General features: G+C 68.4%; 48 protein-coding genes (1 of these 48 running past the window's edge). 30 read left to right on the forward strand and 18 right to left on the reverse strand.

The genetic code is table 11. The features are described from left to right. A protein-coding gene (locus ACU4E7_RS00525; protein WP_447020243.1) for an efflux RND transporter permease subunit crosses the window boundary here: on the reverse strand, positions 1-922 show its 5' portion. Its footprint begins 2,267 nt before the window's first position; 922 of the gene's 3,189 nt are visible here — the first part of the coding sequence; its start codon is at positions 920-922; its stop codon lies off the left edge, out of view. Between the two features lie 31 nt (positions 923-953). Then, the gene (locus tag ACU4E7_RS00530; RefSeq protein WP_447020244.1) at positions 954-2,198 is read right to left on the reverse strand and encodes an efflux RND transporter periplasmic adaptor subunit; all 1,245 of its coding nucleotides are present in this window, start codon (positions 2,196-2,198) and stop codon (positions 954-956) included. Between the two features lie 521 nt (positions 2,199-2,719). On the opposite strand from ACU4E7_RS00530, the gene secA reads away from it, so the two are divergent. Beyond that, positions 2,720-5,500, forward strand: a complete 2,781-nt coding sequence (gene secA / locus ACU4E7_RS00535) for a preprotein translocase subunit SecA (protein ID WP_238120875.1) — start codon at positions 2,720-2,722, stop codon at positions 5,498-5,500. A 141-nt stretch (positions 5,501-5,641) separates the two neighbouring features. Here the strand turns inward: secA and ACU4E7_RS00540 are convergent, their stop codons facing one another. From ACU4E7_RS00540 to ACU4E7_RS00550, 3 genes are all read right to left on the reverse strand, one after another. Next, on the reverse strand, positions 5,642-6,046 hold the full coding sequence (locus tag ACU4E7_RS00540; RefSeq protein WP_447020245.1) for a hypothetical protein: 405 nt from the start codon (positions 6,044-6,046) through the stop codon (positions 5,642-5,644). Positions 6,047-6,544: 498 nt separating this feature from the next. Continuing rightward, positions 6,545-7,720 carry a L,D-transpeptidase family protein gene (locus tag ACU4E7_RS00545; RefSeq protein WP_443266069.1) on the reverse strand — a complete coding sequence of 392 codons (1,176 nt, stop codon included), beginning with the start codon at positions 7,718-7,720 and terminating at the stop codon, positions 6,545-6,547. A 356-nt stretch (positions 7,721-8,076) separates the two neighbouring features. Then, positions 8,077-9,027, reverse strand: coding sequence for an acetyl-CoA carboxylase carboxyltransferase subunit alpha (locus tag ACU4E7_RS00550; RefSeq protein ID WP_238120873.1), 951 nt, complete (start codon positions 9,025-9,027; stop codon positions 8,077-8,079). A gap of 344 nt (positions 9,028-9,371) precedes the next feature. Here ACU4E7_RS00550 and ACU4E7_RS00555 point away from each other — a divergent pair, with 344 nt between their 5' ends. Together ACU4E7_RS00555 and ACU4E7_RS00560 are read left to right on the forward strand one after the other, a co-directional pair. After that, positions 9,372-9,662 (forward strand): YggT family protein, encoded by a 291-nt coding sequence (locus ACU4E7_RS00555; RefSeq protein WP_238120872.1) that lies wholly within the window; start codon positions 9,372-9,374, stop codon positions 9,660-9,662. 3 nt (positions 9,663-9,665) lie between these two features. Further along, the gene (locus ACU4E7_RS00560; protein WP_447020246.1) at positions 9,666-10,031 is read left to right on the forward strand and encodes a DUF167 family protein; all 366 of its coding nucleotides are present in this window, start codon (positions 9,666-9,668) and stop codon (positions 10,029-10,031) included. A gap of 24 nt (positions 10,032-10,055) precedes the next feature. Here ACU4E7_RS00560 and ACU4E7_RS00565 read toward each other — a convergent pair whose 3' ends face one another. Further along, a complete protein-coding gene (locus ACU4E7_RS00565) occupies positions 10,056-10,424 on the reverse strand; it encodes a hypothetical protein (protein WP_443266071.1) in 369 nt (122 codons plus the stop codon). 364 nt (positions 10,425-10,788) lie between these two features. Between ACU4E7_RS00565 and ACU4E7_RS00570 the strand changes: the two genes are divergently transcribed. The 8 genes from ACU4E7_RS00570 (at position 10,789) to ACU4E7_RS00605 (ending at position 18,451) form a co-directional block, all read left to right on the forward strand. Continuing rightward, the gene (locus ACU4E7_RS00570; RefSeq protein WP_447020247.1) at positions 10,789-11,346 is read left to right on the forward strand and encodes a manganese efflux pump MntP; all 558 of its coding nucleotides are present in this window, start codon (positions 10,789-10,791) and stop codon (positions 11,344-11,346) included. A 308-nt stretch (positions 11,347-11,654) separates the two neighbouring features. Beyond that, complete coding sequence (locus ACU4E7_RS00575; protein WP_238120869.1) at positions 11,655-12,128, forward strand: FeoA family protein; 474 nt, start codon at positions 11,655-11,657, stop codon at positions 12,126-12,128. After that, positions 12,128-14,512, forward strand: a complete 2,385-nt coding sequence (gene feoB, locus ACU4E7_RS00580) for a Fe(2+) transporter permease subunit FeoB (RefSeq protein ID WP_447020248.1) — start codon at positions 12,128-12,130, stop codon at positions 14,510-14,512. Before ACU4E7_RS00575 ends, feoB begins: the two co-directional genes overlap by 1 nt. Positions 14,513-14,525: 13 nt before the next feature. Continuing rightward, positions 14,526-14,795, forward strand: coding sequence for a FeoC-like transcriptional regulator (locus ACU4E7_RS00585; protein WP_238120867.1), 270 nt, complete (start codon positions 14,526-14,528; stop codon positions 14,793-14,795). Next, positions 14,785-15,090, forward strand: a complete 306-nt coding sequence (locus tag ACU4E7_RS00590; RefSeq protein WP_447020249.1) for a hypothetical protein — start codon at positions 14,785-14,787, stop codon at positions 15,088-15,090. Before ACU4E7_RS00585 ends, ACU4E7_RS00590 begins: the two co-directional genes overlap by 11 nt. Positions 15,091-15,211: 121 nt before the next feature. Beyond that, positions 15,212-15,667 carry a hypothetical protein gene (locus ACU4E7_RS00595; protein ID WP_447020250.1) on the forward strand — a complete coding sequence of 152 codons (456 nt, stop codon included), beginning with the start codon at positions 15,212-15,214 and terminating at the stop codon, positions 15,665-15,667. An 82-nt stretch (positions 15,668-15,749) separates the two neighbouring features. Then, a complete protein-coding gene (locus ACU4E7_RS00600) occupies positions 15,750-16,379 on the forward strand; it encodes a hypothetical protein (protein ID WP_447020251.1) in 630 nt (209 codons plus the stop codon). An 8-nt stretch (positions 16,380-16,387) separates the two neighbouring features. Further along, positions 16,388-18,451 (forward strand): heavy metal translocating P-type ATPase, encoded by a 2,064-nt coding sequence (locus ACU4E7_RS00605; protein WP_447020252.1) that lies wholly within the window; start codon positions 16,388-16,390, stop codon positions 18,449-18,451. An 82-nt stretch (positions 18,452-18,533) separates the two neighbouring features. On the opposite strand, the gene ACU4E7_RS00610 is transcribed toward ACU4E7_RS00605, so the two are convergent. The 4 genes from ACU4E7_RS00610 to cysS form a co-directional block, all read right to left on the reverse strand. Continuing rightward, positions 18,534-18,974, reverse strand: coding sequence for a DoxX family protein (locus ACU4E7_RS00610; RefSeq protein ID WP_447020253.1), 441 nt, complete (start codon positions 18,972-18,974; stop codon positions 18,534-18,536). Positions 18,975-19,196: 222 nt separating this feature from the next. After that, entirely contained in the window at positions 19,197-20,795 is a 1,599-nt protein-coding gene (gene cimA, locus ACU4E7_RS00615; RefSeq protein ID WP_447020254.1) for a citramalate synthase, read from the reverse strand. A 44-nt stretch (positions 20,796-20,839) separates the two neighbouring features. Then, the gene (locus tag ACU4E7_RS00620; protein ID WP_238120860.1) at positions 20,840-21,340 is read right to left on the reverse strand and encodes a GNAT family N-acetyltransferase; all 501 of its coding nucleotides are present in this window, start codon (positions 21,338-21,340) and stop codon (positions 20,840-20,842) included. Beyond that, complete coding sequence (cysS, locus tag ACU4E7_RS00625) at positions 21,337-22,725, reverse strand: cysteine--tRNA ligase (protein ID WP_447020255.1); 1,389 nt, start codon at positions 22,723-22,725, stop codon at positions 21,337-21,339. Before cysS ends, ACU4E7_RS00620 begins: the two co-directional genes overlap by 4 nt. Before the next feature lie 463 nt (positions 22,726-23,188). Here cysS and ACU4E7_RS00630 point away from each other — a divergent pair, with 463 nt between their 5' ends. Beyond that, a complete protein-coding gene (locus tag ACU4E7_RS00630) occupies positions 23,189-23,524 on the forward strand; it encodes a hypothetical protein (RefSeq protein WP_238120858.1) in 336 nt (111 codons plus the stop codon). Between the two features lie 22 nt (positions 23,525-23,546). Here ACU4E7_RS00630 and ACU4E7_RS00635 read toward each other — a convergent pair whose 3' ends face one another. Beyond that, positions 23,547-24,080, reverse strand: a complete 534-nt coding sequence (locus tag ACU4E7_RS00635) for a CreA family protein (RefSeq protein ID WP_238120857.1) — start codon at positions 24,078-24,080, stop codon at positions 23,547-23,549. Between the two features lie 217 nt (positions 24,081-24,297). On the opposite strand from ACU4E7_RS00635, the gene ACU4E7_RS00640 reads away from it, so the two are divergent. Both ACU4E7_RS00640 and ACU4E7_RS00645 read left to right on the forward strand, forming a co-directional pair. Further along, complete coding sequence (locus ACU4E7_RS00640) at positions 24,298-25,386, forward strand: TRAP transporter substrate-binding protein (RefSeq protein WP_238120916.1); 1,089 nt, start codon at positions 24,298-24,300, stop codon at positions 25,384-25,386. A gap of 264 nt (positions 25,387-25,650) precedes the next feature. Further along, entirely contained in the window at positions 25,651-26,799 is a 1,149-nt protein-coding gene (locus tag ACU4E7_RS00645; RefSeq protein WP_447020256.1) for a DUF2865 domain-containing protein, read from the forward strand. A 42-nt stretch (positions 26,800-26,841) separates the two neighbouring features. Here the strand turns inward: ACU4E7_RS00645 and ACU4E7_RS00650 are convergent, their stop codons facing one another. The 3 genes from ACU4E7_RS00650 to ACU4E7_RS00660 form a co-directional block, all read right to left on the reverse strand. Further along, positions 26,842-28,239: a glutamate--tRNA ligase gene (locus tag ACU4E7_RS00650; protein WP_447020257.1), complete on the reverse strand. Its 1,398-nt coding sequence runs from the start codon at positions 28,237-28,239 to the stop codon at positions 26,842-26,844. A 103-nt stretch (positions 28,240-28,342) separates the two neighbouring features. Then, positions 28,343-29,929, reverse strand: a complete 1,587-nt coding sequence (locus ACU4E7_RS00655; protein ID WP_447020258.1) for an SH3 domain-containing protein — start codon at positions 29,927-29,929, stop codon at positions 28,343-28,345. Between the two features lie 113 nt (positions 29,930-30,042). Then, complete coding sequence (locus ACU4E7_RS00660) at positions 30,043-31,467, reverse strand: short-chain fatty acyl-CoA regulator family protein (RefSeq protein ID WP_447020259.1); 1,425 nt, start codon at positions 31,465-31,467, stop codon at positions 30,043-30,045. 229 nt (positions 31,468-31,696) lie between these two features. On the opposite strand from ACU4E7_RS00660, the gene ACU4E7_RS00665 reads away from it, so the two are divergent. The 8 genes from ACU4E7_RS00665 (at position 31,697) to ACU4E7_RS00700 (ending at position 43,319) form a co-directional block, all read left to right on the forward strand. Further along, entirely contained in the window at positions 31,697-33,229 is a 1,533-nt protein-coding gene (locus ACU4E7_RS00665) for an acyl-CoA carboxylase subunit beta (RefSeq protein WP_238120852.1), read from the forward strand. Between the two features lie 193 nt (positions 33,230-33,422). Next, on the forward strand, positions 33,423-35,450 hold the full coding sequence (locus ACU4E7_RS00670; RefSeq protein WP_238120851.1) for an acetyl-CoA carboxylase biotin carboxylase subunit: 2,028 nt from the start codon (positions 33,423-33,425) through the stop codon (positions 35,448-35,450). Positions 35,451-35,773: 323 nt separating this feature from the next. Further along, positions 35,774-36,592, forward strand: a complete 819-nt coding sequence (locus tag ACU4E7_RS00675; RefSeq protein WP_447020260.1) for a hypothetical protein — start codon at positions 35,774-35,776, stop codon at positions 36,590-36,592. Beyond that, on the forward strand, positions 36,593-37,822 hold the full coding sequence (locus ACU4E7_RS00680) for a class I SAM-dependent methyltransferase (protein ID WP_447020261.1): 1,230 nt from the start codon (positions 36,593-36,595) through the stop codon (positions 37,820-37,822). It abuts the gene before it with no gap. Between the two features lie 103 nt (positions 37,823-37,925). Continuing rightward, positions 37,926-39,764, forward strand: a complete 1,839-nt coding sequence (locus ACU4E7_RS00685) for a methylmalonyl-CoA mutase family protein (protein ID WP_447020262.1) — start codon at positions 37,926-37,928, stop codon at positions 39,762-39,764. A 205-nt stretch (positions 39,765-39,969) separates the two neighbouring features. Beyond that, complete coding sequence (locus ACU4E7_RS00690) at positions 39,970-40,134, forward strand: hypothetical protein (protein ID WP_447020263.1); 165 nt, start codon at positions 39,970-39,972, stop codon at positions 40,132-40,134. Positions 40,135-40,236: 102 nt separating this feature from the next. After that, positions 40,237-42,393 (forward strand): methylmalonyl-CoA mutase, encoded by a 2,157-nt coding sequence (gene scpA / locus ACU4E7_RS00695; RefSeq protein WP_447020264.1) that lies wholly within the window; start codon positions 40,237-40,239, stop codon positions 42,391-42,393. After that, positions 42,390-43,319 (forward strand): MBL fold metallo-hydrolase, encoded by a 930-nt coding sequence (locus ACU4E7_RS00700; protein ID WP_447020265.1) that lies wholly within the window; start codon positions 42,390-42,392, stop codon positions 43,317-43,319. Before scpA ends, ACU4E7_RS00700 begins: the two co-directional genes overlap by 4 nt. A 117-nt stretch (positions 43,320-43,436) precedes the next feature. Here the strand turns inward: ACU4E7_RS00700 and dxs are convergent, their stop codons facing one another. The 3 genes from dxs to ACU4E7_RS00715 all read right to left on the reverse strand — a co-directional run bounded on the left by dxs (position 43,437) and on the right by ACU4E7_RS00715 (position 47,678). Further along, positions 43,437-45,368, reverse strand: a complete 1,932-nt coding sequence (dxs, locus tag ACU4E7_RS00705) for a 1-deoxy-D-xylulose-5-phosphate synthase (RefSeq protein ID WP_447020266.1) — start codon at positions 45,366-45,368, stop codon at positions 43,437-43,439. Positions 45,369-45,496: 128 nt separating this feature from the next. Further along, the gene (locus tag ACU4E7_RS00710; RefSeq protein WP_447020267.1) at positions 45,497-46,402 is read right to left on the reverse strand and encodes a glycosyltransferase family 2 protein; all 906 of its coding nucleotides are present in this window, start codon (positions 46,400-46,402) and stop codon (positions 45,497-45,499) included. A gap of 49 nt (positions 46,403-46,451) precedes the next feature. Beyond that, positions 46,452-47,678 (reverse strand): glycosyltransferase family 9 protein, encoded by a 1,227-nt coding sequence (locus ACU4E7_RS00715; RefSeq protein WP_447020268.1) that lies wholly within the window; start codon positions 47,676-47,678, stop codon positions 46,452-46,454. A 226-nt stretch (positions 47,679-47,904) separates the two neighbouring features. On the opposite strand from ACU4E7_RS00715, the gene ACU4E7_RS00720 reads away from it, so the two are divergent. Next, positions 47,905-49,125 (forward strand): hypothetical protein, encoded by a 1,221-nt coding sequence (locus tag ACU4E7_RS00720; protein WP_447020269.1) that lies wholly within the window; start codon positions 47,905-47,907, stop codon positions 49,123-49,125. A gap of 7 nt (positions 49,126-49,132) precedes the next feature. Continuing rightward, complete coding sequence (locus tag ACU4E7_RS00725) at positions 49,133-49,723, forward strand: protein-S-isoprenylcysteine O-methyltransferase (protein ID WP_447020270.1); 591 nt, start codon at positions 49,133-49,135, stop codon at positions 49,721-49,723. 409 nt (positions 49,724-50,132) lie between these two features. Here ACU4E7_RS00725 and ACU4E7_RS00730 read toward each other — a convergent pair whose 3' ends face one another. Then, on the reverse strand, positions 50,133-50,423 hold the full coding sequence (locus ACU4E7_RS00730; RefSeq protein ID WP_447020271.1) for an exodeoxyribonuclease VII small subunit: 291 nt from the start codon (positions 50,421-50,423) through the stop codon (positions 50,133-50,135). A 123-nt stretch (positions 50,424-50,546) separates the two neighbouring features. Here ACU4E7_RS00730 and ACU4E7_RS00735 point away from each other — a divergent pair, with 123 nt between their 5' ends. The 6 genes from ACU4E7_RS00735 (at position 50,547) to ACU4E7_RS00760 (ending at position 57,544) form a co-directional block, all read left to right on the forward strand. Further along, positions 50,547-51,713, forward strand: coding sequence for an ATP phosphoribosyltransferase regulatory subunit (locus ACU4E7_RS00735; protein ID WP_447020272.1), 1,167 nt, complete (start codon positions 50,547-50,549; stop codon positions 51,711-51,713). Beyond that, positions 51,710-52,696 carry an ATP phosphoribosyltransferase gene (gene hisG, locus ACU4E7_RS00740; RefSeq protein WP_447020273.1) on the forward strand — a complete coding sequence of 329 codons (987 nt, stop codon included), beginning with the start codon at positions 51,710-51,712 and terminating at the stop codon, positions 52,694-52,696. The genes ACU4E7_RS00735 and hisG overlap by 4 nt, the downstream gene beginning before the upstream one ends. 91 nt (positions 52,697-52,787) lie before the next feature. Beyond that, the gene (locus ACU4E7_RS00745) at positions 52,788-53,600 is read left to right on the forward strand and encodes a sulfite exporter TauE/SafE family protein (RefSeq protein ID WP_447020274.1); all 813 of its coding nucleotides are present in this window, start codon (positions 52,788-52,790) and stop codon (positions 53,598-53,600) included. A 118-nt stretch (positions 53,601-53,718) separates the two neighbouring features. Next, positions 53,719-56,349: an aminopeptidase N gene (gene pepN / locus ACU4E7_RS00750; protein ID WP_447020275.1), complete on the forward strand. Its 2,631-nt coding sequence runs from the start codon at positions 53,719-53,721 to the stop codon at positions 56,347-56,349. Between the two features lie 171 nt (positions 56,350-56,520). Continuing rightward, complete coding sequence (locus ACU4E7_RS00755) at positions 56,521-56,808, forward strand: hypothetical protein (RefSeq protein WP_447020276.1); 288 nt, start codon at positions 56,521-56,523, stop codon at positions 56,806-56,808. 445 nt (positions 56,809-57,253) lie between these two features. After that, a complete protein-coding gene (locus ACU4E7_RS00760) occupies positions 57,254-57,544 on the forward strand; it encodes a hypothetical protein (RefSeq protein ID WP_447020277.1) in 291 nt (96 codons plus the stop codon). Positions 57,545-57,671 lie beyond the last annotated feature (127 nt).

Genomic DNA, 57,671 nt, shown 5'->3' on the forward strand with positions numbered 1-57,671 from the left:
TCGACACATCGAGCGCATTGGCGGCGGGAAGGAGGAAGATGCCAACGCCGGCCGCGGGCTTGCCGTCCTGGGTAAAGTCGCGCGAGTAGCTCTGCGCGCCCAGTTCCACCCGGGCGATGTCGCGGATGCGGACGATGCGACCGCCATCCTGATTGTCCACCTTGACGATGATGTTCTCGTATTCGGCGGCATCGTTGAGCCGGCCCTTCACGTTCACCGTATATTGGAAGGCCGCGCTGGAGGGGGCCGGCGGAATGCCCAGCTGGCCGGGGGTCACCAGCTGGCTCTGCTTCTGGATGGCGTTGCCCACGTCGCTGGGGGTGAGGCCGAACGCCTGCATCTTGGCCGGGTCCATCCAGACGCGTAGCGCATAGGTGCCGGTACCGAAGATGGCGACGTTGCCGACACCCTCCACGCGGGCCAGCTCGTTCTGGATGTTGATGATGCCGTAATTGTTCAGATACAGGCCGTCATACCGGCCATCGGGCGAGGTGAGGGTCACGAACTCCAGGATGGAGGTGCCCTTCTGCAGAATGGTCACGCCCTGGGTCTGCACCGCCGTCGGCAGCGAGGCGAGCGCGATGTTCACCCGGTTCTGCACCAGCACCTGGGCCATGTTTGGATCGGTGCCGATGGCGAAGGTCACCACCAGCGTATAGGTGCCGTCCGAGGCCGCCCAGGACTGCATGTAGATCATGCCCTCGACGCCGTTCACCTGCTGCTCGATGGGCAGCGCCACCGTATCGACGATGGTCTTGGCCGAGGCGCCCGGATAGCTGGTGCTCACCGACACCGTGGGCGGCACGATGTTGGGATATTGCGCCACCGGCAGGCGGATGAGCGACACAAGGCCGATCAGCACGAAGACCAGGGCCAGCACGTTCGAGAGGACCGGCCGCTCGATGAAAAAGCGCGAAATCATGGGCGCTGGTTCCTGGCGTTCGAGGGACGGATCAATTCTTCTGCGGCGCGGGCGGCGCGGTCGCCGGCTTTGAATCGGCCGGCTTAGTGTCCGCTGGCTTGGTGTCCGGCTGCTTGGTGTCCACCGACTTGCCGCCATCCTGAACCGGCGTCGGCTGCAGCGGCGCGGCGATCTTGCCGGCCTCCACCGTCACCTTGGAACCGGGCACCGCGCGCTGGATGCCATTGACGATGACCCGATCCCCCGCCGACAGGCCGCCCTCGATGGCCCGCAGGCCATCAGGCTGCAGCTGGCCGAGGGTGACCTGGCGCTGCGCCACCTCGTCCTTGTCGTTCACCACCAGCACATAAGAACCGAGCTGGTTCTCGCTGATGATGGAATCGGGCACCAGGATGGTGGGCAACGCCTTACCCAGCGGCAGCCGCACCCGCGCGAACAGGCCGGGCAGCAGCGCCACATTGGCATTCTCGAAGATGCCGCGCACGGTGAGGGTGCCGAGGTTGGGATCCACCTGGGGGGCGATGTAGTCGAGCTTGCCCACGTGGGGGAAGCCGGTTTCCGTCTGCAGGCCGATCTCCACCGGAATGGCGCCGGGATTCTCCCGCAGGGTCATCATCTGATGGCCGGCCTTGGCCATGCCTTCCTTGATGTTGAGCACCTGCTGCTCGCTCAGGGAGAACCACACATAGATGGGGTTCACCTCGACGATGGTGGCGAGCTTGGTGGGCCCGGAATAGCCCACCAGAGCGCCCACATCCTGCAAGTGGGCGGTCACCACGCCGGCGAACGGCGCGCGCACCTCGGTATAGCCGAGGTTGATCTGCGCCAGATCCAGCGAGGCCTGGGCGTTCTCCACATCGGCCACCGCCGCATCGCGCTTGGCGCGGGCCTGATCGAGCACGGCCTGGGAGGCAAAGTCCTGCTTGGCCAGCTGGTTCTGGCGGTTGAATTCCGCCTCGGCCTGCACCTGGGACGCCTGCTTGGCGGCGAGGGTCGCCTTCGCCTGCTCCACATTGGCCTTGTAGACATCCTGCTCGATCACGAAGAGGAGATCCCCCTTCTTCACCAGCTGGCCGTCCGCATAATTGATGGAGGTGAGGAAGCCCTGCACCCGGGCGTTCAGATCCACCGAATTGATGGAGGCGGTGTTACCCGTCAATTCCAGGTAGCGAGTCACCGGCTGATCGCTCACGGTGGCCACCGTCACGGTGGGCGGGGGCGGCGGCACATAGGTATTTTTTTCCTCGCACGCGGCGAGGAGGAGACCGGCGGACATCAGGGCGACCCAGCGGGCGGCAACGCCCGCTCGCGTGGCGCGCGACCCGAGATTCTCATTCTCCTGTCGGCGACCCGCCCGCAACTCCCAACGGCCCATGCTTATTCCCCCGGCATCCGCAGCCGGGCGGATACTAAGGGCCCCCCGCCAGAGTGTCCATGCACCGCTTCCGCGCGCGCGCGGAAGCGCGGACGGTGCTGCAAAATTGCCATGCTGGCGCACCAGCGCCGGTGCCGACGTTGCGGCAGGGCGCGCCGCCTCACATTGACAATGGGCGGGGCCGTTCATAAGTGTCCGCGTGGTGTGCTGTCCGTCGTCGGTACCGCCCTATCTCGACGCGCGCGCGGGGGACAAGGCGGAACGGCGTAGGTCCGGCGCGGGGAGAGCCTCTCCGCCGCCAGACTGGTTCGGACTTGCTGACGCCGCATTAGGGGTGTCGAAAGGCGCGCCACTTCCCGGAGGGTCCGGCGGCCCGTCTCCGCCCTCCTCGCGACCCGACGGATCGGAACAGAGAATAACCCATGTTAGGTGGACTTGCCCGCAAGCTCTTCGGCTCCGCAAACGATCGCCGGGTGAAGGGGTACCGCCCCCGCGTCCAGGCCATCAATGCCCTGGAAAAGGAGCTGGAGGGGCTCTCCGATGACGCGCTGCGCGCGCGCACCGAGGAGTTCCGCCGCCAGCTGGCGGATGGCAAGAGCCTCGACGACCTCCTGGTGCCCGCCTTCGCCACCGTGCGCGAGGGCGCCAAGCGGGCGCTCGGCATGCGCCCGTTCGACGTGCAGCTCATCGGCGGCATGGTGATGCACGAAGGCGGCATCGCCGAGATGAAGACCGGCGAAGGCAAGACCCTGGTGGCCACCCTGCCCGTCTATCTCAACGCGCTCGCCGGCAAGGGCGTGCACGTGGTGACGGTGAACGACTATCTGGCCAAGCGCGACGCCGAGTGGATGGCCAAGCTTTACGGCTTCCTCGGCCTGTCCACCGGCATCATCGTGCACGGGCTCGATGACGAGCAGCGCGCCGCCGCCTACGCCTGCGACATCACCTATGCCACCAACAACGAGCTGGGCTTCGACTATCTGCGCGACAATATGAAGTATGAGCGCAGCCAGATGGTGCAGCGCCCGCACTTCTTCGCCATCGTCGACGAGGTGGACTCCATCCTCATCGACGAGGCCCGCACCCCGCTCATCATCTCCGGCCCGCTCGACGACCGCTCGGATTTCTACAACACCATCGACACCTACATCCCGCGCCTGGACAAGGCCGACTATGAGGTGGACGAGAAGCAGCGTTCCGTCACCATGACCGAAGCCGGCATGGAAAAGATGGAGCAGATGCTGACCGAGGCCGGGCTCCTGAAGTCCCACAGCCTCTACGACATCGAGAACGTCTCGGTGGTCCATCACGTGAACCAGGCCCTGCGCGCTCACACCCTGTTCCAGCGCGACAAGGACTATATCGTCCGCAACGACGAGGTGGTGATCATCGACGAGTTCACCGGCCGCATGATGCCCGGCCGGCGCTATTCCGAAGGCCTGCACCAGGCGCTGGAAGCCAAGGAGCACGTCCAGGTTCAGCCCGAGAACCAGACGCTGGCCTCCATCACCTTCCAGAACTATTTCCGGCTCTATGAGAAGCTGGCCGGCATGACCGGCACCGCCAACACCGAGGCGGCCGAGTTCGCCGACATCTACAAGCTCGAGGTGGTGGAGATTCCCACCAACCTGCCCATCTCCCGGATCGACGATGACGACGAGGTCTATCGGACGGCGATGGAGAAGTACCACGCCATCATCGAGCTGATCAAAGACTGCGCCGCGCGCGGCCAGCCGGTGCTGGTGGGCACCACCTCCATCGAGAAGTCCGAGCTGCTGGCCGACCTGCTCAAGAAGGACGGCTTCAGGCAGAAGGACTATGCCGATCCCGCCGCCCTCACCGAGATCGACACCAGCGGCAAGGTGTTCTCGGTGCTGAACGCCCGCTACCACGAGCAGGAGGCCTATATCGTCTCCCAGGCGGGCGTGCCGGGGGCCATCACCATCGCCACCAACATGGCCGGCCGCGGCACCGACATCAAGCTCGGCGGCTCCGCCGAGATGCGCATCGTCAACGAGCTCAAGGACCTGCCGGAAGGCCCCGAGCGCGTCGCGGCGGAAGAGAAGATCCACGCCGAGGTGGAGGAGCTGAAGCACAAGGCGCTGGAAGCCGGCGGCCTCTACGTGCTCGGCACCGAGCGGCACGAGAGCCGGCGCATCGACAACCAGCTGCGCGGCCGCTCCGGCCGCCAGGGCGACCCCGGCCATTCCAAGTTCTTCCTGTCGCTGGACGACGACCTGATGCGCATCTTCGGGTCCGACCGGCTCGACGGCATGCTGCAGAAGCTCGGCCTCAAGGAAGGCGAGGCCATCATCCACCCCTGGATCAACAAGGCGCTGGAAAAGGCGCAGCAGAAGGTGGAAGCGCGCAATTACGACATGCGCAAGAACGTCCTCAAATACGACGACGTGCTCAACGACCAGCGCAAGGTGGTGTTCGAGCAGCGCCTGGAGCTGATGAACGACGACGACGTGGCCGAGACGGTGGAGGACATGCGCCACGCCGTGATCGCCGACACGGTGGCCAAGTTCATCCCCGAGAACGCCTATCCCGAACAGTGGGACACCGCCGGCCTGCACGCCGCGCTCCTGGAGGTGCTGAACCTCGACCTGCCGGTGGTGGAATGGGCCAAGGAAGAAGGCATCGCCGGTGACGAGGTGGGCGAGCGCATCACCCGCGCCGCCGACGAATGGATGGCCGCCAAGGCCGCCAAATACGGTCCCGAGCTGATGCGCTATGTGGAGAAGTCGATCCTTCTCCAGACCCTCGACCATCTGTGGCGCGAGCATATCGCCATGCTCGATCACCTGCGCCAGGTGGTGGGCCTGCGCGGCTACGCCCAGCGCGACCCGCTCAACGAGTACAAGTCCGAGGCCTTCAACCTCTTCTCCAGCCTGCTGAACCGCCTGCGCGAGGTGGTCACCGCCCAGCTGATGCGGGTGGAGATCGTCACCCAGGCGCCGCCCATGGAGGACCTGCCGGAGATGGAGGCGCACCACGCCGATCCCATCACCGGCGAGGACGAACTGGCGAGCGCCGCCGCCGCTATCGGCAGCCGGCCCGAACCGCTCCTCTCCGGTGACCTGGCGGTGGCCGAGCGCGACCCCAACGATCCCTCCACCTGGGGCAAGGTGGGCCGCAACGAGGTCTGCCCCTGCGGCTCCGGCAAGAAATACAAGCACTGCCACGGCCGCTTCGCCTGACGCTGTGGCGGCGCCGGGTCCGACGGATCACGGCTCGACGCATTCAAGACCTGAGGATCGGGCGCGGCCGCCGGGCGGTTGCGCCCGATCCGCATTGGGGCCGCCGGCCTCAGCGCCGTCCGCCGCGGGCCCGCTCAGGCCTCAGCATTTGCGGGCATAGGTGAACACCAGCCGGTCTTCCACCGGCTGGTCGGTGGGCACGCACGCGCGGTAGACCTCGCGCCAGCCGGTGAGGACGATCCGGGTCTGATCGCCGCTGACGGGCCCCTCCACGGCATATTCCGTCACCGCTCCGGGACATTCGGTGGAGAACATGCGGGCGATGCCGCTGTAGGTTCGGCCATGGCGCTTGCCCTTGAACAGCAGTGTGCCGCGCTTCACGCCGATCTCGCGCAAGCCGGGCCGGGGCACCTCATAAACGAAGCTGCGCGCGTCGCCTGCCGCCACCAGCCGCACCAGCGAGCCATTGTGCATCCAGCAGCTGTCCGCCAGCGCCGGTGCCCCGCTCAGCAGCAGCGCCGCCACCATCACCATTCCCCGCCGCATAGCCCCCCTCCCCTGTCGGCCGGCCCGGCCGTCGCCCCTTCGCTCCGTCCAGAGCACGGCGAAAGCGCGCGCCCGTCAAGCCGGATCGCCCGCCCTGCGGCCAAGCTATGCTTCAGCTTCCCTGTTTCACCTTCCGTGCCTCAGCAGAGCCTGCCACCGGGCCAACCGGAAAAGCCCGGCGTGGACGCGCCCCTCCGCCGCGCGAGCGACGCAGACCGCGCCGGCCTCCGCCCCAGCAGAAAAGAGGATTGCAGGTCTCCCCCTCGGCCCTGGCGGCCGCCGGCGCCTGAGGCATCGACGCGGAGCAGGACACGGCGGCGACCGCCCGCGACGCGAGCGCATCAAGAGATGGCGGCACGGCGCATTCCCTGTCCGCCTTGCGGGAGCCACGGAAGCACGAGCAAGAGGTGAGCAAACGGATATGAGCCACGCGCCATGCGCGGGCCAGCGGCGGGCACCGGACGGTCGAGCCGGCCAGCACCCGCGAGGACCCGCACCCTAGCGCGGGGCCACCGCCGGCAGGGGCACGGTGCTGGTGGTCACCGCCCCGTCGGCGGTGGTGGTGGCGACGGGCGGCTGCTGCGCCGCCATCTGCGCCCCGGTGGAAGCGGGGGCCGCCACCGGCTTCTCCGGTCCCCCCACGTCGGCCACCGACTTGTCGTCGACGATGCGCGGCGGGCGGGTGGTTTCGGGAATGGTGCCGGGCGCCTGCGGCGCGAAAGCGGATTCGCTGCCGCCTTCCCGCCGCTTGATCTCGGCCAGGAACACCGGATGCATGCCGCCGTCGGCATTGGTGCGCACGGGGGCGGTGGGCCCGCTGGAGAGCGCGGCGATCTGGGCATCGTCGCTGCGGGTCTTGGCCGCCACCGCCTGCGCCACCGAGGGGTCGACCTGATAGGGCGGGCAAGCGGCCTCGGCATCGAAGCGCGCGCCAGGCACCGCCTGGGCATCGAACACGTAGCGCCGCTCGCACACATTCACCTTCGGCACCTGGCGGCTGACCTCGAAATGGTCGTAGCCCTGCTTGAGGTTGCGCCAGAAAGCCATGTTGGGATTGTTGCGGTGGCGGGCCATATTCTTCGGCGTCATGCGGAACGGATAGGCCTGCACCTGGAAATCCCGCTGGCCGCCGGCAAAGCTCTCCCGCGCCAGGGAAAAGATCTCCGAGATCTGCTCGTCGGTCATGGCGTAGCAGCCGGCCGATGAGCAATCGCCATGCACCATCAGGAAGTCGCCGGTGCGCCCATAGGCCTTGTCGAAGGCATTGGGGAAGCCGAGATTGAACGAGAGATAATAGCTGGAATTGGGGTTCATCTGCCCCGGGCTGATGGCATAGAAGCCTTCCGGCGCCTGCCGGTCGCCGGTGCGCACCTTGGGGCCGAGCTCGCCAGACCAGCGGCAGATGGGATAGGTCTTCAGCAGCGCATAGCGCCCCGAGGAGGTTTCCTTCCACACCTCCAGCTCCGCCTCTTCCTTGAAGATGCGGACCATGATGGGGGTGGCCGGGGTCATGCCCTTCTCGCTGATAAGGGCGACCATCTGCGGCGAGAGCGGCTTGTTGGCCTTGCGCGCCACGGAATCGGTCTGATTGCACGCCGCGAGGGCGAGCGCCGCGGTGGCGGCCAACGCCGCCATGCGGACGCGGGACGAGACTATCGTCAACGGACGGCTCAACGCGGAACTCCTGATACCTGTCCGGGCACGTTAAACCACATCATCCGCCCCTGAATCTTGACGGCGCGTTACCACAATGTGACCGAATTGAGCTGGCCATCCGGCCCACGCGCTTTCGGCGCGGAGCACGGCGGCAGGCGCCCGCATCCAGCGGCGAACAAACGGGGCAATTGCGGCTAAGATGAGATCCACGCACCGGCCGGACGTGGGACCCGCCAGGATTTTTCCACCGGTGGCGACACCCCCTTGCGCCGGCGCCAAACAGCCGCAGGCGAGGGCACCAACTCGGCGCAGATGCGGGCAAGGAGCGGGAGGAAACAGGCGCCACGGGCGCGGCCAGGCCGCGCCCGATGGGCTCACAGGTTGCGGCCGATGGCCAGGAACTTCGCCCGCCGCGCCTTGCGCAGGGCCGGCCCGTCCAGCTCCACCAGCGAGGACAGGGCATCGGAGATGGCATCCCCCACCGCCGCCACGGCCACTTCCGGATCGCGGTGGGCGCCGCCGACGGGCTCCTTCACGATGGAATCGATGACGCCGAACCGGAGCAGGTCCTGGGCGGTGATCTTCATGTTGGTGGCCGCGTCCTGCGCCTTGGCGGTATCGCGCCACAGGATGGAGGCGGCGCCTTCCGGCGAGATCACGCTGTAGATGGCGTGCTCCAGCATCAGCACCTTGTTGGCGGTGGCCAGCGCGATGGCGCCGCCCGAACCGCCCTCGCCGATGATCACCGCCACATTGGGCACCATCAGGCCGAGGCAGGCATCGGTGGAGCGGGCGATGGCCTCGGCCTGGCCGCGCTCCTCGGCGCCGATGCCGGGATAGGCGCCGGCGGTATCCACCAGCGAGATCACCGGCAGACCGAAGCGGTCCGCCAGCTCCATCAGGCGCACCGCCTTGCGGTAGCCCTCCGGCCGCGCCATGCCGAAATTGTGACGGATGCGGGTCTCGGTGGTGGAGCCCTTCTCGTGGCCGAGCACGCAGACCGGCTCGCCGCGAAAACGGGCGAAACCGCCGATGATCGCTTCATCCTCACCATACTTGCGGTCGCCCGCCAGCGGCGTGAAATCCTCGAACAGGCCATCGGCGAAGGTCGCGAAATGCGGCCGCAGCGGGTGACGCGCCACGAGGGTCTTTTGCCAGGGTGTGAGATTGGCATAGAGCGCCACCAGCGCATCATGCGCCTTGGTTTCCAGCCGCTGAACCTCGTCGCCGATGGCGACGCCGTTCGCGGCGGAAAGCGCCCGCAATTCTTCCACCTTGGCCTCGAGTTCGGCCACCGGCTTCTCGAAGTCCAGATAGCTGCGCATGCTTGTCCGTGAGGTTGGAAAGGGTCAATTTTAGCCCCTCCGATGGGGCGGGAAGCTGCCTTCGGCCGGCCGGCAAGTCAAGGGCGGCCATCGCGGGGCATCCATGCACCCGCCGGCGCGCGACCACCTCCACCGCCGAGGCTGCCGGCGTGCTCCCGACCAGCGCCCTACCCCCGCGCCCGCCTCTGCACGCGCTCTGCACCACCCCCGGCGGGGTCCGCGACGGCGCCGCAAACGCCTTTGCCCGGCCCCACCGTGACATCCCGCGCTGCGCAATGGCCTTGTTCCGGCCCCCTTCTCAAGGCTATTGCTGAACCGCTATTGCTGCGGGGATCCTCACCGACATGCGCGCCGTTCTCGACGTCATCCTGATTGTGCTGAACCTTTACGTGTGGTTGCTGATTGCCGCCGCCGTCCTGTCCTGGCTGGTCGCCTTCAATGTGGTGAACCCCTACAACAAGTTCATCCACTCCGTGGGCGAGTTCCTGTATCGCATCACCGAGCCGGTGCTCGCGCCGATCCGCTCGGTCATTCCCTCGCTGGGCGGCATCGACATCTCGCCGATGATTCTCATTCTGCTCATCTTCTTCGTTCAGCGGGTGATCGGCCTCTACGTCTATCCCAACGTCTTCTGAGCCGTGAGCATCTGGCGCCCGGTGGCGGGCGGCATTGAGCTGTTCGTCCGCGCCACGCCGAAAGGCGGCCGCGACGCCCTGGACGGGGTCGCCACCCTTTCCGACGGCCGCGAGGTGTTGAAGGTGCGGGTGCGCGCCGCGCCGGAAGATGGCGCGGCCACCGCCGCCGTGGCGCGGGTGATCGCGGCGGCCCTCGGCGTGCCGGCCTCCCGGGTCAGCCTCAGCGCCGGCGCCACCGCGCGGCAGAAGACCTTTCGCATCGAAGGGGATGCCAACGCCCTCGTGCAGGCTCTGGCGCTGCACGTGCCGGTGGCACCGCCGGCGCCGGCCCCTTCCGCCCCGCCTCAAGCCAGGCCGCGCCGGCGCTGAGCCGGCCCGGCGCGCCGCCGGCCGTCAGTTGTCGCCGTCGTCGTTGGGCTCGGCGCAAGTGTAGCCGATGAAGCACTGCGGATTATCGGAGGTGGGCACCCACGCCGGGTTGGCCTCCTGGCCCGAGTCGCAATAGGCCTGGTCCCGCACATAGCGCTGTGCATTGCCGCCGCCGGTGGGAAGCAGCACCACCCCCTGGCTGCGCATCATGGCCTGAAGGCCCGGGCAGGTGCTGGGCGGCACCGGAATCGCGATCTCTCCGGCCGGGGCGGCCGTGCCGAGAATGGCAGTGCCATCCGGCGGCACCGGCACGCCGGAGGCGCCGAGGTCCGAGGGCGGCGCCAGGGGATCACCCTGCGCCCAGGCCGGCGCGGCCGAGATCATTGCGGCCACGAAGCCCGCCGTTAAGGCCTTCTGCCAAGCTGACATCCCATCCCCCAGGTTCGCGCCGCGCCATGGCGGCCGTCCCGCTGTAGCAAACGCACCGCGCCGGCACAAAGGGGGCGTCGCCCCATGCACCATGCTGCCCTGCAGCGTGCGGATTTGACTTGGCGGCGCACGACCGCTATCTGCACCCCATCGGGGAGTAGCCACCGCTTCCGAGCGGGATCGCGTCAACAGACTCGCGAGGGTGCCTCAGGCATCCATGCGTGGCGCGGTCAGCCGAATGTGTCGGCCCGGCAAGACCGTCGTGAACCATGCTTTCTTCGGACGGGATGCATGGCACGCGGTCCTTCCTGCGTCCGTCGAGTTCAATATGTCGGCTCTCACCATCGCCGTGCTGGCGCTCAGCATGTCCATGGACGCCTTCGTCGTTTCGGTCGGCCGCGGCGCCGCCCTGGGGCGGCCGCGTTATTCCGAGGCCCTGCGCACCGGTGTCGTGTTCGGCATCGTCGAAGCCCTCACCCCGGTGATCGGCTGGACCGCCGGCGTCGCCGCCAGCCGCCTCGTCGAAAGCGTCGATCACTGGATCGCCTTCGCGCTGCTGGGCGGGGTGGGACTGCACATGCTGCTGGCGGCCCTGCGCCGGGGCGCGGATGCCCCGCCGCCCAAGAGCTCGTTCTGGATGCTCATCGTCACCGCCATCGGCACCAGCCTGGATGCCATGGCGGTCGGGGTGTCGCTGGCCCTGCTCGACGTGAACATCATCGTCATCGCCCTGGCCATCGGTTTCACCACCTTCGTCATGTCGTCCAGCGGCATGCTGCTGGGCCGCCTCATCAGCGACCGCTGGAGCCGCATTGCGGAACTGGCCGCGGGCATCACGCTGATCGCCGTCGGCTTCTCCATCCTCGCCGAACACCTGGCCCAGTAGGCGCCGCCCGACATCGTCTGCCCCCCCTGGCGCCCGCGCGGCACCGGGGGTTTTGCCGCGTCCGCCGACGGCGGGCGGAAGGCGGGCGCACGCCACGCACTGGCCCGCATTCCCCTAAAGGAAGAAGAGCAACCCACAATTTAGAGTCATTCCAGATTTGTATTTATCCATGTTCTAAAAGCACTTTTGAAGCATTCGTGCTGATTTACGTCAAAGTCCGTATTCCCGTTCCAGTGCAACTATGCTCATAATGAAACCGAGACTGCGGCGCAGGGGATGCTCTCCCGTCAGTCAGTGGGGCATGGTCGATGAGTCATCTCAAGCTATCTGAAGTCGAAAGCGGCACGGTCCGCGTCATCGCGTGGGAAGGAGATGCCAGCGACGAAAAACGCCTCGCCGACCTCGGCCTGCATCTGGGCAGCCGGGTGGAGATCGTGCAGCACTCCGGCGAGAACGGCCTGCTGGTCGCCATCAACGACGACTGCCGGGTGGTGGTGGACGCGCGCACGGCGACCCGCGTGGTGGTGCGCCCGCTGGAGCAGACCCTGCCGGCGCTGACCATCTCGGCCCTGGTGCCCGGCGATCGCGCCCGCATCGTCGGCCTCGGCAAGAGCCGGCTCGAATATCGCCAGAAGCTGATGTCCATGGGGCTGACCCCCGGGGTGGAGTTCGAGATCACCCGGGTGGCGCCGCTGGGCGACCCGGTGGAAATCAAGGTGCGCGGTTTCGCCATGAGCCTGCGCAAGGCGGAAGCGGAAACGATCGCCGTGGAGAAGTTGTGATGGCTGGGGCAGAGAAGATCGTCATCGGCGTCGTCGGTAATCCCAACTGCGGCAAGAGCACCCTGTTCAACGCCCTCACCGGCGCCCGCCAGGAAGTGGGCAACTGGCCGGGCGTGACGGTGGAGAAGAAGTTCGGCACCTATACGTATGAGGGCCAGCTTTATGAGGTGGTGGACCTGCCCGGCGTCTATTCGCTGGGCGCCACAATCCAGATCTCCGAGGACGAGCGGGTGGCGCGGGACTTCGTGCTGTCCGGCGCGGCGAGCCTGATCGTCAACATCATCGACGCCTCGAACCTGGAGCGGAACCTCTATCTCACCACCCAGCTTCTGGAGATGCGCGTGCCCATGGTGGCCGCCGTCAACATGATGGACATCGCTGAGCGGCGCGGCCTCGCCCTCGACGTGAAGGCGCTCAGCGCGGCGCTCGGCTGCCCGGTGGTGGAGCTGGTGGCGGCGCGCGGCATCGGCGTCGCCAAGCTCAAGACCCATATCGCCGAGCTCGCCGCGGCGCCCCACCCCCCGACCGTGGAGCCCCATTACGGGCCGGCCATCGAGGAAGGCATCGGCGCCGTCGCCGCCAAGCTCGAGGCCATGGGCGTCGCCCAGCCGCGCTGGCGGGCGTTGAAGCTCATCGAGGGTGACGCGCTGACCACCGGCGAAACCGAGAGCGCCCTCGAAGCCGATGTGACCACTGCCCGCGACAAGGTGCAGGCGAGCCTGGGCGAGGATACGGACATCGTGGTGGCGGACGCCCGCTTCGGCTTCATCACCGCCATCGTCGAAAAGGTGCTGACGCGCCCGCGGGATGCCTCGCGCACGGTCTCCGACCATATCGACCGGGTGGTGCTGAACCGCTTCCTCGGCATCCCCATCTTCCTCGTCATGATGTACCTGATGTTCGTGTTCACCATCTCCATCGGTGGCGCGTTCATCGACTTCTTCGACAAGGCGGTGGGCGCGGTGCTGGTGGATGGGGGCACGCAGGTGCTCACCGCCCTCGGCCTGCCGGAAGCGCTGGTGGTGCTGCTGGCGGAAGGCGTCGGCGGCGGCATCCAGACCGTGTCCACCTTCATCCCGGTCATCGCCTTCCTCTATCTGTTCCTCTCCTTCCTGGAGGATTCCGGCTACATGGCCCGGGCCGCCTTCGTGATGGATCGCGCCATGCGCGCCATCGGCCTGCCGGGCAAATCGTTCGTGCCATTGATCGTCGGCTTCGGCTGCAACGTGCCGGCCATCATGGCCACCCGCACTCTGGAAAGCCGCCACGACCGGCTGCTCACGGTGATGATGGCGCCATTCATGTCGTGCGGGGCGCGGCTGCCGGTCTATGCGCTGTTTGCCGCCGCCTTCTTCCCCGAGAGCGGGCAGAATCTGGTGTTCGCCCTCTATCTGATCGGCATCCTGGCGGCCATCGGCACCGGCTTCCTCCTGAAGAACACGGTGCTGAAGGGCACGGTGTCGCCCTTCATCATGGAATTGCCGCCCTATCACATCCCCACCTTCCGCACCGTGCTGCTGCGGGCCTGGGACCGGCTCAACGCCTTCATCTTCCGCTGCGGGCGGGTGATCGTGCCCATCGTGGTGCTGTTGAGCTTTCTCAATGCGGTGGGCACCGACGGGACCTTTAATAACCAGGACAGTGAGAAGTCGGTGCTCTCCGCCATCGGCCGCACCATCGTGCCCGTGTTCGAGCCCATGGGCATGCAGGAAGAGAACTGGCCGGCGGCGGTGGGCGTGTTCACCGGCATCCTGGCCAAGGAAGCGGTCATCGGCACCCTCAACGCCCTTTATGGCCAGCTGGGTGCCGCCGACGCGGCCAAGGCCGGTGATGCGGCGAGCCCGGCCGAGCCCGAACCGGAGGCCACCATTGCGGAAAAGCTGATGGCGGCGGTCGCCACCATTCCCGCCAACCTCAAGGATGCGCTGGGCAATCTCGCCGACCCCATGGGCCTCAACGTGGGCTACACGGCGGAGGGCGAGGGGGCGGCCGAGCAGCTGGAGGTGGCACCCAGCGCCTTCACCGCCATGGCCGCCCGCTTCGACGGCCAGGCCGGCGCCTTCGCCTATCTCCTGATGATCCTGCTCTACATGCCGTGCGTGGCGGCGGTGGGCGCCATCTATCAGGAGACCGGCTGGCGCTGGACCGCCTTCGCCGCCTCCTGGACCACCGGCCTCGGCTGGTGCGCGGCGGTGGTGTTCTATCAGGCGGCGCGGTTCGAGCGTTCGCCGGCCACCGCCACCTTCTGGATCTGCTTCTGCCTGATCCTGCTGCTGGGGGCCATGGTGACGCTCTACCAGGTGGGCAAGGCCGCAGCGGCCCGTCGCACCCGAGAGGAACGGCTGGTGCTGCCCGGCGGCACCTTCAAGGAAATGCGGCCGTGAAGGAGATCCGGTCATGACCACATTGTCCGCCGTGAAGGCCTATATGCAGGACCACCACCGCACCACCGTCGGCGATCTGGCGGTGGGGCTCTCCACCACGCCCGACAATGCCCGCAGCCTTTTGGAGATGTGGCGCGCCAAATCTCGGGTGCGCTTCATTCCCAGCGCCTGCGGCAGCTGCGGCAAAGGGCCGTTCGGTGGCTGCAGCTGCCCCATGGCGGCCGTCGTGCCGGAGGTTTACGAATGGGTGAGCGACGAGGACAAGAGCACTCATGATTCCTGATCTCGGCCCGTTCCTGCACCTGCGCCGCTACGTCTCCATCGCCCACCACGTGCCAGGCCGCATCCGCCTCAAGCTGGATTTCGCGGCCCTGGCGCACCTGCCGAAGGCGGACCCCAAGCCGTTCGTGGAGCTCGTGGGCCGCATCCGCGGCGTCACCACCACACGGGTGAATGCGGCGGCCCTGTCGGTGGTGGTGGAATATGATCCCCACCTCATCCCGGCGCCGCTGTGGCCGCGCCTGCTGGTGGCCGACGCCGAGGAGGTGGCCCAGGTGCTGGCCACCCATGTCAGCTGAGGGGATGGCGCCCATGGCCGCCCCCTCCCCTTTCTCACCCGCTCTTTGCCACCGCCCGCTGCAGTGCCGCCGGGCCGGTGGCTTTCCCTTTGAATTGGCGCTGTGATCCAAGGAAGAACCGATGTCGAAGAAGGACCCACAATGGGGTAACTCTCAAGCCGGTGCGACCCAGGCAGGCCCGCAGAATGCAGGTGCCCAGTCCTCCGGTTCCTGGCCCGGCTACGGCTGGAACGCGGGACAGTCCGGCTATGGCCCGAACGCGGGCTATGGCCCCGGCTCCGGCGCAAACCCGGGCTATGGTCCGCAGGCAGCGGGCCCCCAGGGTGCCGGCCCGCAACCCGGCAGTGGACCGCGCATTGATGCGCTCGACGTGCTGGAAGGCGTGCTGCGCGACGGCTTCAGCATGTCCAACCTCACCCGCATTGCCCGGGCCAGCGGCTCCAATTTCTGGATCGGCGCGGCCATCGGCGCCGGCCTGGTGGTGCTGATGAACCGGCCCGATGTGCGCTCCGCCGTCTCCGGCGTCTTCAGCAAGGGCGCCGCCGGCGAGCCCCCGACCGACGAGCCGAAGGTCTGATCGCGCCCGGTCCCTCCCCCATCCCCCGCCGCGCGTGAACGCCCCACGGCGCGCGCCGGCCCCCCATTCAGGAGCAAGCACCATGTCCGATGAGAAGAGCACCGATCAGGGCGTGCACTATCATTACCACTTCTATGGCACCGCCCCCGGCGCCGACGCCGGCCAGGGCAATGGGCAAGGCTATGGTCAGGGCGGCCCGGGTCAAGGTGGCTTTGGCCAAGGTGGTTATGGTCAGGGCGGCTATGGCCAGGGCGGCCAGGGCCAGGGTGGTTACGGGCCTGGCCAGGGCGCGCCCTTTGGCGGCCCCGCCGGCCAGATGCCCCCCGGCTTCCCGCCTGCGGGCTTCCCCTTCGGTCCCGGCGCGGGCCAGAACCCGGGCCAGGCCGGCGGCGCGAACGCGGGACAGGCCGGCGCACAGGCCAGCGGCTTCAACTGGCACCAGCATCCCAATGCGGACTCGCTCATCAAGGGCCTCGCGGTGGGCGCCGCGGCGGCCTACTTGCTGACCAATGAGACCGCCCAGCGCACCATCATGCGCACCGCCGTGCAGGTGTGGAGCTTCCTCCAGGGCGGTGTCGAGGAGCTGAAGGAGCGCCTGCATGACGCGGAAGCGGAAGTGGCCGCCGCCACCCAGCCCGCGGCGGACGCCGAACCGGCGGCCGAGCCCGCCCCTGACCTGACTGCCGCCGACCTGACCGCCGCGCGGAGCTGAGATCACCCGTGAGCGTGCGCATCGTTCATGAGGTTCCGCGCCGGCTGCGCCTGCGGCTCGGCGTGGACCTCGACCTGTTGTCGCGGGCGGCCACCGCCGTCCGCGACATTCGCGGTGTGTCCGCGGTGCGCCTCAATGCCGGCGCCCGCTCGCTCATCGTCAGCTATGACGGCACCGGCGCCACCCGTGCCGCCATCCTGGCCCTTGCGGCCCATCCGCCGGCCCAGGTGCCGGCGCTGGTGCAGCCGCCGGGGGTCGATTCGGCGCCGCTGGTGCTGTCGGTGGCGACCCTCATCGCCGCCCGCCTGCTGCCGCGGCCCGCCGCCGCGGCCCTCACCTATGCCAATGTGGCGAGCACCGTGCTGCGCGGCATCGCCGCCGCCATCCAGCACGGGTTGAAGGTCGAGGTGCTCGACGCCATCGCTATCGGCCTGCCCACCTTGCGCGGTGAATACACCACCGCCAATTTCACCCGCTTCCTGGTGGAGCTGGCGGAATATATCGAATCCACCACCATCGAGCGGTCCGACGAGCTGTTGCGCTCGCTGCTGCATCGCGCGCCGGACGATGTCTGGGTCGAGACCGGGAGCGGTGAGATGCGCCAGGTGCCCTTCGCCAGCCTGCACGGCGGCGAGCACGTGGTGGTCGGCCTCGGCGAGACCATACCGGTGGATGGCACGGTGGTGTCCGGCGACGCGTATGTGGACCAGTCGGCGGTGACCGGCGAGAGCCTGCCCATTCCCCGGGCGCCGGGTGGCATGGCGCTGGCCGGCGGCATCGTCACCGAGGGCCGCCTCATCATCCGTGCCGACCGGGTGGGCGAAGCCACCACCACCGGCCGCATCGCCCGCTATATCCAGGATGCGCTGGAGCGGCCGGCGGAGATCCAGTCCGTGTCCGATGCCCTGGCCGACCGGCGGGTGGGCATCACCCTCGGCTCGGCGGCCGGCGTGTTCGCGCTGACGCGGGACCTGCGGCGCATGGAATCCGTGTTCATGGTGGACTATTCGTGCACCGTGAAGCTGGGCACCCCCATCGCCCTGAAGACCGCCATGTTCCAGGCCGCCAAGCAGGGCTGCCTCGTCAAGAGCGGGCAGGCCATCGAGGCGCTGGCGGACATCGACACCATTGTCTTCGACAAGACCGGCACCCTCACCCACAACACCCTGCAGGTCACCGACATCTGCCCCCTGCGCTCGGATGTGGACGAGGAGGAGGCCCTGGCGGTGGTCGCCTCCCTGGGCGAGCACACCAACCACCCCATCGCCCGGGCGGTGGTGAACCTCGCCCGCCAGCGCAAGCTCGCCCACGTGCCCCACGAGGAGGTCAACTTCATCGTCGGCCACGGCGTGGAAGCGGAAGTGGGCGATGACGTCATCCGCTTCGGCAGCCGCCACTTCCTGGAGGATGACGAGAACATCTCCTTCGCCCGCCAGCGGGCCCAGGTGGCGGAGTTCCAGGCGGAGGGCAAGTCCCTGCTCTATGCGGCACGGAACCAGCGCCCGCTGGCCATGTTCGCCCTGCGCGACCGGGTGCGGGAGGAGACGCCCGAAACCCTGGCGCGGCTGCGCGCGCTCGGCATCAAGAAGATCGTGATGATCACCGGCGACGCCAAGGCGAAAGCTCTGGCGCTGGGCGACTCCCTTGGCCTCGACGCCGTCTATTACGAGCAGCAGCCGGAGGATAAGGCCCGCATCATCGGCGAACTGAAGGCGGAGGGCGCCAAGGTGGCGTTCGTCGGGGACGGGGTGAACGACGGGCCGGCGCTGATGACCGCCCATGTGGGCATCGCCATGCCGCGGGCCGCCGACATTGCCCGCGCCACCGCCGACATTGTGCTGACCGACGACCGGCTGGATTCGCTCGCCACCGTGCTGGGCATCTCGCAGGCCACCATGGCGCTCATCCGCTCCAACTTCAACGTGGCGGTGGGCGCCAACTCGGCCATCCTGGCGGCCGCGGTGCTGGGCTATCTCTCGCCCATCGCCACCGCCGCGCTCCACAACGGCACCACCATCGCGGTGCTGATCCGCTCCCTGCTGGCGGGACACGGCAGCGCCAAGGCCCACTGATCGCCCACGGATGGGGTGGCCCAAAAACGGCCCCGGAGCCAGGCTCCGGGGCCGTTCTCATATCAGCCTGAAAGGGCCCGCCTCAGGCGGCCTTCTCCTTGCGCAGGGGCCAGGCGAAATAGCCGAAGAAGCCGGGGTTCTTGTTCCAGGCATCTAGGGCCACGGCGAGCGAGGCCACACCCCAGAACACCAGATATTCCACGCCATGGCCGGCCCAGAACCAGCCGAGGCCGTGCACCCGGGCGGTGGCGTAGGCCGCCACCAGCATCAGGCCGGCGGAGACGATACCGAGATACTTGGGGAACAGGCCGAAGGTGAGGCCGATGGCGCAGATGAGCTCCATGATGACCGAGAGCACCACGAACGCTTCCGGCGGATAAAACCCCGCCTTTGTGAAGAATCCCACCGTCCCGGCGAAGCCGACGATCTTCGAGATCGCGTGCGGGAAATAGAACAGGCCGCAGATGACCCGAACAACCACCATGGGATCCGTGAAATCAAATCTTCCAGATGCGGTGGACATGACGCTATATTCCAATTTCTGCATCCGTACGCGACCATCATGACCGCGCCGTGGCAGGAAATGGCGTCGATACCACTATGACCACATTGACTTGAAGCAAGCATGCGCTTGCTCCCATGCACTGCGCATTTGCACCCACGAAAACGCCCACAACAGCTGGTTGGTGCGCTTTCGCACACGACCCGCAAAGATGGGGATGGCGGGATCGCCGCGCGCCCCACCTCAGGCGGTGGCACCTTCCTTCAGCAGCTTCCAGGTGATGGAATCGAGCAGGGCCTCGAACGAGGCGTCGATGATGTTGGGAGAGACCCCGACGGTGGTCCAGCGATCGCCATTTTCGTCGGTGCTTTCCACCAGCACCCGGGTCACCGCCTCGGTGCCGCCGTTCAGCACCCGCACCCGGTAGTCGGTGAGGTGGAGGCCGGCGATGAGCGGCTGGTATTTGCCCAGATCCTTGCGCAAGGCGAGGTCAAGGGCGTTCACCGGGCCGTTGCCCTCGGCGGCGGAGATCAGCGTCTCCTCGCCCACATGCACCTTCACGATGGCTTCCGCCACGGTGGTGAGCTCGCCCTTGGCGTTGTAGCGCCGCTCCACCTTCACGCTGAAGCGCTCCACCGCGAAGAAGTCCGGCACCTCGCCCAAGGCGCGGCGCGCCAGCAGCGCGAACGAGGCATCCGCCGCCTCATAGGCATAGCCCAGGGCCTCGCGGGTCTTCACCTCGTCCAGCAGGCGGGCGAGGCGCGGATCGGCCTTGTCCACGCTCACCCCCAGCCGCTCCAGTTCGGCGATGACATTGGACTTGCCGGCCTGGTCCGACACCAGGAGCTTGCGCCGGTTGCCCACCGCCTCGGGGGGCACGTGCTCATAGGTCGCCGGGTCCTTCAGGATCGCCGAGGCATGGATGCCGGCCTTGGTGGCGAAGGCGCTCTCGCCCACATAGGCGGCATGGCGGTTGGGCGCCCGGTTCAGCATCTCGTCGAGGGCGCGGGACACCTGCACGATCTCCGCCAGCCCCTCGGGCGCGACGCCAATGTCGAAGCGCTCCGCATAGTCGCGCTTCAGCATCAAGGTGGGGATCAGCGCGCACAGATTGGCATTGCCGCAGCGCTCGCCGAGGCCGTTCAGCGTGCCCTGGATCTGCCGCACCCCGGCCCGCACCGCCGCCAGCGAATTGGCCACCGCCTGCTCGGTGTCGTTATGGGCATGAATGCCGAGGTGATCGCCCGGCACCACCTTCACCACCTCGCGCACGATGGCTTCCACCTCATGGGGCAGCGTGCCGCCATTGGTGTCGCACAGCACCACCCAGCGGGCGCCGGCCGCATAGGCGGTGCGGGCGCAGGCGAGGGCGAACTCCGGATCTTCCTTGTAGCCGTCGAAGAAATGCTCGCAATCCAGCAGCGCCTCGCGCCCGGCGGCGACCGCCGCCGCGACGCTGTCGCGGATGGAGGCGAGGTTCTCCTCCTTGGTGGTCTCCAGCGCCACCCGCACCTGATAGGCGGAGGCCTTGGCGACGAAGCAGATGGCATCGGCCTTGGCCTCCAGCAGCGCGGCAAGGCCGGGATCATTGGAGGCCGAGCGGCCCGGCCGCTTGGTCATGCCGAAGGCGGTCACCCGGGCGCGGGCAGGATGCGGGGTGCTGAACAGCTCGGTGTCAGTGGGATTGGCACCGGGATAGCCGGCCTCCACGTAATCCACCCCCAGGCGATCCAGCAGGCCGAGCACCTTCACCTTGTCGGCGACGGTGAAATCCACCCCATTGGTCTGCGCCCCATCGCGCAGGGTGGTGTCGAACAGATACAGGCGCTCTTTGGTCGGCATGTCCGAACCCTTTTTGTGCGTGTCCCCCGGGGCGGCGGCCGCTGTCATTGCAGGCGGGCCTTTTCCTCGCCCAGCGTCTTGCGCAGGGTGGTGGTGCCGAGCCAGGCGTTGCCGCGAGCCACGGTGTTGCGCCGCTCGGGCACATAGCCGCGATGCTGGAAGAAGCCGAGGGCGGTGTCGCTGGCATCCACGCTCAGCGCCGTGGTGCCGCGCGCCCGCGCGAGGGTCTCGGCGGCATCGCACAAGGCCTTCCCGACACCGCTACCGGCCGCCTCGGGATGCACATAGAGCATCTCGATATGGGCATTGTCCTTCACCGCCACGAACCCCACCACCGTGCCGGCCCGCACCGCCACCAGGGTGAGCAGCGCGCCCAGGCGCTCACCGAACGCGACCTCGTCCTCGGCGGCGGCGGCCCAGGCCTCCTGCTGGTCGAGGTCGTAATCCTCGCCGGTGAGCTCCAGGATGGCGGCGGTGAACAGCGCCGCCAGCACCGGCGTATCCGCCGGCAGGAACGGGCGCAGGGCGAGACGGAGAGTGCTCATCGCGCCACCTCCCAGGTCGTGGTGCCGTCCTTGTTGTCCATCAGCACGATGCCCTGCGCCGCCAGTTCCTCGCGGATCTGGTCGGCGCGCTTGAAGTCCTTGGCCTTGCGGGCGGCCAGCCGCTCGGCGATGAGGCCGGCGATGACCCCTTCGTCGAGGGAGATGGACGCCTTCGCCCGCGCCCGCCACCCGCTTTCGGTATCGGTGAGCAGGCCCATGAGGTTGGCCGCCGCCTTGAAGCGCCGCCGCAGCGCCGAGGAGGTCTCCTCATGCTCGGCCACATCGGCCAGGTGATGCAGATGGGCGATGGCGGAAGGGGTGTTCAGATCGTCCGCCAGGCGTTCGGCGATCTCGTGCTCGAACGGATTGCCCTCGCCGTCCTCGGCCTCCACCTCGCCGATCACCTTGTACCATTTGTCCAGGGTCTTGGCGGCGAAGCCCAGGCCCTGGCGGGTCCAGTTGATGGGCTGGCGATAATGGGTGGACAGCATGGTGAGGCGCAGCACCTCGCCCGGCCACTCCTCCAGCAATTCGCGGATGGTGACGAAGTTGCCGAGCGACTTCGACATCTTCTCGCCTTCCAGCATCAGGAAGCCGTTGTGCAGCCACATCTGGGCCATGACGCCGGTGTGGAAGGCGCAACGGGATTGGGCGATCTCGTTCTCGTGGTGGGGGAAGATGAGATCGATGCCGCCGCCATGGATGTCGAAGGTCTCGCCCAGGTGCCGCCAGCTCATGGCCGAGCATTCGATATGCCAGCCCGGCCGGCCGGGGGTCTTGATGCCGCACGGGGAATCCCAGCCCGGCACGCCGGCGTCGGAGGGCTTCCACAGCACGAAGTCCATGGCGTCACGCTTGTAGGGGGCCACATCCACCCGCGCGCCGGCGATCATCTCGTCCAGCGGGCGGCGGGACAAGGCACCGTAATCGGGCATGGAGGGCACGTTGAACAGCACGTGCTCCTCGGCCACATAGGCATGGCCGGCCGCCACCAGTCGCTCGATGAGCGCACGCATCTCGGCGATATGCTCGGTGGCGCGGGGCTCCACCGTGGGCGGCAGGCAGCCGAGCGCCGCCGTATCCTCACGGAACCAGCGATAGGTTTCCTCAGTCAATTCGCGGATGGAGATGCCGCGATCGGCGGCGCGGGCGTTGATCTTGTCATCCACGTCGGTGATGTTGCGCACGTATTTCACGTGGTCCGCGCCATAGAGCCGGCGCAGCAGCCGGAACAGCACGTCGAACACGATCACCGGCCGCGCATTGCCGATATGGGCATGGTCATAGACCGTGGGCCCGCACACATACATGCGCACGTTGGTGGGATCGAGCGGACGCAAGCCGTCCTTCGACCGGGTCAGGGTGTTGTGAAGCCGCAGCTCCATGGATGCTCCCCTCGTCGCTCCGCGTTCCGCGACATCGCGCAACGGACACACGCCTGCCAAACGGGCATGCGCGCACAGCCGGTCCACCGGCCGGGGCGTCCAGGTCCTTAAACGGGCTTAAGGGTGCAGCAAGGGACGGCCGCGGCCAGCTTCTCGGGCTAACCGCAAATAATCGGCAGACGAATGCCGAAGATGGAAAAAAGGCCGTTCATGGCGCGGGACAATGGTGCCCACGCGTGCATCCGTCAAGGATTTCCATCAAGGATTTTCGCAGTCCGCGCGCATCTCACCGGTTCTGGCGGGGCAAGCCGCCCCGCGGACGGCGCGATGCTGCATTGCAGCAGCCGCCTTGACCCGGTGCGGGAGGCGCAGCTATGCCACCGCCCCCTGCCGGCCGGGCGGTCCTGCCGCCAACGGCCCGGCGATCAGCTCACCACGGGCCCCTATCGGGCGGACTCTTCTGATGCACACCAATCGAACACCCTCGGCCCGCCTCCTGTCGCTTCTCGTTCTCCCGGCGTTCCTTGTGCTGGCCGCGCCGCTGGCACATGCCGATACCCGGGTGTTCGTCATCGACAATTCCGACGGCTATGGGGTGGATGGCTGCCTGTCGTCCGGCGCGCCCTGCGGCGAGCGGATCGCCAGCGCCTGGTGCCGCTCCCACGATTATGCCCGGGCAGTGGAGTTCGGCCGGGTGGAAGACGGCCCGCTGCGCCGCGCCTCCGCCGATGCGACCGCGGAAGGGATCTGCCCCGGCCCGCTCTGCGCCAGCGCCGTGGCCATCACCTGCACGCGCTGACGACGGGTGGCCCCGCCGCCACTCAACGCACGAAGTCAGAGCAGCGCGGCACCTCGCCATTGGCGCCCCACGGCATGATGGGCACGGTGGAGGTGGAATTCTTCGGGCTGCCGTCGATCAGCTTGTCGGAATAGACCAGATAGACCAGCACGTTGCGCTTGGTATCGCAGCCGCGCACGATCTGCATCTTCTTGAAGAAGAAGGACCGCCCCTCGCGGAACACCACGTCGCCCTGGTCGAACTTGCCCTTGAACGAGATGGGCCCCACCTGGCGGCAGGCCAGGGAGATGTCGGAGACCTCCTCGGCCACCCCCAGCATGCCGGACATGCCGCCCTTCTCCGGCGTGGTGTAGTGGCAGGCCACCCCCTCCACCAGCGGGTCGTCGATGCCATAGACGGCCAGCTTGTCGTCGGGCGTCAGGAACTTCCACACGGTGGACTTCTTGAAGATGAGGTTCGGCTCCTGGGCCGCCGCGCCACCAGCGGAAGCCCCGAGCGCCGCGGCCAGACCCGCCGCCACCACCACGGCACGCATTAAAGTCACAATCGCCATCATAAGGACCCCTCGGGGAACGCGACCCCTCTCATATGGGGGTCGAAACCGTCAACGGAAGCCGCTCGACGATTGACGCGGCCGCCTGCGCGTGACACCACCCCTGCGCCGTGCCTCGCGCAGGCCGTCGAAGAGCCCACGCCCAGGCCGCCCAAGCGGCGCATCGGACAACCGGACCGACGCCCAAGGCGATCCGGGCCCAAGGAGGATTGGAATGGACATCAAGCGCCGCACCTTCATTGGCGCATCGGCCACCGCTCTCGCTGGCAGCGCTGTGGCGAGCCCGGCGCTCGCCCAGAGCCAGCCCGAGATCAAATGGCGCCTGACCTCGTCCTTCCCCCGTTCCCTGGACACCATCTACGGCACCGCCGAGATGCTCTCGCGTTATGTGGCCGAGGCCACTGACGGCAAGTTCCAGATCCAGACCTTCCCCGCCGGCGAGATCGTGCCCGGCCTCCAGGCGCTGGATGCCGCCTCCACCGGCTCGGTGGAGTGCGCCCAGACCGCCACCTATTTCTACACCGGCAAGGACACGGCCCTCGCCTTCGGCACCGGCATCCCGTTCGGTTTCAACTCGCGCCAGCAGCATTCCTGGTGGCACTTCGGCGGCGGATCCGAATTCACCAACGAGATCCTGGCCAAATACAATGTCACCGCCTTCGCCGCCGGCAATTCCGGCTGCCAGATGGGTGGCTTCTTCCGCAAGGAACTGAAGGGCGTCGAGGACCTGAAGGGCTTGAAGTTCCGCATTGGTGGGCTGGGCGGCCAGGTGCTGGCCAAGCTCGGCGTGGTGCCGCAGCAGATCGCCCCCTCCGACGTCTACCCCGCTTTGGAGCGCGGCTCCATCGACGCCACCGAGTTCGTCGGCCCCTATGACGACGAGAAGCTCGGCCTGGTGAAGGTGGCGAAATATTACTACTACCCCGGCTGGTGGGAAGGCGGGGCCATGCTCCACCTGGTGGTGAACAACGAGCAGTGGAATGCGCTGCCCAAGCATTACCAGGGCATCCTCAAGATCGCCTGCGAGGCCGCCAACAACTGGATGCTGGGCAAATACGACTGGGTGAACCCGCCGGCGCTGCGTCGCCTGGTGCAGCAGGGGGCCGAGCTGAAGCCGTTCCCCCCGTCCATCATGGAAGCGGGCTACAAGGCGGCCCAGGAACTCTATGCGGAGCTCGCCGCCGCCAACCCCATGTTCAAGCGCGGCCTCGACTCCATGAACGCCATCCGCACCGAGCAGCTGGTATGGTGGCAGATCGCCGAATACGCCTTCGACGGCTTCAACATCCGCAATCGCGGCAAAAGCTGACGCGCGCGGAGCCGCGGCCGGTTCTGGCGCGGACCGGCATCACGGGTGCGTGAGCCGGCCGCGGCAGCATCAGGCCCTGAGCCCACCGCCGCGCGGATGGGGCGGTTGAGGCGGGCGGGCGAGGTGGATTTCCACAGTTTGGTCACCATTTCGGTGGCCCGCCGGTTTATAGACGAGGCAGGCGGCGTCTCCCGGATCAGGAGCGCCATTCGCATTCCAGCGCGCACCGCGCGGCGGCATCGACGGATCTGAGAAGACTTCAGGATGGGATTTTCGCGACGCTTCGGCACCCTCGCTCGCGGGCTGCTCGCCGCCCTGGCCATTCCGGCCGCCGTCTCCGCCACCGCGACCCACGCCTGGGCCCAGCAGGGGGGCAGCTGCGCGCAGCTGGAAGCCTCGCTGGCCTCCCTTGATCGCGGCAACGATTCCTGGGCCGCCCGGCAGCGCCAGGCGGCCAAGCTGCGCGGAGATCTGGAGCGCCTGTCGGCGCAGGCCCGCGGCATGGGCTGCGACGCGCCCCGCGGCTTCCTGATCTTCCAGGGCCCGCCGCGCCCGCCCCAGTGCGACCAGATCGACGACCAGATTTCCCGGCTGCGCTCGTCCGTCGCCGGCCTCGAGCGGGGCGGTGGCGACCAGGCCGGCCAGCGGCGGGCGCTCATCCTGGCCCTGGCGCAGAACAATTGCGGCGCGCAATACACGGCCGCCGTGCGCGGCAGTGGCGGCGGCGCCCAGCCCCAGCGCCCGCGCAACTTCCTGGAAGCCATCTTCGGCGCCCCCGTGCAGAGCGATTCCGAGGACAGTTCTCCCGATGTGGACCTGAGCGCCGTGGCGCCGGCCGCCCCGTCCAGCTATTCGCGCACCGTCTGCGTGCGCACCTGCGACGGCTATTTCTTCCCGCTTTCGCGCTCCTCCAACGCCAGCCGGTTTGCGTCGGAAGACATGCAGTGCAAGCGCCTGTGCCCCAATGCGGATACCCAGCTGTTCACCTTCTCCGGTGAGGACATCCGCAGCGCCGTGAGCATCTCCGGTCAGTCCTACATGTCGCTGCCCAACGCCCTGCGCTATCGCAAGGAAGTGGTGCCTTCCTGCTCGTGCCGCGCGCCCGGCCAGTCCTGGTCACAGGCCCTTGCCGGCATCGAGGACGCCACCACCCTGCAGAAGGGCGACATTCTGGTGACCGAGGAGCAGGCGCGCGAGATGTCGCAGCCCAAGCCCGTGGACGCTGCCCCCGGCGCCAAGGGCAAGACCGCGGCGGCCCAGGCCCCCGCGGTGACCGATGCGCCCCAGGGCAGCCCCACCGCCACCGCCTCCGCCCCGTTGGCACCGGCCTCGGAACAGCCCGGCCAGCGGCCGGTGAAGATCATCCCCCTGCCCCGCTCCCGCAACGCCCAGCCCGCCGCCGACGCGCAATAGGCCGCCCCCGGAGGGACGACCCCGCGGCAGGGCCGCCGCTGCTTAGCCGGCCTTGCCGGCGAGCCGGGCGGCGACGCGCTCCCGACCCAGCAGCGGCAGCAGGCTGGCCAGCTCCGGCCCGGTCTCGCGCCCGGTCAAGGCCAGCCGCAGCGGATGGAACAGGGCGCGGCCACCGCGACCACATTCCGCCTTCACCTGCTTGATCCAGACCCCGTAGGTGGTGGAATCCCACGGCGCCGGCGGCAGCAGCGCGGCGGCGGCGGCCAGAAAATCGCGATCCTCGTCGCTCACCTGTCCCGCCATGGGGCTGGCGCAGATGGCCCACCACTCGGCCGCATCGGCGAAGGTGGCGAGATTGCCGCGCACCGCCAGCCAGAAGCTCTCGCCCCCGCCGATGCCCGCCTGCGCCAGCCGCGCCTCCACCGCCGCGAAAGGCAGGCCATGCAGGGTGCGGGCGGTGAGGCCGTGCAGCTCATCGGGATCGAACCGCGCGGGCGCGCGGGAGATATGGGACAGATCCACCAGCGCCGCCAAGGCCGCGAGGCTGGGCACCGGCTGGAGCGCCGCAGAGGTGCCCACCAGCACCGCCGCCGCAGCCACCGCCAAGGGTTCCTCGCCCGCCTCCCGCAGCGCCTGCAGCGAGAGATGGCCGAGCCGTTTGGACAGGCCCTCGCCGCTGGGCAAGGTCAGCAGATTGTGGTGGGCGAAGGCGGGCGGCGTGCCGCCGAGCGCGTCCATGATCTCGATCTGCACGGCGGTGTTGGTGACATGGTCCTCGCCGCGCACCACCTGCGTCACGCCCATCAGCAGGTCATCCACCACCGAGGGGAGCGTGTAGAGAAAGGAGCCGTCGGCGCGCACCAGGACCGGATCGGACAGGCTCTGCGTGTCCACATGCTGGGGGCCGCGCACCCCGTCGTTCCAGGTCACCGTGCGGTGGGCGAGGCGGAACCGCCAATGGGGGCGGCGCCCCTGGGCCTCCAGCTCCGCCCGCGCCGCGTCGGTGAGGGCGAGGGCCGCGCGATCATAGACCGGCGGCAGCCCCCGCGCCCGCTGCAGGCGCCGCTTCAGCTCCAGCTCGTCTTCCGTCTCATAGGCCGGATAGAGGCGCCCCGCCGCCTTCAGCCGCGCCGCCGCCGCCTCGTAGTGGGGCAGGCGATCCGACTGGCGAAAAGAGTGGTCGGGCGGAATACCGAGCCACGCGAGATCCTCGACGATGGCCTGCGCGAACGCGGGGCGGGAGCGTGCGGTATCGGTATCGTCCAGGCGGAGAATGAAGGTGCCGCCATCGCGCCGCGCCAGCAGGGCATTGAGCAGCGCCGTGCGGGCGTTGCCCACATGCAGCAGGCCGGTGGGCGAGGGCGCGAAACGCAGCACCGCGCGCCCCTCGGACGAGGCAGCGGGTGTTAGGGAGGTGGGGAGATCGGACGCTGTGGACATGGGCCAAGGCCATAAACCGGTCTCGGGCCCGCGTCGATGGCGCAGTTGGGCTTGCGCGCACCTGTGAGGAAGCCGGGCGGCGCACCGCCCGGCTTCAAGGGTTTCAGCGCTGAGGCGGGCAGTTGGGGCCCTGGCACTGCGGCCGGTTGCCCTGTTGACCCTGCTGCTGCCGCTGCTGCGGCATCTGCTGCTGGATCTTCTGGATCTGCTTCGCCCGTTCCTGCTGGGCCCGCTGCATCTGCTGCGCCCGCTGTTGTTGCTGCTGCTGTTGCATCTGCTGCTGGCGCTGCAGTTGTTGCGCCTTCTCCTGCTGGGCCCGCTGCATCTGCTGAGCCCGCTGCTGTTGCTGCTGCTGTTGCATCTGCTGCTGGCGCTGCATTTGTTGCGCCTTCTCCTGCTGAGCCCGCTGCATCTGCTGGGCCCGCTGCTGTTGCTGCTGCAACTGCATCTGCTGCTGACGCTGCATCTGCTGCTGCTGTGGGGTCAGCGCCGGACGCTGGCCGCCGGGAGCTCCAGGAGCAGCGGCACCACCCGGACGGCCGGGACCACCGGGCGCCCCGGGCGTCACTCCGGGCGTGCCGGGGCCGCCGGGACGGCCGGGACCACCGGGAGCCCCGGGCGTCACTCCAGGCGCGCCGGGACCACCCGGACGGCCGGGACCACCGGGCGCCCCGGGCGTCACTCCGGGCGCGCCGGGACCACCCGGACGGCCGGGACCACCGGGCGCCCCGGGCGTCACTCCGGGCGCGCCGGGGCCACCCGGACGGCCGGGACCACCGGGCGCCCCGGGCGTCACTCCGGGCGTGCCGGGACCACCCGGACGGCCGGGACCGCCGGGCGCCCCGGGCGTCACTCCGGGCGCGCCGGGACCACCCGGACGGCCGGGACCACCGGGCGCCCCGGGCGTCACTCCGGGCGTGCCGGGACCACCCGGACGGCCGGGACCACCGGGCGCCCCGGGCATCACACCGGGAGCGCCGGGACCGCCAGGACGGCCGGGACCACCGGGCGCCCCGGGCATGACTCCAGGCGCGCCGGGACCGCCCGGACGACCGGGACCGCCCGGGCCGCCAGCCCAGCCGGGACCGGGGGCCGGCTGGGCCGGCGGCGAGGGACGATGCCAAGCGCCGGGCGGCGGCGGTGGGGCCATATTCGGCGGCGGCGCGTAATTGTTGCGCCACCAGCCCGGCTGACGTGGACCGGGCGGCGGCGGGCGCCAGCCCGGGCGCGGCGGCGGCGCATAGCGTTCCCACCGGTAGCGGTCGGCATACCAGGGCTGGTTCACATACCAGGGCCGATTGACGTAATTCCGATTCCAATAGTCCGCGGCCGCGAAGGCGACGATGGGAATGCCGATGGCGGCGAGGCCGATGTCGGGCACCACCTCCACCCGGCGCTGCGCCACGGGAACACCCGCGGCGGCCGGCAGCTCATAGCCGAGATATTCGCTGTAGACCCAGCCGCGATAGCCGTTCCAGTCCACGTCGCACCACGATTCGTCCTGCAGACAGCCCTCGATCTGCAGCGGCGATCCATCGGGAATCACCCCAAGGGAGGGGAACTCGGTATCCGGCCCGGTGCGGATATTCACATTCGCCGTGGAGAAACCCGGCGCCGCGGCCTGAGCCACCCCGCCGATGCCCGCCACGGCCAAGCCGGCAAACATGCCGGCAAGTCTCAGCATCCTCATGGAGTACTCCCTGTGCGGCTCACGCGAGCCGATTCTGCAATTTAGCCCGCGCGCCATGGCGTTTCATGTGCGAAGGCGGGGCCATTCCCAAGCGAGAGCACGGCGCTTTTGCGTCAGGAGATGGTGAACGGGATGATATCCCGCACATTTTCGTCGATCCGGATATCCCGGTCGAGGGGTGGAAACGCCCTCAGATCGCAATCCCGCCGCGGACAGATGCGGCAGGACACCCCCAGCCGGCCCACGGGAGCGGTCTTCAGGTCCAGCCCGTCCGCATAGACCATGTCATGGGCGAAGGAGACCTCGCAACCGAGCCCGAACGCGAACGCCCGCACCGGCGCGCCATGGCGCAGGGGCGGCGCCGTGACCGCCCGCGCCAGGCAGATATAGCGCACCCCATCGGGCATCTCCCCCAGTTGCACCAGGGTGCGGCCGGGCAGCTCGAACGCCTCATGCACATTCCAGACGGCGCAGGCGCCGCCGTGACGGGCGAACTGGAAACGGGTGGCGGAATGGCGCTTGGTGATGTTGCCGGCGCGATCCACCTTGGCGAAATAGAAGGGCACGCCCTTGGCGCCGGGCCGCTGCAGGGTGGAGAGGCGATGGCACACCTGCTCCAGGCTCGCGCCGGTTTCCAGCACCAGCCGGTCGAGATCGTGCCGCAGGGTGCGCGCGCGCTCCAGGAAGCGACGATAGGGCAGCATGGCGGCGCCGGCGAAATAGTTGAACAGGGCCAGCCGGCAGATGTCGGCGGCGGTCTGGCTGCGGAAGCTGGCGGAGGCCACCGTTTCGTGCACCAGGTCCACATGCTCCAGTTGGGCGATGGTGGCGGCCATGCGGAAGGCCCGGGTGGAGCTGGGGAGCACCCCGGACAACGTGAGCCGGCGCATGCGCAGATCCAGCTGGGCGAGCGGCGCCGCCGGATCGGCCGGGCCGATCTCCACCGCCACCCCATGGCGGTCCGCCAGGTGATGGGCGAAAGCGGCGGCGGGGTCCGCCCCATCCAGCACGCCGAGCGCCAGCGCCGTGGCCTCCGCCGCCCGATCCAGCCCGTCGACATAATTGTCGATGTAATGGAAGAAGTCGCGCACCTCCTCATAGGGGATGAGCTTGGCCTCGTCCGCCCGGGGCGGCACCCCGGCGGTGAGCATGTCATCGAGGGAGGCGCGCCATTCCGCCGTGCGCCGCAGCGCCACATGCATGCGCAGGAAGGCATGGGCGAAGGCCGGCGAGAGATTGGCCACCGCCTTCACATCCTGCAGCCCGAGGTCGAGATCGCCAAACAGCGGATCGGCCGCCACCTCGCGCAGGTCCGCCACCAGCCGGTCGAGGTCCTCGGCGCCGAACGAGGTGATGTCCACCGCGAAGGTGCGGGAAATGGCGATCAGGATCGAGGCGGTCAGCGGCCGCTGGTTGCTCTCGATCTGGTTCACATAAGAGGGCGAGACGCCGAGCCGCTGCGCCAGCTCGCTCTGCTTGAGGCCGAGCTTTTCCCGCAGGCGGCGCACCGCGTGGCCCGCATAGACCTTCTGCCGCACCGCACACCTCCGCCCGAGAGCCACCAGTACCAATTTGTAAAATTTTCACAAATTACAACACAAAACTTTTACACTTTCAAATGCCCTGCAACTCCTGCTAGCGAGCGCCGAGGCCGCATGCCGGTCAGGGCGGGAGAAGAGCGCGACGGGCGAAATGCCTCTCGCGCTTTTCTTCGCCCTCCGCGCGGTTAAACTCGCATTACAACCACCCGCAAGAGGGGCGCGTCCCATGAAGGAAATCCTCGAAGAGCTGGAAAGCCGGCGCGAAATCGCCCGCCTCGGCGGCGGCGAGCGCCGCATCAAGGCTCAGCACGCCCGCGGCAAGCTCACCGCCCGCGAGCGCATCGAGCTGCTGCTGGATCGCGGCACGTTCGAGGAATACGACACCTTCGTGCAGCACCGCTGCGTCGATTTCGGCATGGAGGATCAGAAGATCCCCGGCGACGGCGTGGTGACCGGCTGGGGCACCGTGAACGGCCGCAAGGTCTTCGTGTTCGCCAAGGACTTCACGGTGTTCGGCGGCTCCCTTTCCGAGGAGCATGCCCGCAAGATCACCAAGATCCAGGACATGGCGCTGAAGACCCGCGCCCCCATCATCGGCCTGTTCGATGCCGGCGGCGCTCGCATCCAGGAAGGCGTGGCGGCGCTGGGCGGCTATGGCGAAGTGTTCAAGCGCAACGTCCAGGCCTCGGGCGTCATCCCGCAGATCTCGCTCATCATGGGCCCCTGCGCCGGCGGCGACGTCTATTCGCCGGCCATGACCGACTTCATCTTCATGGTGCGCGACACGAGCTATATGTTCGTGACCGGCCCGGACGTGGTGAAGACGGTGACCAACGAGACCGTCACCTCGGAAGAGCTGGGCGGCGCCAAGGTGCACACCTCCAAGTCCTCGGTGGCCGACGGCTCGTTCGAGAACGATGTGGAGATGCTGCTGGAGTGCCGGCGGCTGATCGATTTCCTGCCCTCCAACAACCAGGAAGGCGTGCCGCAGTGGCCCTCGTTCGACGAGCCCGGCCGCTATGACGAGAGCCTCGACACCCTGGTGCCGGACAACCCGAACAAGCCCTATGACATCAAGGAACTGATCCTCAAGGTGGTGGACGAGGGCGACTTCTTCGAGATCCAGGCCGCCTACGCCAAGAATATCGTCACCGGCTTCGGCCGCATCGAGGGCCGCACGGTGGGCTTCGTCGCCAACCAGCCCATGGTGCTGGCCGGCGTGCTGGACAGCGACGCCTCTCGCAAGGCGGCCCGCTTCGTGCGCTTCTGCGACGCGTTCGAGATCCCGATCGTCACCTTCGTGGACGTGCCCGGCTTCCTGCCCGGCACCGCGCAGGAATACGGCGGCCTCATCAAGCACGGCGCCAAGCTCCTGTTCGCTTATTCCCAGGCCACCGTGCCGCTGGTCACCGTCATCACCCGCAAGGCCTTCGGCGGCGCTTACGACGTGATGGCCTCCAAGCATGTGGGCGCCGACGTGAACTATGCCTGGCCCACCGCCCAGATCGCGGTGATGGGCGCCAAGGGCGCGGTGGAAATCATCTTCCGGGCCGACATGGACGATCCGGAAAAGATCGCCGCCCAGACCAAGAATTACGAGCAGCGGTTCCTCTCGCCCTTCGTGGCGGCGGAACGGGGCTTCGTGGATGAGGTGATCATGCCCCATTCCACCCGCCGGCGCCTCGCCCGTGCGCTCGCCATGCTGCGCACCAAGAAGCTGGAGCAGCCCCACCGCAAGCACGACAACGTGCCGCTGTGACACGCGGCGCTCCCCAATTGGGGAGCGTGCCCCCTCCCAACCCTCTCCCGCACGCGGGAAAGGGCCTTTCTTCAGGCGCCGCACCGCTCCCTCTCCCGCTTGCGGGAGAAGGTTGGGGTGGGGGCAGCCGGAGAATGGGAGGGACCCTTGGTTTCCTAAGATATTCGGCGCCTTGAGCGCAGGAGACACTTCAATGTTCTCGAAAATCCTGATCGCGAACCGGGGCGAGATCGCCTGCCGCGTCATCAAGACGGCGCGCAAGATGGGCATCAAGACCGTGGCCGTCTATTCCGAGGCGGACAAGGACGCCCTGCATGTGGAGATGGCCGACGAGGCCGTGTTCATCGGCCCACCGCCCGCCGCCCAGTCCTACCTCATCGCCGAGAAGATCGTGGAGGCCTGCAAGCTCACCGGCGCCGAGGCAGTGCATCCCGGCTACGGCTTCCTCTCCGAGCGCGCCTCCTTCCCGCAGATGCTGGCCGAGCACGGCATCGTCTTCATCGGCCCCAATCCCCACGCCATTGAGGCGATGGGCGACAAGATCGAATCCAAGAAGGCGGCGGCCGCGGCCAAGGTCTCCACCGTGCCGGGCTATCTCGGCGAGATCGCAACCGGCGAGGAAGCCGCGAGGATCGCCGACGAGATCGGCTATCCGGTGATGATCAAGGCCTCCGCCGGCGGCGGCGGCAAGGGCATGCGCATCGCCCACTCCCGCGACGAGGTGCAGGACGGCTTCGACCGCGCCCGCTCCGAGGCCAAGTCCTCGTTCGGTGACGACCGCGTGTTCGTGGAAAAGTTCATCGTCGATCCGCGCCACATCGAAATCCAGGTGCTGGGCGACAAGCACGGCAACGTGATCTATCTGGGCGAGCGCGAATGCTCCATCCAGCGCCGCAACCAGAAGGTGGTGGAGGAAGCCCCCTCGCCGCTGCTCGATGAGGCCACCCGCAAGAAGATGGGCGAGCAGGCCGTCGCCCTCGCCAAGGCGGTGGGCTACGACAGCGCCGGCACCGTGGAATTCGTCGCCGGCCAGGACAAGAGCTTCTACTTCCTGGAAATGAACACCCGCCTGCAGGTGGAGCATCCGGTCACCGAGCTCATCACCGGCATCGACCTCGTGGAGCAGATGATCCGCGTGGCCGCTGGCGAGCCCCTCACCGTCACCCAGGACGACGTGAAGCTCACCGGCTGGGCGGTGGAAAGCCGCATCTATGCGGAAGATCCCTACCGCAACTTCCTGCCCTCCACCGGCCGCCTGGTGCGCTATCGCCCGCCGCAGGAAGGCAAGGACGGCCCCATCACCGTGCGCAACGACACCGGCGTCTATGAGGGTGGCGAAATCTCCATCTTCTACGATCCCATGATCGCCAAGCTGGTGACCCACGCCCCCACCCGGGCCATGGCCATCGAGGCCCAGGCGGATGCGCTCGACGCCTTCGCCATCGACGGCATCGGCCACAACATTCCCTTCCTCTCGGCGCTGATGGCCCATCCGCGCTGGCAGGACGGCCGCCTCTCCACCGGATTCATCGCCGAGGAATATCCGGACGGCTTCTTCCCCCGCGCGCCGGAAGGCGAGCTGGTGCACTACCTCTCCGCCGTGGCGGCGGTGGTGGACCACATCCAGAATACCCGCAAGCGTCAGATCTCCGGCCAGACCTCCGGCGTGCCGGTGGCCTTCGCCAAGCGGCGCATCGTCAACCTCTCCGCCGGTGAGGACACCATCGCCACCCCCTGCGAGGTGGAAGCGGTGGACGGCGGCTACAAGGTCCAGATCTTCGACACGGACGGCAACCCCGGCCACGCCCACCTGCTGCGCTCCAGCTGGAAGCCGGGCGAGCCGGTGTGGACCGGCACCATCGATGCCGACCAGGTGGCCATGCAGGTGCGCCCCATCACCAATGGCTATGCCCTCGCCCATCGCGGCATCGCCACCAAGGCGCGGGTCTATACGGAGCTGTCCGCCGGCCTCGCCGCCCTGATGCCGAAGAAGGAGAATGCCGGCGGCGGCAAGGAACTGCTCTGCCCCATGCCGGGCCTGGTGGTCTCCATCGCCGTCACCCCCGGCCAGGAGGTGAAGAACGGCGAGATCCTCGCCATCGTCGAGGCGATGAAGATGGAGAACGTGCTGCGCGCGGAACGCGACGGCATCATCAAGGCGGTCCACGCCAAGCCGGGCGACAGCCTGGCGGTGGATGCGGTGATCCTCGAGTTCGCGTGATCCGCGCCATGGATCCGGCTCTCCCCCATCCCGCCCCTTCCGCACCTGCGGGGGCGGGCCTTGCCCGCCACCAGGCGGCCGCCTTTCCCTGCGCGCAGGAAAGGGTGGGGACGGGGGCGGCCGACCAATGGCCGGCAACGGGGGCGCACGGGATCGTGCCCCCCGCACCACAAGCGCCAGCATCCTACGGAATCGCTCGACCGGAGACGGCGCCGCACCGGGCCACGCCGCCCAGCGCTGCCTTCGCGCCTCGTCCCCATCCCACCGTCATGCTCCGGCTTGACCGGAGCATCCACGGCGCAACGCCCGGTGCCGAGCGCCACATGGGCCCTCCGGTCAAGCCGGAGGGCGACGGCGGTTGGGACGCCGGCGACGACGGTTGGGTCGCGAGTGACGGCGGTTGGAAGAGGATCTCCCGCGACCTGCCGTCAGTGCCACAGCAGGAGACGCCGTCCGGGACCACACCGCCCAGCGCCGCCCACACACCTCTCCCCCACCCCACCGTCATGCTCCGGCTCGACCGGAGCATCCATCGCGCAACGCCCGGTGCCAAACGCCACATGGGCCCTCCGGTCAAGCCGGAGGGCGACGGCGGTTGGAACGCCGGGGAGTGGGACGACAGCGACGGCACCGACCCGATCGCGCCGCGAGGCGTCGCGCTGGACGAGCGCGCACTCACGCCTCTCCCCCGCACCACCGTCATGCTCCGGCTCGACCGGAGCATCCATGGCGCAACGCCCGGTGCCGAGCGCCACATGGGCCCTCCGGTCAAGCCGGAGGGCGACGGCGGTTGGGACGCCGGGGGGTGGGACGACGGCGACGACACCGACCCGATCGCGCCGCGAGGCGTCGCGCTGGACGAGCGCGCGCTCACACCGCTACCCCGCACCACCGTCATGCTCCGGCTTGACCGGAGCATCCACGGCGCAACGCCCGGTGCCGAGCGCCACATGGGCCCTCCGGTCAAGCCGGAGGGCGACGGGGGGTGGGACGACGGTGAGGAAAGTGGGGCCGCCAATAATGGCGGTTGGGTCGCGGGCGCGGGGCCCTGCGGGAGCGAGGTGAGCGGCGGAGGTATTTCGGATATGAGAAGGGCTCCCCCCTGCGCCGCTTTTCCGGCAGCGACCATCGGAGCCTTCTGAATGCGCCTGCTCTCCCACCTTCTGAAGCGCTTCGTCGAGAAGGGCCAGCTCACGGTTCTCACCGCCGATGGGGCCCGCCACGTGTTCGGCACCGGCGTCAACGGCCCGTCGGTCACCGTGCGCATGCACGACAAGAAGCTGGAGCAGGAGCTGTTCTTCAATCCCGAGCTGGTGGCGGCGGAAGCCTATATGGACGGCCGCCTCAGCTTCGAGGATGGGGCTGGCGCGTTCGAACTGCTCTCCTTGTTCTCCATCAACCGCAAGGGCCTCGGCAGCCACCCGGTGCAGCAGGCGCTGCGCCAGGCGTGGCGCTCGGTGCGGCGGTTCCAGCAGGCCAACCCCATCGGCAAGGCCAAGGAGAACGTCTCGTCCCATTACGACCATCCGGCCGCTTTCTACCGGCTGTGGCTGGACGAGACCATGACCTACAGCTGCGCCTATTTCCGCGAGCCGCATGAGCCGCTGGCCGATGCCCAGCGCAACAAGTTCCGCCACATCGCCGCCAAGCTGAAGATCACCCCCGGCATGCGGGTGGCCGAGATCGGCTCCGGCTGGGGCGCGCTCGCCATCTATATGGCCAAGGAATGCGGCGCCAAGGTCACCGCCATCAACGTCTCGCCCGAGCAGCTGGCCGAGAGCCGGCGACTGGCGGAGGCGGCGGGAGTGGCCGACAGCATCGATTTCCGCGAGGTGGATTACCGCCAGCTGAAGGGCAAGTTCGACCGCGTCGTCTCCATCGGCATGATGGAGCATGTGGGCGTCGCCCATTTCGACGATTATTTCACCACCGTCCGCAACCTTCTGGACGAAGGCGGCTTCGCTTTGGTGCATGCCATCGGCCGCATGTCGCCGCCCGGCACCACCGCCCCCTTCATCCGCAAATACATCTTCCCCGGCGGCTATGTGCCGGCCCTGTCGGAAGTGTTCGCCTCAACCGAGCGCAGCCACCTTTGGGTGGACGATTGCGAGGTGCTGCGGCTGCATTATTACTGGACCATCCGCGCCTGGCGGCAGAACTTCATGGCCAAGCGCGCCGAGGTGGATGCCATGATGGGCGAGCGCTTCGGCCGCATGTGGGAATTCTACCTCGCCGCGGTGGAGCTCGGCTTCCTGCACGGCTCCAACATGGTGTTCCAGTTGCTGCTGTCCGAAAAGCGCGACGACGTGCCGGTGCTGCGCGACTACATGATCGACGACGAGCGCGCCCTCGCCGCGCGGGAGGCCCGCTGATGCGCCGTGCCCCACTCCTTCCCTTCACCGCCGCAGCCCGCCCCGCCCTTGCGCGGTGCGCGGGCGCTGTCGGCGTCCATCCTTTCGTCCCGGAGGCTTAGCCATGACCACCCTGCCCTTCGCCACCGACCTGCCCCACGTGACCCGTGAGGATTGGCTGAAGCTGGTGGAAGGCGTGCTCAAGGGCACGCCCTATGACAAGAAGATGGTGACCCGCACCTATGACGGGCTCGCCCTCGACGCGCTGCCCGAGCGCAAGCCCGCGGCCCCCATCGTCGCCGGCCGGCCCGCCGGAGCGCCCTGGACCATCTCCATGCGGGTGGACCAGCCGGACCTTACCGCCGCCAATGCCCAGGCCCTGGAAGATCTGGACGGCGGCGCCTCCGGCCTGTCGCTGGTGTTCGCCAGCTCGCCCTTGGCCTATGGCTTCGGCCTGCCCAACGGCGCCGATCTCGATGTGGTGCTGAAGGGCGTGATGCTCGATCTCATCGAGACCCGCTTCGAGCTGGGCGGCTTCGTCGGCCCGGCCAGTGCCCTCGCCTTCGCCGATCTGGTGGAGAAGCGCGGGCTCGATCCCAAGACCGTGCAGGCCTCCTTCGGCCTGAACCCACTCGGCAGCTATGCCGCCATGGGCGGCCTGCCGGTGAACCCGCCCATGACCTGGGCGGATCTGGCGCGGCGCTTCTGCGACACCTCCGCCACCCTGGCCGCCAAGGGCTTCACCGGCCCCATCTGCCGGGCCGAAGGCGCGGTGTTCCACGAGGCCGGCGCCTCCGATGCGCAGGAGCTGGCGGCGGTGCTCGCCGCAGCGGTGCGCTACCTGAAAATGTATGCGGAAGATGGCGTGGCGCTCGAAGAGGCGGCGCGGCGCATCGAAGTCTCGCTGGTGGCGGATGTGAACCAGACCGCGACCATCGCCAAATTCCGCGCCATCCGCCTGCTGTGGGGCGCGGTGCTGCGCGAGTGCGGGCTCGCGGCCACGCCGCTGAAGGTGCACGCCACCACCGCCTGGCGCTCCATGACCCGGCGCGATCCTTATGTGAACCTGCTGCGCAGCACGGTGGCCGCCTTCGCCGCCGGCGTGGGCGGGGCCGACAGCGTCACCGTGCTGCCCTTCACCCAGGCGCTGGGCCTGCCCGATGCCTTCGCCCGCCGCCTTGCCCGCAACACCCAGGTGATGCTGATCGAGGAATCCAACGTGCACCGGGTGGCCGATCCCGCCGCCGGCGCCGGCGCGGTGGAAGCCTATACGGACGGCCTCGCCGCCGCCGCCTGGGACCTGTTCCGCACCATCGAGCAGCGCGGTGGCATTCTGCCGGTGCTGGAAGAGCGCTGGCTGCAGGCGGAGATCGCCGAGGTGAAGGCCGCCCGCGACAAGGATGTGGCCACCCGCAAGGCGCCCATCACCGGCACCTCTGAATTCCCCATCCTGGTGCAGGAGATGCCCGAGGTGCTGGCGCCGCTCAGCGCCTACGCCGCGACCGCCGGTGATGGCGCGCTGACGCCTTACCGCATCGCCGAGCCGTTCGAGGCCCTGCGCGACAAGGCCGAGACCGGCGCGCCTAAGGTGTTCCTGGCGGTGCTGGGCCCGGTGGCGGCCTTCACCGCCCGCGCCACCTTCGCCAAGAATTTCTTCGAGGCCGGCGGCATTGCCGCGGCGGTGCCCGACGGCTTCGCCGATCTCGAGGCGCTGGTCGCCGCCTTCAAGGCCTCCGGCACGCCCTTCGCCTGCCTCACCTCCTCCGACGAGGTTTATGGCACCGAGGCGGCTGCGGCCGTGAAGGCACTCAAAGCCGCTGGCGCGAGCGCCGTGTGGCTGGCCGGCAAGCCGGCGGCCATCGAGGCGGAGCTGAAGGCGGCCGGGGTCGACGGCTTCATCTTCATGGGCTGCAACCTGCTCGACACCCTGGCGGCCGCGCAGAGCGCCGCCGGGCTCGCCTGAGCGGCAGCGGAAGGAGCTCGGCATGGCGCGCTCGCCCCTCCTCCCCACGCCCCTGCGCGCGGTGGCTGCCGGAGCCATCGCCGCGGACAGGGCCCCTTCTGCCACTTCCGACTTCAAGCCGGAGGGGAAGGGTGGCAAAGTGACCTCTGCGGGTTCTCCAGCGGTGAGAGCAACCACAGGCACCCGCGCCGGCGCGGTGAGCCACATGCCGGTCGTCCTCGGCCACCTGCGCGGCATCGCGAAGGGGCAGGTGGAGCGGCAGATGGAAGGGTTTGCCGGAGGGGGCTGGAGGAAGACGGACACCGCTTCCGGCCACTGGACCGCGCCGAAGCCGCGTGGCTCCGGGTCCCGGTTCGCGCAGCGCGCCTGATGGCGCCCGCGACCAAACACGAGATCGCAGCCCGGCCCGGGACGCCACCCGGACCGGCCAGGGGCGACACGCCCGAGCCGACGCATTCAAGGGGATAGAACAATGAGCCAGATCCCGAATTTCGCCGCCATCGACTGGCGCGCCCCCGACCTCGCCCAGCCGTCCGCCGCCGCCGCGCCCTGGACCACGCCCGAGGGCATCGCGGTGAAGCCGATCTATGGCCCCGCCGACATCGCCGACCTTGGCTATATCGACACCTATCCCGGCATCGCCCCGTTCCTGCGTGGGCCCTATGCGGGCATGTATGCCACCCAGCCCTGGACGATCCGCCAATATGCCGGCTTCTCCACGGCCGAGGATTCCAACGCCTTCTACCGGCGCAACCTCGCCGCCGGCCAGAAGGGCCTTTCGGTGGCCTTCGACCTCGCCACCCACCGCGGCTACGACAGCGACCATCCGCGGGTGGCCGGCGACGTGGGCATGGCGGGCGTCGCCATCGATAGCATCTATGACATGCGCACCCTGTTTTCCGGCATCCCGCTGGATCAGATGAGCGTGTCCATGACCATGAACGGCGCGGTGCTGCCGGTTCTGGCGCTCTATGTGGTGGCGGCGGAAGAACAGGGCGTGCGGCACGACCAGCTTTCCGGAACCATTCAGAATGACATTCTGAAGGAGTTCATGGTCCGGAATACCTATATCTATCCGCCCGCGCCTTCCATGCGCATCATCTCCGATATCTTCGCTTATACGTCGAAGGAGATGCCGCGCTTCAACTCCATCTCCATCTCCGGCTACCATATGCAGGAAGCCGGTGCGACCCAGGACCTGGAATTGGCTTACACCCTGGCGGACGGCGTGGAATATGGCCGCGCCGGTGTCGCCGCCGGCCTCGGCATCGACAAGTTCGCGCCACGCCTCTCCTTCTTCTGGGCCATCGGCATGAACTTCTACATGGAGGTGGCCAAGCTGCGCGCCGCCCGCCTCCTGTGGACCAGGCTGATGACCGACCTCGGCGCCAAGAACCCGAAATCGCTGCCCCTGCGCACCCATTCGCAGACGTCCGGCTGGTCGCTCACCGCCCAGGATGTGTTCAACAATGTGATGCGCACCGCCATCGAAGCCATGGCGGCCACCCAGGGCCAGACCCAGTCGCTGCACACCAACGCGCTGGACGAGGCGCTGGCCCTGCCCACCGACTTCAGCGCCCGCATCGCCCGCAACACCCAGATCCTGCTGCAGCAGGAAAGCGGCACCACCCGGCAGATCGATCTGTGGGGCGGCTCCTTCTATGTGGAGAAGCTCACCTACGATCTCGCCGCCAAGGCCTGGGCGCACATCCAGGAAGTGGAAGAGCTGGGCGGCATGGCCAAGGCCATCGAGGCCGGCATTCCCAAGCTGCGCATTGAGGAAGCTGCCGCCACCACCCAGGCCCGCATCGACGGCGGCGCGCAGACCGTGGTGGGCGTGAACAAGTTCAAGCCCGAGAAAGATCGCATCATCGACGTGCTGAAGGTGGAGAACGCCACCGTCCGCGCCGCCCAGATCGACAAGCTCAAGCGCCTGCGCGCCGAGCGCAACCCGGCCGAGGTGGACGCCGCCCTGACCGCCTTGACCAATGGCGCGGCCGGCAACGGCAACCTCCTCGAGCTGGCCATCAATGCCGCCCGGGTGAAGGCCACCGTGGGCGAGATTTCCGATGCGCTGGAGAAGGTGTTCGGCCGCCACCGGGCGGAGATCCGGGCCATTTCCGGCGTCTACAAGCGGGAGGCCTTGGCCATGACCGACAAGGTGGGCAAGGTGCAGAAGCTGGTGGAGACCTTCGAGCAGCAGGAAGGCCGCCGGCCGCGCATCCTGGTGGCCAAGGTGGGCCAGGACGGCCATGACCGCGGCCAGAAGGTGATCGCCTCCGCCTTCGCCGATCTCGGCTTCGACGTGGATATCGGCCCGCTGTTCGCCACCCCGGAGGAAGCCGCCCGCCAGGCGGTGGAGAACGACGTGCACGTGGTGGGCATCTCGTCGCTGGCCGCCGGCCATCTCACCCTCGTGCCGGCGCTGAAGAAGGCGCTGGAAGCCGAAGGCCGGCCCGACATCATGGTGGTGGTGGGCGGCGTGGTGCCGCCGCAGGATTACGAGGCCCTCAAGGCGTTCGGCGCCGAGGCCATCTTCCCGCCCGGCACGGTGATCGCCGATGCGGCCACCGAGCTGCTCCACACTCTGTCCCACCGTCTCGGCCACACGCTGGAAGCGGCCGAGTGACAAGCGCTTTCCCCGGCGGCGCGCCCTCGCCTGCCGCCGGGAGCTGCCGTCTGGCGCCGATGGGCTCCACTTTGCGCATTCTGGAGCCGGCGCCCCACATCCTCGCCTTCTATGATGGGCGCGTGCCCGGCACCCGCCTGCACAGCGCCACTGAGAACTGGCTGGATGACGGCGCCTATGCCCTCGGCATCGCCTCCTACGCGGTGTGGGACGGCGAGGCGGCGCTGGTCTATGACACCCACATCTCGCTGACCCACGCCCATCTGATCCGCGCCAGCCTGGAGGCGCGCGGGGTGCGTCGCATCACCGTGGTGCTCAGCCACTGGCATGACGACCATGTGGCCGGCAACGCGGTGTTCGCCGATTGCGAGATCATCGCCACCGCCGCGACCGCCGCCTTGCTGGCCCGGCACCGCGTCCGGCTGGAGAGCGGCGACCCGCCCATCCGTCCGTTGGTATTGCCCACCCGCACGATCGACGGACCGGCGACCCTTGCCATCGGCGGCCTGAGCGTGACGCTCCACCCCATGGACATTCACAGCCGCGACGGCCTGGTGGCGCTGGTACCCGAGCGGGTGCTGCTGGCCGGTGACACGCTGGAAGATCCCATCACCTATGTGGACGAGCCGGACCGGCTGGCGGCGCACCTCGCCCATCTCGATGCGCTGGAGGCCCTCGGCGCCCGCCACATCCTGCCCAACCACGGCGCCGAGGTGGTCATCGCCACCGGCGGCTATGGCCCCGGCCTCATCGCCGCCACCCGCCTCTATCTGGCGCAGCTGCTGCGCCTGAAAGCCGAGCCGGCGCTGGCCACCCTCGACCTCCAAACCTTCGCCGCAGACGCCTTTGCCACCGGCGCCATTGGCGCCTTCGCGCCGTACGAGGCGGTGCACCGGCGCAATGTGGCGGCGGTGCTGGGGGCATAGCCGCGCCTAGGGAAAATGCCGGGCGGCATGCTTCACGGCGAGGATCTCGATCATCCGCCGCCTCTTCAGCACGCGGGAGAAGAGAGGGCCATCCGGGTACCGGACAAACCCAACCCCTCACCCGGCCTTGAACAGCCCCCGCTCGGCCTTAGCCGGCATCAGCAGGCTCTTCGCCTTGGCGACGATGGCGTCGGCGTCGAGATGGGCTTCGGCCAGCTGGCGGGCCTGGGTATCCTGGTCGATATAGAGGTCGGGCAGCACCATGGCGCGCACCTTCAAGGTGCCCTGGTCCAGCGCGCCTTCGTCGGTGAGGAGTTGCAGCACATGGCTGCCGAAGCCGCCGATGGAGCCTTCCTCGATGGTGATCAGGGCCCCATGGCCGGCAGCGAGACCCAGCACCAGCTCGCGATCCAGGGGCTTGGCGAAGCGGGCGTCGGCGACGCTCACCTGAATGCCCTGCTCCTCCAGCCGCTCCGCCGCCTTCACGGCATCGCCGAGGCGGGTGCCGAGGGAGAGCAAAGCCACGTCGCCAGTGCCGGTGCCGTGCACCAGGCGGCCCTTGCCGATGGGCAGTACCTCACCCGTGGCCGGTCGCTCCACGCCCACCCCTTCACCGCGGGGGAAGCGCACGGCGCTGGGGCCGGCGTCGTGGGCCACCATGGTGGCGATCATATGGGTCAGCTCCGCCTCGTCGGCGGGGGCCATCACGGTCATGCCCGGCAGGCAGGCGAGGAAGGCGATGTCGAAGGCGCCGGCGTGGGTCGCCCCATCCGCCCCCACCAGCCCGGCGCGATCGATGACGAAGCGCACCGGCAGCCCCTGCAGGGCCACATCATGCACCACCTGGTCATAGCCGCGCTGCAGGAAGGTGGAATAGATGGCGCAGAAGGGCTTGAAGCCCTCGGTGGCGAGCCCGGCCGCGAATGTCACCGCATGCTGCTCGGCGATGCCCACGTCGAAGGTGTGATCCGGGTGCACCTGGCCGAACATGTCGAGCCCGGTGCCAGACGGCATGGCGGCGGTGATGGCCACCACCTTGTCGTCACGCCGCGCCTCGGCGATCAGGCTCTCGGCGAACACCCGCGTATAGGCCGGGGCATTGGACTTGGCCTTCTGCTGGGTGCCGGTGAGCACGTCGAACTTCACCACGCCATGGTATTTGTCGGCGCTGGCCTCGGCGGGGGCGTAGCCCTTGCCCTTCTGGGTCACCACATGGACCAGGATGGGCCCATGCTTGGCATCCCGCACATTCTTCAACACCGGCAGCAGGTGGTCGAGATTGTGGCCGTCGATGGGGCCCACGTAATAGAAGCCCAACTCCTCGAACAGCGTGCCGCCGGTCCAGAAGCCGCGGGCGAACTCCTCGGCTCGCTGGGCGCCGCGCTCCACGAACTTGGGCAGGCGGCCGGCCAATTGCTTGCCGATCTCCCTGAGCGACAGATAGGTCTGCCCGGAGATGAGCCGCGCCAGATAGGCCGACATGGCCCCGGTGGGCGGGGCGATGGACATGTCGTTGTCGTTGAGGATCACGATGAGGCGCGAATCCATGGCGCCGGCATTGTTCATGGCCTCATAGGCCATGCCCGCCGACATGGCGCCGTCGCCGATCACCGCCACCACGTTGCGGTCTTCACCGGCGAGATCACGCGCCACCGCCATGCCGAGCCCGGCGGAAATGGAGGTGGAGGAATGGGCCGCGCCGAACGGGTCGTAGACGCTTTCCGAGCGCTTGGTGAAGCCGGAAAGCCCTCCGCCCTGGCGCAGGGTGCGGATGCGGTCCCGCCGGCCGGTGAGGATCTTGTGGGGATAGCATTGGTGGCCCACGTCCCAGATCAACCGATCATGGGGCGTATTGAAGACGTGGTGCAGCGCCACCGTGAGCTCCACCACGCCCAGCCCCGCGCCCAGATGCCCACCGGTGACGGAGACCGCATCGATGGTTTCCGCCCGCAGCTCGGCCGCAAGCTGAGCCAGCTTGTCCTGGGGCAGGCGCCGCACGTCGGCCGCATCAGTGATGGTATCGAGCAACGGGGTCTTCAAAGACGTCACGGAACCACTCCGCACCGGTCCGCGCCGGCGACACGCGAGGCTTACACAGGGAAATCGGATGGCGCAACGCACCACATTAACCATTCGACCTGCGTCTGGTCCGCTTCTTGCGCTGGGATGGGGCGGCTTCAAGGCGCCGGGGGGGCATCCGCAGCGCCGCGATCGGAGACCTGCGCGGACGGAACGGCATCGAACAGCCCGCGCAGCTTGCCGGCGCGCACCGCCACCCGGTGCGGATTGAGCAGCAGCGCCGCCAGCCCGCAGCCGGCCAAGAGCTTCAGCGCCGTCGCCGCGCGCGGGCGGGCGCGGCCATATTTGGCGCGCACGTAAAGCTCGGACTGCTGCTTGAAGCGATTGATGCGGAAGGTCTGGGAGAGGCTGGGGGTGGAGGAGCCGCCGCCGGCATGGATCACCCGCGCCGCCGGCACCACGATGATGGGCATATGCTGGGCCAGCGCCCGCCAGGAAAGGTCGTCATCTTCATGATAGAGGAAGATGCGCTCGTCGAACCCGCCCAGGCGGAAGAAGGCGGCTCGCGCCATCAGGAAGGCGGCGCCATGGATGAAGCGGGTGCAATAGTCGCCGGCGATCTCTTCGGCCGAAAGGCGGGCCGAACGGCGCACCTTCTCGAAGATGGTGCCCTCCTTGCGCATCAACCGGCCGTCCTCGCCGATGATGGCGGGCATCAGCACCGCGTTTTCCCCGTAGGCCGCGGCGGCTGCCAGCAGGCGCGCCACCGTATCCGGCGCCAAGGCGGCATCGGGATTGAGGAACAGCAGATAGGGCGTCGTCGCACGCCGGGCGCCCGCGTTGCAGGCGGTGCCGAAGCCGGTGTTGCGCGGCAAGGGAACGAGCTCCGCCGGTCGCGAGAGATGGGCCGCCCAGGCGGTGCCCTCCGGGCTCGCATTGTCCACCACCACCACGGCACACTCGGGCGGCACGCTGGCGATGGCGCGGCCAATCACGGCGCCGGAATTATAGGTCACGAACACCACGGTCACACGCGGCGCGGGTTCGGGAGAAAGGGTCGACAAGAGGCAGCCTCGGTTTGCGCGGGCGCGCCCTCGGCACGGGGGCGACAGGCTACGCCCGCGTCTCCCACACCTGTGCCGCAAGTGTCGACGCGGCGCCACCCCCCAGCGCGGCCAGGCTCTCGTCACACGCCACCAGCGCCAGCGCAGCGAGGACGTTCTGTGGTCCGATCACCGTCATGCAGGCGAAGGCGTGGGGACACTGCGCGTGGCTGGGCAGGCGGCAGGGCGCGCAGGCGGCGGCGGAATGCAGAACGACGGTGCGCGGGCCGGCCGGCGCCCACACGCGAATGTCGGCGAAACCGGAGAAGAGCACGACGGAGGGGATCCCCAGCGCCGCCGACAGATGCGCCATGCCGGAATCGACGCCGACGAAGGCACGCGCCCCCCGCAGCAGGTCCGGCACCTGCTCGAGGGTGGTCTGGCCGACGAGATCGCGGACCCGGTCCGAGCCCAGCTCCGCCGCCAGGGCCCGGGCTTCTGCCGCCTCATCCCCATGGCCGATCAGCACCAGATCAAGCTCCGTGCGTTCCAGCAACGCCCGGGCGAGCCCCAGCCATCCGGCGTGATGCCAGCGCTTGATCTGCAGGCGTGCGCCGGGCGCCAGCACCACATAGGCCGGGTCCAACGGCAGGCCGGCCCGCCCCAGGGGACCCTGATAGACGCCGCGTTCCCCGGCTGTGGCCAGGGCCTCCACCAGAACGATCATGCGCGTCTTGGCGTCGAGGGCGGCGGCGGCCGCCTGCGGTCGTGCCAGCGGGTAGATTTCCGGCACCGCAAAATCCAGCGGCAGCCGCTGGGGCCCGGCGTAGGCGACGCGCATCTGCGCATCGACGCCCCACAGCAGCACGCGGGCATCGTCGTCATAGCGAAAATCAATCACGAGATCATAAGCCGGCAGGCCCAGGGCCTTCAGCTCCTCCACATGCGTGGCGCCCGCATAGCCCGCGACCGGCCGCCGCTCGCCAAAGAAATCATAGACGTGGATGGTCTCGAACAGGCCCGTGGACGCGGCCAGATCCCGCAGGAAGGGCGCGCACAGGAGCGCGAGAGGCGAGGTGGGAAAGCACGCCTTGAGCCGCTGCAGGGCGGGCAAGACCGAGATGAAGTCGCCGATATGGTCGAGCTTGACCACCAGGATCGAGGGCGACGGCCCCAGGCTCTGCAGCTTCTGCCACGCCGCGGGCCAGATCTGCGGAACCGGTGTACCGAGCGGGGGAGGGCTTGTGCCCTTGGAACGAAGCGCGCTTTTGAAGCGGAAAAGATTTTTGAGCTTCACCCAGGCATCCCGCCGGCTGCATCACGCGCCTGACGCAAGGCTAGCCCGGGGCCCGAGCCCTCGCAAGCACGCGGCAACGGGAGATTGACGCAGAATTACGGTATTACCGCCACCGCATTTCGCGTTCAAAACGCGCGTGGAATCCATTAGAAGCGCCCGCATGCGGGACGGCTCAAGCGGACGCGCCATGCGTCGCCATGTGTTCTTTGTGGCGGGATACCATCCCATGACCACGCAGGAGCATTTCCGCGTGTTCGAGCGGGAATTGCGCCGCTTTGCCGGCGTGTGGTCGGTGGAGGCCCATTGCCAGCCGCCGCAGCCTACCCCCACCGGGGCAAGCTGGGAGCTGGCCGTCACCGGCGCCAACTGGCGCACCGAAACCACCTTCGAAGTTCTGGCGTGGGATGACCTCGCCCGCGCCGACATGGACCGTTCCGTCTGGTCGCACCTCAAAGGCCAGGCGCGGGCCGTGGTGGACATGATCACCTCCGGCACCCTCGCCCGCTATTTCCGCGCCAGCCGCCGCTACGGTCTGTTTTTCCTGTTCACCTATCTGCTGCTGGCCGCGATGTGGCTGGGCGCCGCCGCCATCGGCACCGCCGTCGCGGCGCTGGCGAGCCCGCCGCTCACCGGTGTGGGGTCGTGGCTCGCAGGCATCGGTGCGACCCTGATCGCCGGGCTGGCGCTGATGCGCTGGCCGGGGCGCAAGTTCCACCTCAAGCAATCCCTGGATCTTGCCGAGTTCTCGGTGGATTTCGCCCATGGCCGCCACCGGGAGGTGGATGAGCGGGTGCGCGCCTTCGCCCGCCGCATCGCCGCGGTGGCGCAGCACGGCGAGAAACAAGGCGACGTGGATGAGATCGTGCTCGCCGGCCACAGCCTCGGCGCCATGCACCTCATCAGCGCGCTGGCCCACATCCTGGATGCGGACCCGGCCTTCGGCACCCGTGTGCCGGTGCGGCTGCTGACATTGGGCAGCACCACCGCGAAGTTCGCCTTGCATCCGGCCGGCCTGCGGCTGCGGCAGGCGGCGGAAAAGGTGGCGCGGGCTCCGGCCATCGGCTGGCTGGAGATCCAGTCGCGTGACGATATGGTGAGCTTCTACAAGGTGAACCCGGTGACCCTCGGCCCTGCCGAGATCACCGACCACAACACCGCGCCGGGCGACTACGGCGCCCGCCCGCTGGTGCGCCACGCCGCCATCCGCGACATGATCAGCGCCGAGACCTACCGCCGCTTCCGTTTCGACGTGTTCCGGCTGCACTGCCAATGCTTCCTCGCCGGTGACAAGCGGGCCCACCACGATTTCTATGCCTATGTCTGCGGCCCGGTACCGTTCGATGCCCTGGCGGCGGAGACCGGCGGGCTCCTCGCCTTCGTGGACAGCCTCGGCCGGCTGGTGCGACATGCGGTGGACCTGCGCCGCCCCCTTTCTTCCAACCCTTGAGAGTGCAATGACCCTCATCGCCTTTTCCAAGATCGCCTGGGCGGTCGGCGTCGCGGCCTGGTACGTGCTGCGCATCCCGTTCGAGCGCAAGGCGCGGCGCATGAAGGTGACCAATGCGGCCCACCGCAACGCCCGGGACATGACGCTGCTCACCATCTCCACCCTGGGCCTTGGGGTGATTCCGGCCATCTATGCCCTCACCGGCGTGCCGCGCTTCGCCTCCTATCCCATCACTTTGGTGCAGGTGGTGGCGGGGGTGGTGGTGTTCATCGCCGCGCTGTGGCTGTTCTGGCGCACCCACCGGGCCATCGGCCGCTATTGGTCGGTCACGCTGGAGATCAAGGAGAAGCACGAGCTCGTCACCACCGGCGTCTATGCCCAGGTGCGGCACCCCATGTACTCCGCCTTCTTCATGTGGGCGCTGGCGCAGGCGCTGCTGTTGCCCAACTGGATCGCCGGCCCGGCGGGCCTGGTGGGCTTCGGCATCCTGTTCTTCTTCCGTGTGGGCCGCGAGGAACAGATGATGCGGGAAGCCTTCGGCGCCGAATATGACGCCTATGTCCGCCGCACCAAACGGATCATTCCCGGCATCTATTGAGAACAAAGCGCGGTCCGGGCGCCGCCCGCGATTCGGACCGCTTGTGTTCCCTTGTGCGAGAACACCCGCCGGCACGCCTGTGCCAGAATGGGACAGCGCAAGTCCCAAGAACAAAGCGCGTCTGGCGGGCCACAAGCGATTCGGACACCCTGTGTTCCCGCTTCAATCCGCGCGACGCCGGAAGGTGTCCCGATCCGGCACAGGCGCGAGGGGAAAGGCGGAACCGGGCGCTGGAAGCGATTCGCGCCCGGTCTGTTCCCGGTCCGGCCGCCGCGATCAGCCGGCCTGTCTCAAGATGGGACAGGCCGCGCATACCCACTCAACGGACCAGATGCAGAACAAGGCGCGCGCCGCGATTCGGACACGGCCTGTTCCCGGTCCCGTCCCACGGCGTCCCGAAACGGGACGCTCAGCGCTCCGGATCGAGGGGGGCGAGGCCGGCCGGCTGGCCTTCGGCATCGCGAGTGATGGTCTCCACCCGGGCCTCGGCCTGCTTGAGCAGCGCCTCGCAGCGGGCTTTCAGGGCCTCGCCGCGCTCATAGATGGCAATGGATTCCTCCAGCGGCACGTTGCCCTTCTCCAGGCTGGTCACGATGGTTTCCAGCTCCGCCAGGGCCTGCTCGAAGGAGAGCCCCGCCACATCGGCCGCTTTCGCGCCCTTGGCACCCTTCGCCGGCGCACCCGTTCCTGCCTCGCTCATGACCGTCTCCCGTGATTCCGTGGCGCCACCATAGCGGAGGCGCGGGCGCCCCTTGAAGTGCGAGGGGTGGCCCTCACCGCGCCCCTTTGCTAGAAGCGCGCCAATCAGATGGAAACTCGACCCATGTCCGCCGCGGCCCCCGCGCCCCTTTCCGCGCACGATCCCCGCATTCTCGAAGAGGCGCTCATCGCCCGCTTCGATGCGGCCGGATACACGCGCCTCGATCCGCCGATCCTCCAACCCGCCGACGTTTTCCTGGATCTCTCCGGAGAATCCATCCGGCGCCGCATGTTCCTGACGGCGGATGCGGAAGGCCACGAACTGTGTCTGAGGCCGGATCTCACCATTCCGGTGGCCCGCGCCGTTCTGGCCGATCAGGTGCCGATGCCGGCTGCGGTGAGCTATCTCGGCCCGGTGTTCCGCTTCCGCGGAGAGGGATCCGGCGAGTTCCGCCAGGCGGGTGTGGAATCCTTCGGCCGCGCCGACATCGAGGCGGCCGATGCGGAGATCCTCTCCCTCGGCCTCGACGTATGCGCCCTTTACGGGGTGGAACGGCCGGAGATCCGGCTCGGCGACGTGGGCCTGTTCGCCGCGCTTCTGGAGGCCCTGCCCCTCGCCCCCGCCCTGCGCCGGCGGCTCCTGAAGGATTTCGGCCAGGGCCGGCTCGACACCGAGATGCCCCGCGCCGCGCCGGCGCCCTCCCCGGCGGCGGCCCATTCCGGCGTGCTGGCAGCGCTGGCCGGCGGCGACCCGGCAGCCGCCAAGGCCCTCATCACCGATCTGTTGTCCATCGCCGGCATCACCACGGTGGGCGGGCGCTCGGTCTCGGAGATCGCCGCGCGCTTCCTGGAGCAGGCCTCCCTCGACGCCGGCGGCGGCCTGTCCGACGACACCGCGGCGATCCTGACGCGCTATCTGGCCATCCGCGGCCAGCCCGAGGTCGCCTCCGCGCAGATGCGCGCGCTGGCGACAGAGGCCGGCATCGACCTTGGTGGTGCCCTCGACCTGTTCGACCGGCGCACCGGTTTCCTCACCGCCCACAACGTGCATCTCGCCGACGTGGCCTTCTCCACCGCCTTCGGCCGGCCGCTCGATTATTACAGCGGCATGGTGTTCGAGCTGCACGCCCCTGGTGGCGGCGCGCCCGGCCCGCTGGTGGCGGGCGGGCGCTATGACCGGCTTTTGTCGCGCCTCGGCGCCGAAACCTGCGTGCCTGCCGTCGGCCTCGCCGCCTGGGTGGAGCGGCTCGCGACGGTGGATGGCTTCAACACCAGCGGGCTTTCCCGATGACCCCTGCAAACCCGCTCATCCTCGCCGTCCCCTCCAAGGGCCGCCTGCAGGAGAATGTGCACGCCTTCTTCGCCCGCGCCGGCATGGCGCTGACGCAAGCCCGCGGCGCCCGCGACTATCGCGGCGCCCTCCGCGGCGTGGAGAATGTGGAAGTCGCCTATCTCTCGGCCTCCGAGATCGCCGCCGCCCTCGCCTCCGGCGCCGCCCATCTGGGCGTGACCGGCGAAGATCTGGTGCGCGAGAACATCGTGGACGCCGACGCCCGGGTAGCGCTCCTGGAAAAGCTGGGCTTCGGCTATGCCAATGTGGTGGTGGCGGTGCCGCAGGCCTGGATCGACGTGCGCACCATGGACGATCTCGACGACGTAGCGAGCCATTTCCATGGCCGCACCGGCCGGCGCATCCGGGTGGCGACCAAATATGTGAACCTCACCCGCAGCTTCTTCGCTCGCTCCGGCATCGTCGATTACCGCATCGTCGAGAGCGCCGGCGCCACCGAGGGCACGCCGGCGGCCGGCAGCGCCGAGCTGATCGTCGACATCACCACCACCGGCGCGACCCTCGCCGCCAACGGCCTGAAAGTGGTGGATGACGGCATCATGCTGAAATCCGAGGCGAATCTCGTCGCCTCCCTGACCGCCGAATGGGATGCCGGCACGCGGGCCGCCGCCCGCGCCATGTTCGATCGGCTGGGCGCGGAGAAGCGCGCCCGCACCATGCGCGAGGTGCGCACCCGCTTCGCCAGCTGCGACATGTCGCTGGTGGATGAAGCGGTGGCGCAGTTCCACTGCGTGGCGCCGTTCGGCGGCCCGACCTCCTCCGGCATGCTGACGTTGCATTGCCCGCCCGACACCCTGCACGGCCTCGCCACCTTCTTGCGGGACCGCGGCGCGAGCATGGTGACGGTGGCGCCCATCGAATACGTGTTCGCTTCCGACAATCCCCTGTTCGAGGCGCTGGAAGCCCGGCTCGCCGGCGCCTGAGGCGGTTTGACACGAGGCGGTCGCCCGCAACCAGGTGCGCGGATGCGGCGTTAATGCCATGCTAAGGCTTTGCATTTTGCCGAGCATTGCCATGACATCGCATCCGTTTCCCTCCAGATCCTCCTGGCCGCGTCTCTTCGGTGCTTTTGCGGGCGGCGGAGGGATCGGCGCCCTGGGCGGGCTCATCGGGCTCGGCGGCGCCGAGTTCCGGCTGCCCCTGCTGATCGGCGCTTTCGGCTTCGATGCCCTGGCCGCGGTGATCCTCAACAAGGCCATGAGCCTCGTGGTGGTGGCCTCTGCTCTGCCATTCCGCATGGCCGCGGTGCCGCTGGATGCGCTTGTGGAGAATTGGGGGATCATCGCCAATCTGCTGGCGGGCAGCCTGCTGGGGGCGTGGCTGGGGGCGGGCTGGGCCACCAAGCTCGCATCCCGCACCCTGTTCCGGGTCATCGCGGCGCTGCTGGTGGTCATCGCAGTGGTGCTGGTGACCCTGCATGATCCCGATGGCAGCGCGGCGCCATTCAGCGGCATGACACTGGTGGTTGCGGGCATCGCCGCCGGCTTCATCATCGGCATCTTCGCGTCGCTGCTGGGGGTGGCCGGCGGCGAACTGCTGATCCCGACCCTGGTGCTGCTGTTCGGCGCCGACATCAAGCTCGCCGGCAGCCTGTCTCTCGCCATCAGCCTGCCCACCATGCTGGTGGGATTTGCCCGCTACAGCCAGGATCGTAGCTTCGCCGTGCTGGGTGAAAACAAGGCCTTCGTGGTTATGATGGCGCTCGGCTCCATCATCGGCGCCTTCATCGGCGGACGGCTGCTGGGGCTCGTGCCCTCCGCCCTCCTGCTGCCGGCCCTCGGCCTCATCCTCTTGCTCTCCGCCATCAAAGTCTGGCGACACGCCTGAGGCGCGGGCCGGCTTTCCACGGCCACGATCGCGTCCTAGTCTCTGCGCCGAAACAGCATCGCGGGTTGCGCCCCTGGCGCCTCACCCCACACCCGCCGATGCCTCCGGGAGCCTTGTCATGCGTGATGCCGAGCCGCAGCCCATTCGCCTTGCCGATTACCGCCCGCCCGAATGGCTCGTGGAGACCGTCAACCTGGATGTCGCGCTGCACCCCACCCAGACCCGCGTCACCGCCCGCCTCGCGCTCCGCCGCAACCCGGCGGGCACCGCCGATGCGCCGGTGGTGCTCGAAGGCGACGGTTTGACCCTGGTGCGGCTCGCCGTGGACGGCCAGGCGCTGGCCGGTTCCAGCTTTGAGGCGACGCCCGACCGCCTCACCCTTGCCCATCCGCCGGCCGACAACTTCACGTTGGAAGTGGAGACCCTGGTGGACCCCACCGCCAACACCCAGCTGATGGGGCTTTATCGCTCCTCCGGCAATTACTGCACCCAGTGCGAGCCGGAAGGCTTCCGCCGCATCACTTACTTTCCCGATCGGCCGGACGTGCTCGCCGTCTACACCACCCGTATCGAGGCGGAGAAGGACGAGGCGCCCATCCTGCTCTCCAACGGCAATCTGGAGAAGGCCGGCCCCATCCCCGGCACCAGCCGCCATTATGCCGTGTGGCATGATCCCTGGCCGAAGCCGTCCTATCTGTTCGCGCTGGTGGGGGGAAAGCTCGCCAAGGTCGCCGACCATTTCGTGACCGCCTCGGGGCGGCCGGTGGCGCTTGGCATCTATGTGGAGGAAGGCAAGCAGGACCGCGCCGGCTACGCAATGAATGCGCTGAAGCGCTCCATGCGCTGGGATGAGACCGCCTTCGGCCGCGAATACGATCTCGACGTGTTCAACATCGTCGCCGTGTCCGATTTCAACATGGGCGCCATGGAGAACAAGGGCCTCAACGTCTTCAACGACAAATACGTCCTGGCCAGCCCGCAGACCGCTACCGATGCCGATTACTCCGGCATCGAGGGGGTGATCGCCCACGAATACTTCCACAATTGGACCGGCGACCGCATCACCTGCCGCGACTGGTTCCAATTGTGCCTGAAGGAAGGCCTCACCGTCTTCCGCGATCAGGAATTCTCCTCCGACCAGCGCTCGCGCCCGGTGAAGCGCATCGCCGACGTGCGGGCGCTGAAGGCGGCCCAGTTCACCGAGGATTCAGGCCCCCTCGCCCATCCTGTGCGGCCGCAGACCTATCGCGAGATCAACAACTTCTACACCGCCACCGTCTATGAGAAGGGTGCCGAGGTGGTGCGGATGCTCAAAACCCTTCTGGGGGACGACGGCTTCCGCGCGGGCATGGACCTCTACTTCAAGCGCCACGATGGGGAAGCGGCCACCATCGAGGATTTCGTCGCCGCCTTCGCCGATGCCACCGGCCGCGACCTTTCCCAATTCGCCTTGTGGTACGAGCAATCGGGCACGCCGGTGCTCACGGTCAACGGCACCTATGACGCCGCCGCCGGCACCTACCGCCTGGACGTGGCCCAATCGGTGCCGCCCACCCCGGGCCAGACCGACAAGAAGCCCATGGTGATCCCGCTGGTGCTCGGCCTCGTGGGGCCGGACGGCAAGGACATGCCGCTGATGCTGGGCAATACGCCGGTGCCGCGCGGCGTGCTGGAGATCACCCAGCCGAAGCAGAGCTTTCTCTTCACCGGCATCGACGCGCAGCCCGTGCCCTCCCTCAATCGCGGCTTCTCGGCGCCGGTGAACGTGGTGAGCGAGCTGTCTGCGGCAGAGCGGGTGTTCCTCGCTGCCCACGACGCAGATCCCTTTAACCGCTTCGACGCCTTGCAGGGCCTCGCGCTGGGTCTGCTCAAGGAGAGCGCGCGCACCGGAGCCCCGGCAGCCCCCGAGGCGCTGATCGGCGCGGCCGAGCTGCTGCTGGCGGACCCGGCCCTCGATCCCGCCTTCAAGGCTCAGGCCCTGGCCCTGCCCGGCGAAGGCGAAGTCGCCCGCGAGCTCGCCACCGATGTGGACCCGGACGCCATCTATGCGGCGCGCAAGGCTCTCAAGGGCTCGGTGGGCGCAGCCCTCGCCAGTGGCTTCAAGGGCGCCTATGAGGCGCTCGCGACCAGCGGCGCGTTCACGCCCGATGCCGCGTCCGCCGGCCGCCGCGCCCTGCGCAATCTCGCCTTGGACTATCTGGCGGTGAAGGGCGACGACGCAGGCATCGCCCGCGCCAGCGCCCAGTTCGAGGCCGCCGACAACATGACCGACCGGCTCGCCGCCCTCGCGGTGCTCGCCCAGCATGACCGGCCGGAACGGGAACAGGCCCTGGCCGCCTTCTACGAGCGCTTCAAGGCCGATGCCCTGGTCATCGACAAGTGGTTCATCCTGCAGGCGCAGATCGCCGCCCCCGACACCCTGGAGCGGGTGCAGCGGCTGATGGAGCATCCCGCTTTCTCCCTCGGCAACCCCAACCGGGTGCGCTCGCTGATCGGCGCTTTTGCCGCCGGCAACCCCACCCAGTTCAACCGCGCCGACGGCGCCGGCCATGCCTTCGTGGCCGACGTGGTGCTGACGCTCGACCCGAAGAACCCGCAGGTGGCCTCGCGGCTGCTGTCGTCGTTCAAGACCTGGCGCCAGCTGGAGCCCATGCGCCGCGCCAGCGCCGAGGCCGCCCTGCGCCGGGTGGCCGGCACGCCGGGCCTGTCCGCCGACGTGTTCGACATCGCCACCCGCGCCCTCGGATGAGCGCTTCCGGCCTATGAAACGATGCGGCCGGCGCCTGCCGCCGGCCGCGCCATTGCTGCCAGAAACGGGATAACATTCCTCACAATCGCTGGATTATCCCGAACCTCCGCACGGCCTATCTCTCGGTCATCGAACGCGGCCAACCAACGCCGCACCATCGGGAGAAACACCATGCGTACCGTGACTTATACCGCTCTCGCCCTTGCCGCTTCCCTCTCGCTGGCCGGCATCGCCCGGGCCGACGACACCGTGACAAACGGCAATCTGGAAGCCCGCAAGGTCTCTGAGCAGTCCTGGATCGAAGCACAGCAGAACAAGGCCTCCGCCGCCCGCCTGGGCTACACCGCCCCGGCCAGCAGCCGCGTGCAGAATGTCGAAGGCATCTTCGAGCGCAGCGCCGCCAAGACCCGCGACCAGCAGTTCATGGAAGAAGGCGACCGCGGCCTCGGCACCAACTGATCCGCGGCCGGGCTCAACTGCCTGCCGCTCCATGACTCCATTTCCTTGACCCGATCGGGGCGCACGGTGAAAACCGTGCGCCCCGATCGGCGTTTACGAGCCGCGCCACGGCCTGCCCGTCTTCGCCTACCGCCGCCACGTTGAAGAAGACGTGATCACCGCAGCGTGCCAGCCGCTTCACCGCCGGCACGCCCGGCGCGGACAAGCCTCCCGCGGCGGGCCGACCGGCCTTGGACGGACTGCAAAATAATCATTATATTTCAATGCGATAATGCGTTTTGCGCAGCGCAAGAACATCGATGGGCGGCGCTACGTATAAGGCCAATTGCTGCGCAAAATGGCATAAACTCATTCGTTCTGGCGCTATTATCCCGCAGGCACTCCAGGCCTATCTCCCCGTCACCAAACGCGGCCAATGACGCCGCACCGATTGGGAGAAACACCAATGCGTACTCTGACTTATACCGCTCTCGCCCTTGCCGCTTCGCTCTCGCTGGCCGGCATCGCCCGGGCCGACGACACCGTGACAAACGGCAATCTGGAATCCTACAAAGTGGCCGAGCAGTCCTGGCTGGAAGCACAGCAGAACAAGGCTGCGGCCCCTGGTGCCCTCGGCTATGCCACGCCCGCCAGCAGCCGCATGCAGAATGTCGAGGCCATCTTCAGCCACGATGCGGCCAAGACCGCCGATCAGCGCTTCATGGAGCAGGGCGACCGCGGCCTCGGCACCAACTGATCTGGCAGACGCCGTTTCCTCGCCTATCTAAGCTGCGAAGGTCCAACCGGAGTGCCCGCGAGAACGGGCGCTCCGGTTGGCGCGTCGAGGGCCCCATCGCGCCGCCCTCGACACCCACAGGAGGACG

The organism is Xanthobacter sp. ZOL 2024, assembly GCF_052932325.1.

Excerpts from the sequence above, each read along its gene's own strand:
- pepN (WP_447020275.1), top strand. The coding sequence starts at position 53,719 with ATGCGTGATGCCGAGCCGCAGCCCATTCGCCTTGCCGATTACCGCCCG.
- ACU4E7_RS00575 (WP_238120869.1), top strand. The coding sequence starts at position 11,655 with ATGAGTCATCTCAAGCTATCTGAAGTCGAAAGCGGCACGGTCCGCGTC.
- ACU4E7_RS00680 (WP_447020261.1), top strand. The coding sequence starts at position 36,593 with ATGCGCCTGCTCTCCCACCTTCTGAAGCGCTTCGTCGAGAAGGGCCAG.
- ACU4E7_RS00685 (WP_447020262.1), top strand. The coding sequence starts at position 37,926 with ATGACCACCCTGCCCTTCGCCACCGACCTGCCCCACGTGACCCGTGAG.
- ACU4E7_RS00630 (WP_238120858.1), top strand. The coding sequence starts at position 23,189 with ATGCACACCAATCGAACACCCTCGGCCCGCCTCCTGTCGCTTCTCGTT.
- secA (WP_238120875.1), top strand. The coding sequence starts at position 2,720 with ATGTTAGGTGGACTTGCCCGCAAGCTCTTCGGCTCCGCAAACGATCGC.
- ACU4E7_RS00610 (WP_447020253.1), bottom strand. The coding sequence starts at position 18,974 with ATGTCCACCGCATCTGGAAGATTTGATTTCACGGATCCCATGGTGGTT.
- ACU4E7_RS00730 (WP_447020271.1), bottom strand. The coding sequence starts at position 50,423 with ATGAGCGAGGCAGGAACGGGTGCGCCGGCGAAGGGTGCCAAGGGCGCG.
- ACU4E7_RS00590 (WP_447020249.1), top strand. The coding sequence starts at position 14,785 with ATGATTCCTGATCTCGGCCCGTTCCTGCACCTGCGCCGCTACGTCTCC.
- ACU4E7_RS00690 (WP_447020263.1), top strand. The coding sequence starts at position 39,970 with ATGCCGGTCGTCCTCGGCCACCTGCGCGGCATCGCGAAGGGGCAGGTG.
- ACU4E7_RS00725 (WP_447020270.1), top strand. The coding sequence starts at position 49,133 with ATGACCCTCATCGCCTTTTCCAAGATCGCCTGGGCGGTCGGCGTCGCG.
- ACU4E7_RS00675 (WP_447020260.1), top strand. The coding sequence starts at position 35,774 with ATGGGCCCTCCGGTCAAGCCGGAGGGCGACGGCGGTTGGGACGCCGGC.
- ACU4E7_RS00620 (WP_238120860.1), bottom strand. The coding sequence starts at position 21,340 with ATGAGCACTCTCCGTCTCGCCCTGCGCCCGTTCCTGCCGGCGGATACG.
- cimA (WP_447020254.1), bottom strand. The coding sequence starts at position 20,795 with ATGCCGACCAAAGAGCGCCTGTATCTGTTCGACACCACCCTGCGCGAT.
- cysS (WP_447020255.1), bottom strand. The coding sequence starts at position 22,725 with ATGGAGCTGCGGCTTCACAACACCCTGACCCGGTCGAAGGACGGCTTG.
- ACU4E7_RS00585 (WP_238120867.1), top strand. The coding sequence starts at position 14,526 with ATGACCACATTGTCCGCCGTGAAGGCCTATATGCAGGACCACCACCGC.
- ACU4E7_RS00650 (WP_447020257.1), bottom strand. The coding sequence starts at position 28,239 with ATGTCCACAGCGTCCGATCTCCCCACCTCCCTAACACCCGCTGCCTCG.
- ACU4E7_RS00635 (WP_238120857.1), bottom strand. The coding sequence starts at position 24,080 with ATGATGGCGATTGTGACTTTAATGCGTGCCGTGGTGGTGGCGGCGGGT.
- ACU4E7_RS00670 (WP_238120851.1), top strand. The coding sequence starts at position 33,423 with ATGTTCTCGAAAATCCTGATCGCGAACCGGGGCGAGATCGCCTGCCGC.
- ACU4E7_RS00655 (WP_447020258.1), bottom strand. The coding sequence starts at position 29,929 with ATGAGGATGCTGAGACTTGCCGGCATGTTTGCCGGCTTGGCCGTGGCG.
- ACU4E7_RS00570 (WP_447020247.1), top strand. The coding sequence starts at position 10,789 with ATGTCGGCTCTCACCATCGCCGTGCTGGCGCTCAGCATGTCCATGGAC.
- ACU4E7_RS00555 (WP_238120872.1), top strand. The coding sequence starts at position 9,372 with ATGCGCGCCGTTCTCGACGTCATCCTGATTGTGCTGAACCTTTACGTG.
- ACU4E7_RS00600 (WP_447020251.1), top strand. The coding sequence starts at position 15,750 with ATGTCCGATGAGAAGAGCACCGATCAGGGCGTGCACTATCATTACCAC.
- ACU4E7_RS00645 (WP_447020256.1), top strand. The coding sequence starts at position 25,651 with ATGGGATTTTCGCGACGCTTCGGCACCCTCGCTCGCGGGCTGCTCGCC.
- ACU4E7_RS00745 (WP_447020274.1), top strand. The coding sequence starts at position 52,788 with ATGACATCGCATCCGTTTCCCTCCAGATCCTCCTGGCCGCGTCTCTTC.
- ACU4E7_RS00595 (WP_447020250.1), top strand. The coding sequence starts at position 15,212 with ATGTCGAAGAAGGACCCACAATGGGGTAACTCTCAAGCCGGTGCGACC.
- ACU4E7_RS00540 (WP_447020245.1), bottom strand. The coding sequence starts at position 6,046 with ATGCGGCGGGGAATGGTGATGGTGGCGGCGCTGCTGCTGAGCGGGGCA.
- ACU4E7_RS00665 (WP_238120852.1), top strand. The coding sequence starts at position 31,697 with ATGAAGGAAATCCTCGAAGAGCTGGAAAGCCGGCGCGAAATCGCCCGC.
- ACU4E7_RS00755 (WP_447020276.1), top strand. The coding sequence starts at position 56,521 with ATGCGTACCGTGACTTATACCGCTCTCGCCCTTGCCGCTTCCCTCTCG.
- feoB (WP_447020248.1), top strand. The coding sequence starts at position 12,128 with ATGGCTGGGGCAGAGAAGATCGTCATCGGCGTCGTCGGTAATCCCAAC.
- scpA (WP_447020264.1), top strand. The coding sequence starts at position 40,237 with ATGAGCCAGATCCCGAATTTCGCCGCCATCGACTGGCGCGCCCCCGAC.
- ACU4E7_RS00550 (WP_238120873.1), bottom strand. The coding sequence starts at position 9,027 with ATGCGCAGCTATCTGGACTTCGAGAAGCCGGTGGCCGAACTCGAGGCC.
- hisG (WP_447020273.1), top strand. The coding sequence starts at position 51,710 with ATGACCCCTGCAAACCCGCTCATCCTCGCCGTCCCCTCCAAGGGCCGC.
- ACU4E7_RS00760 (WP_447020277.1), top strand. The coding sequence starts at position 57,254 with ATGCGTACTCTGACTTATACCGCTCTCGCCCTTGCCGCTTCGCTCTCG.
- ACU4E7_RS00530 (WP_447020244.1), bottom strand. The coding sequence starts at position 2,198 with ATGTCCGCCGGTCTCCTCCTCGCCGCGTGCGAGGAAAAAAATACCTAT.
- ACU4E7_RS00720 (WP_447020269.1), top strand. The coding sequence starts at position 47,905 with ATGACCACGCAGGAGCATTTCCGCGTGTTCGAGCGGGAATTGCGCCGC.
- ACU4E7_RS00735 (WP_447020272.1), top strand. The coding sequence starts at position 50,547 with ATGTCCGCCGCGGCCCCCGCGCCCCTTTCCGCGCACGATCCCCGCATT.